The sequence below is a fragment of the Mucilaginibacter pallidiroseus genome (assembly GCF_007846085.1).
GTDB lineage: Bacteria > Bacteroidota > Bacteroidia > Sphingobacteriales > Sphingobacteriaceae > Mucilaginibacter > Mucilaginibacter pallidiroseus.
In genome coordinates this window covers 1-57,671 of sequence record NZ_VOEJ01000012.1, presented here as the reverse complement: position 1 = coordinate 57,671, position 57,671 = coordinate 1, and the positions used below count along the sequence as shown (strand labels likewise).

The following is a 57,671-nucleotide window of genomic DNA, read 5'->3' as shown; positions in this document are numbered from 1 at the left end:
CAAGGGCCGGTTTTACGTGCCTCCAGCATAACATCGAAAGATGAAATAGACGACTGGATAATAAAGGGCAGATGCAGGTTGGCATTGATAAAGTTTGCTACGTCAATACCTGTTTTCTCTCCTTTAAGCATGATGTCTAAAATAACAAGATCGGCATCTGCAGCAGGTAGTTGCTCAATGGCTTCATCATATGTTTGGGCATGGCCGCATACAGTATGGCCCAGTGAAGCAATTATATGAATTAATGAAGCAGCAATAAGCGCATCGTCTTCAACAAGGAAAATGCTAAGTTTAATCATTAGGTATAATTACGAGCTGTTAACTGCGTCGTAAAGTAAAAGGATGCTACAGTTAAAATTAAATACAACTGTAAATATCAGCCCCTATCAAAAAATTTTAAAAAAATAAGGGTGGACAAAATGTGGACAAAGCAGCCCAATGGTCTATCCAGGCGCTTTTAGCTCAAATAGCACCTACTATTTCATCAATATCGTCGTCAGCTAATAAATCGAGCTTTTTGCGGAGCCGTTGCTTGGCTTTCTTTACCCCATCTGTAGTAATGCCGAGCATACTGGCGGCTTCGCGGTTGTTGAGTTTTAGTTTGATGAGTGTAAGCAGGCGTATATCGCCGGTAGATAGCGTTCCAAATTTTTTGCGGGCAGCATAAATAAAATCCGGACATGCCTTATTAAACAGTTTTTTAAACTCTTCCCAATTATCATCCGTCATGATATGCAGGCGGGTCATTTCATCAAGCAGTACGGCAGTATCGGTATCATCAAATTTTAACTGCAGGCGTTTTATCTCTGAGCCAAACTGATCTATTAAAAGATTCTTTTGCTTAAGATTTTCTGTGTAGCCATTTAACTCAACCATTGCATTTCGCAACTGCTCATCAACAAGTAACTTTTCTGATGCCAGTATCTCCTTGTCTCTTTTATATTTTAATCCCCTTCTGTTGTATATGAGTACAACAATTGCAATCAATAACAGCAAAACTACTATTATGGTAATTTGCTCAAAGTTGCGCGCCCTGGCATCAGCTTCAATATGATCCAGTTCATCGTTGTTTTTTTGTATTTCCAATTTAAGTCGTACCCGCTCTACTGCCGCAAGGTTATCTCGTTTGTTTAGGCTATCTGTTAATATGCTGTATTGCAGGGTAAAATCGCTTGCCTGCTTGTATTCGCTGTTGCGCCGGGCAATATCAGCACTTAGCTTATAGTATTCGGCGCGTTGCGCCAAGGCTTTATCATTACACCGGTCAAGTAATTGTTTTGCCGTAACAAGTTGCTGCTGTGCTTTAGCCAACTCATTTTTATACAGGCTGATTTTAACAAGACGCAACAGGGCTATAGCTCCATTATAGATCTCATCATACTTTACCGATTGCTTGTAGTCGATTTCAATGTAAGGCTGTGCCTTGGTATAGTCTTTTTGCAAAAAATAAACAGAGCCAATGTTACCCAGTGTGATCGCTACCCAAGTGCTATCGCGTAAAGATTTGGCTGCAGCGAGTGTTTGGTTAAAATAGTAAAGTGCCGAATCATACTTGCCGGTATTACGGCATATAAGCCCAAGCGCGGTAACAGTACCCATGCTTCGGCGGGTTACCTTGTGCTGCTTGCTTTTGGCCAGTTGCAGGTAAATGCGGGCGTTGCCATAATCTTCAAGGCTATAATAAAAGTCGGCTACATCCAAAAAGTAATCGCTTATACCCGACAAATTATCAAAGCCAACCTTCTTGAATTTGTCTTGAGCGAGCAGGTAATAACGGCAGGCCAAAGCGTTTTTTTTGTAGATGTAATAATAAACAGCCTTACGATGCTGGTAAATTCCCGTTAGTAGGTCGTTATTATGATCTTGTGCAAAAGCAATAGCATCATCATGATATTTTGTGCTTTTGTTGTTGAAGCCTTCGTTTACCGAATAGTAATCGGCACGCATGTCATAAACAGCACAATAAAGGTCAATATCATGCAATGACCGTGCTATGCGTACCAGGTCGTCAAGGCTGCGCATGGCATCAGCCTCGTTCAATTGGCGGCAGGTAGTTTTGTATAGGCTGCGGGCAAATTCTGTACGGCCGTTTTCCGGCTTGCTTAGCACAATTGAAAAAAGCTGTGGATTATAGCCGACGGGTGCTGCAACGCATTTTAAAAAAATAAAAAATGAAAATGCGATGCATAACAATGTTACGCGGATTGCATTGCAGGGGTATCTGTAGGAGGTATTAGGCAACGGCTTGTAATTTATAGCAGTGCTATAATTTGCTGATAAATATAGGCAATTGATGCTACCTGCAAGTAGCTACCTGAACTTTTATTAGCGCAATTAGTTGTAAATTAATGTGCTGCTTTGGGCTCCTGAATGTCTTTCAGAGATAGCGGTAAAAGGCTTTTAGTTTTAAAGAATGTAAGGGTTACAATAAGCAGGGTCATGCAGCCGCCAAATAATACGGCGGGCACGGTTCCTATAAGCTTGGCCGCCATACCCGATTCAAAATCGCCAATCTCGTTCGAAGAACCAATGAACATGGAGTTTACCGCAGATACCCGCCCGCGCATGGTATCGGGCGTAAGCAGCTGCATCAATGTTCCCCTGATGATAACGCTTACGCTATCAAAAGCTCCCTGCATAAACAGGCACACGAGCGAGATATAAAACACGCGCGACAACCCAAAACCTATAATTGAAAGGCCGAACCCCGCGACAGCTATCAACAGGTTTCGCCAAGGTTTTGCCATTGGCGAAAAACGAACCATGATAATCATCGTCAGCGCAGCGCCCAATGACGATGCCATACGCATTATACCTAAGCCTTCCGATCCTACCTTTAATATATCCAGTGCAAATACCGGCAGCAGTGCCACTACGCCACCGAAGAAAACCGAGAACAAATCCAGGCTCATGGCATAAAACATGATCTTATTTTTAAATACAAAGTTTAAGCCCTCTTTTAAGCTTTTCCAAATATTTTCTTTCGGAATAAAAACCGGCGGATACTTACGCAGCAGGTAAACGAGTATTAATGACACAGCCATAAATATCACGATGATGCCAAAGGTGGCTGTAATACCAGTAAGGCCTGGTATAACGCGGCCTGCAAAAGCATAAACCAAACCACCTGTAAATGGCCCCAATATTGATGCTACCTGCCAGCTTGAGCTGCTCCATGTACTGCCGTTAGGGTAAAGCTCTTTAGGGATACTTTGCGCATAAACCGTAAAGGTAGCCGGCCCATAAAAGGCACGCGCTATGCCGTTACAAAATATCATGGCGTATAAAATAGGTATCACCCAATCTGCATGTACATAATTATGCATACCAGTAAGTGTTACGGTAAACATTACTAGTGATGACAAAAGCACCCCGGTAAAAATGATGAGCAGCATTTTGCGCTTTTCATATTTATCCGCCACATAGCCACCATACAACGCAATGCCTACCGCAGGAATAGCCTCGCTAAGGCCAATAAATGCAATAGCAACTTTGCTATGGGTAAGCTGGTATATGTAAAAACCCAATACAGTGGTTTGCATTTGGTAAGCAAACGTAAAAAAGAATCGCATGCCAATGTAAGAGCGAAAGTCTTTATACCTGAGCGCGGCAAATGAATCGGGTTTTTGTATGGTGTTATCTGGCGGGGGCACGTAGTAGTTTTAAATGTTAATACTGTTTAGTTGAAATAGTAACCTGTTCAAATTGCAGATTTTACTTTAAACAACAAGAGGCAGTTGCGCTGCCTCTTGTTTATAGTTGGTTAATTAAATCCATGCTGATCTATCAGGTAAACCAACGAAGCCATTGCCGCTGCACCTAATTCAAGCTCGCGTTTGTTTACATTTTCAAACACGTCATTAGGCGTGTGGTGAATATCAAAATAACGCTGAGAATCCGGCCTGAAGCCAATAAGTACTGCTGATTTAAATGCATCTTTCAAAGGTTCAATATCTGCACCGCTTCCACCGGCTGTAAGCCTGTCAACCTCGTATGGCTCCAAAAGTTTCTTCCAGTTCTTGTTAATGTCTTTTAACATTGATGCCGGTATACCATCAAAGCTAAAGCCACGTGGTGTAAACCCGCCCTCGTCGCTTTCAATAGCTGCAATATGCTCTTCCTTGTTTTTAACAGCCAGTTCGGCATATTTGTCTCCGCCGCGGCCACCGTTTTCTTCATTCATAAAAAATACAGCACGTACCGAATTTTTAGGGCGATAGCCTGTGGCTTTAAACACCCGCAGCACTTCTAAAGATTGCATTACACCGGTGCCATCATCATGTGCGCCTTCTGCAAGGTCCCACGAGTCGAGATGCCCGCCAACGGTAATAAATTTATTAGGCTTTTCGGTACCGGTAATTTCGCCAATTACATTGTATGATTTCGCATCAGGCAATTGACGGCAATTTTGCTTGAAGTAAAACTTTATAAGCGGAAGCTTGCGCAGCCTAAGCATCGAGCTCAATTTGTTAGCAGCTAGGGTTGATATGGCTGCTGCCGGTATTTTCTTTACACCGTCAACGTACACCGTGCCGCCAGTGTGCGGGTAGTTGTCTAAGGCAGGAGTTATCGATCTTACTATCGCGCCTACTGCCCCATATTTTGCAGCCTCTGCCGGGCCTGCAAAGCGCTGTACGCCTGCCGTGCCATAACCCTGGCCGGTTTCAATAAAGCGCTGATCCCACGGACCGTTAAAGAAAACTATTTTGCCCTTAATAACGCTTTCGCCAAGTGTGGCCAGCTCTTTTATACTTTTTACCTCAATAATGTTTGCTGTGAGGCCATCTTTAGGCGTGGCTACAGACATGCCCAACGCTGCAATTGGTACAGGTATGCGATTGGTGCCATCAATTATAAAGCCTTGCTCTTTTGCACCACGCTCCCAGTGCGGCACCATACACTCCTGTAAGTATACCTTGTCAAAGCCATAGCTATCCATCAGCTTTTTGCTCCATTCAACAGATTTTTGTGCGTTAGCCGACCCGCTTAAGCGCTGGCCAATATTTTTGCATAAGTAGCGCAGGTTTTCATAACACTGGCCATTAACAAGGGCCTCGTCAAATATCTTGCGAATCATTACAGAGTCTTGCGCTTGCAAACCTAATGTTGATAGGACGAGGGAAGATGCGAGTAAGATTTTTTTCATTGCAGCATAGTAGTTTTAACAAATGTAATGTTTGCTGCCGAAAAACCGCTATCAGGATATCTTATCCCAGCTTAAACCGGCATTTTTTGACTGGAAAGCCAGGTGAAGGATCTGATTTTCCGGCGCGGCCAGTTGCGGATCCTTCTCAAAAATTTCAATTACACAATTGCGCGCTTGCTGTAGTACTTCCTGGTCGGCAGCCAGGTCGGCTACTTTTAAGTCGAGCATGCCGCTTTGCGCAGTGCCTTCAATATTTCCCGGCCCGCGTAGTTGCATATCAATTTCGGCTATTTCGAAACCGTTATTGGTTTTCACCATAGTATTGAGGCGGATGCGGCCGTCATTACTTAGCTTATCCTTACTCATTAATATGCAAAATGATTGCTCGGCGCCGCGGCCAACCCTGCCGCGTAACTGGTGCAGTTGCGATAATCCAAAGCGTTCGGCATTTTCAATGATCATTACAGATGCATTTGGTACGTTAACGCCCACCTCAATAACCGTGGTAGCTACCATTATTTGAGTTTGCCCTTTGATAAAACGCTGCATTTCAAATTCCTTATCCGCAGCCTTCATTTTGCCATGTACTATGCTGATGCGGTAGTCGGGAAGCGGAAACTCGCGAGACATGACTTCGATACCTTCCTCCAGATTTTTTAGATCAAGTTTTTCGCTTTCCTGTATCAGCGGATAAACTACATAAATCTGGCGGCCTTTCGCAATCTCCTGCTTCATGGCGCCAAACATGCGCAGGCGCTGAGCTTCGTGAAAATGTAATGTTTGGATGGGTTTACGGCCGGCGGGCAGCTCATCAATAACTGATACATCTAAATCTCCGTAAAGCGTCATGGCCAGGGTGCGTGGTATAGGCGTAGCAGTCATAACAAGCACGTGCGGCGGAATAACATTTTTACGCCATAGCTTGGCACGCTGCTCAACACCAAAACGGTGCTGCTCATCAATTACTACCATGCCAAGGTTCTTGTATCGTACCTTATCTTCAATAAGGGCGTGGGTGCCAATCAGAATCTGTAGCGAACCATCTTCTAGCCCCTCATGTATTATCTTTCGGGCCTTGTTAGGTACCGAGCCGGTTAATAAAGCAACTTTCACAAAACCGTCGCCGACTAATTCTGATATGGTTTGGTAATGCTGATTAGCCAAAATCTCGGTGGGGGCCATGATGCATGCCTGGAACCCATTGTCGATCGCTATCAGCATACTCATCAACGCCACAACGGTTTTGCCGCTGCCTACATCACCCTGTAGCAACCGGTTCATCTGCACACCTCGTTGCGTATCGGTACGTATTTCTTTTAAAACCCTTTTTTGAGCATTTGTTAATGGGAAAGGAAGTTTTTGATGATAAAACTCATTGAAATAATTACCAACCGAGCCAAAAACGTTACCCTTAAATTTTTGCGTGTGTTGCTGTTTTCTGCGCAAAAGCTTGAGCTGCAGAAAAAACAGTTCCTCAAACTTAAGGCGATATTGCGCTTCCTTTAACTGATTGGCATCGTTAGGGAAATGTATATTACGGTACGCTTCGGCGCGGCCCACCAGCTTAAACCTGTTTAATAAATAGGCTGGCAGATTTTCATGAATGTCTCGCGCTGTTTGCTCCAGCAAAATTGCTATAAGCTTTTGCAGCCCTTTGCTATCGAGCGTAAATTGCTTTAATTTTTCCGTAGAGTTGTAAGCAGGTTGCAGGCTAAGGTTGCCTTTTTGCTTTATTGCAGCCGGGTTGTATAGCTCAAGTTCCGGATGCGACATTTGCAGTTTGCCGTTAAAAAAACCGGGCTTGCCAAATATCACATACACCTTACCAGGCACAAGCAATTTTTCGGCCCATTTTATGCCCTGGAACCAGGCCAGCTCAATAATGCCCGTATCATCTTTTGCCAGGGCAATAAGGCGCTTGGTGTGCTTCTCGCCCATTATTTCCTTTGATACAAGGCGGGCAAGCACTTGTACGTAGGGCATCTCCGGCTGTATATCTTTAACCTTATAAAACCGCGTACGGTCGATATACTTGAACGGGAAATGCCTTAATAAATCCTCAAAGGTGTAAATAGCCAGCTCCTTTTTCAGCACCTCGGCGCGGGCTACCCCAACACCTTTCAAATATTCAATGGGTGTTTGAAATGGCTGGTTATTCAACTCTTATCGATCAGGGTTTTATAGCAATTACAGATATCTCAACATTTACACCTTTTGGTAAAGCCGATACCTGTACAGTTTCGCGGGCAGGGAAATCACTTGTAAAGTATGAGCCATAAACCTCATTTACATCGGCAAAGGTGCCCATATCCGTTAAGAATATGGTTGACTTTACAATGCCGGCAAAGCTGCTGCCTGCTTCTTTTAAAATAGCATCAAGGTTTTCCATTACCTGTTTTGCTTCGGCTTTTATATCTGTTGAAATAATTTCGCCGGTAGCGGGGTTCATTGGTATCTGGCCCGAAACGTACAGCAGTCCATTTACGGCAACTGCCTGGCTGTATGGCCCGATAGGCGCAGGAGCATTGGTTGTGTTGATAATAGTTTTCATAGGGAAATATAGTTGCGCCGTGTGGCTACTTTTTAAGGATAAACCAATCGATAAGTTTATAGATGATGCCGAGTACAAACATGCTTATGGCAATGGCATTAATAATGTGCATTACCTTAAGGTTAAAGCTGGTTGGCCTGTTGGGATCTTTTTTCCTGAAAAAGTACATAATGCAAAATTAACAAAAAAAAGAAAGCCCCGGGTTATCCGGGGCTTTCGCTTAATATTATTTTAAGGTAATATTATTTTTGTTTGAAAGATACACGACGGTTAAGTACGCGACCTTCTTCAGTTGAGTTGTCAGCAATTGGGTTAGTTTCACCGTAACCTTTTACTTTCAATTTTGATGCAGCAACACCAGAGTTAACTAAGTAAGTTTTTACAGAGTTAGCACGGTCACGTGATAATGACATGTTGTGAGCAGCAGTACCTTCTGATGAAGCGTAACCAGCAACTTCTACAGTTTTACCAGTTGAACGTAAGTCAGCTGAAGTAGCATCTAATACTGGGTAAGAAGAAGTTCTTAATACTGAGCTATCAAATTCAAACTGGATGTTTGAGTAAGGAGCGCCAGTAGTTGCCATTGTATCTTTAGGGAATACGATAACGCAACCAGAACCGTCAACTACGCTACCAGCAGGAGTGTTAGGGCATTTGTCAAATTGATCAGATACACCATCACCGTCTGAATCTTTTTTCAAGTCAGTTACAGCGTTTTCTACGTTAGTAACACGGCCTTTCAAAGCTTCAACTTCCTGACGTAATGCAGCATCGTACAATTCGTCATACATCATAGCAACTGGGTTTGCCCACTCTAAGCTTGGTTTTGAGCTTGAACCTAAAGTGAATTCTAAACCACCGTAACCGTAAGAGTATTTGTCTTTAGTTGGGAATTTAGCTTTTAAACCATCAAAGTTATCGCCATCAACAAAAGTTTGAGTGTAACCGAAGTTCAAAGCAACTGCTTCGCTTAAACGGAATTTAACACCTACACCTACAGGGATGATCAACTCTTTAACATAGTGGTTAGTGCTGGTTGAACCGTCTTTAGGATCTGTGTAGTTAGCATAGTCAAATGCCTGGCCTTGTGGAGTGATACCACTAGGTTGGTATAAAGCCAAACCAGCACCGGCAGTGATGAAGAAGTTAACTGCGTTTTTGCGACGTAAGAAATCTACAGTAGCAACGTTTAAAACACCGCTTAAAGTAGCTGAGTAGAAATCTGTAGAGAATGACTCGCGGTTAGCAATTGGGTCACCGTTGATATCAACAGTTCTGCCTTTAACACGACCACCGTGTAAATCTAATTGTAAACCGAATGAGTGAGCCAGTTGATCACGGATAGATAAGCCGTAACCGTAAGAAAGTTGTTTGCCATTGTAGTCATTTGAACCACCTGTTGCAACTGTTGGTGAAGTAACACCACCGTTGATACCGATGCTCCAAGTTCTGTACTGTCCTCTACCGCCAAATACCTTAGCAGTAGTTGTAGCTGATGACATAGTTGTGTCTTTCATAGTTGTAGTTGCAGTAGCGGTCGAATCCTGAGCGCTTACCATACCAGCAACCAGCAAAGACGCAAAAGATAATGCAGCTGATTTCTTCAATGTAGAATAATTCATAGTTTTAAGATTAAACGATTTAATTGTGATTTTTTGTCAAAATTAGTAATTATGTTTGAAACGATTACCAAACACCGTTCCAATTTTGTATTATCTACTACAAATTCATAAATTAATTTGTTTTCAGTAATTCACTTTTTTTTTCATTATGAAGTATCTTCCCATTAACGAACAATTATTTATAAATAATAGAAAAAATTTCGTTTCGAAGCTAAAATCAAACTCAATTGCCATTTTTTACTCCAGCGACGAATATCCTCGCAGTGGCGATCAGTCATATCCATTTAAACAAAATCCTGACTTTTTTTACCTGTCAGGCATCGATCAGGAGCAAAGTATCCTGGTTTTGTATCCCGATTGTCCTAATCCGCTATACAAAGAAGTACTGTTTTTAAGACAAACTAACGAGCATATAGCCATTTGGGAGGGTCATAAGTACACTAAGCCGGAAGCATTGGCAGCATCGGGCATTGAAAGCATATTTTGGCTGACAGATTTTGACAGCATTTTGCATAGTATAATAAACTATGCAGATAATATATATATTAATACAAATGAAAACGATCGCTATGCCCACACAGTGCCTTATCGCGATTTGCGAATGCTGGAAGGCTTACGTGCAAAGTATCCATTACATAACTATGAACGCTCGGCACCTCTACTGCGCGATTTGCGGGTAATTAAATCTGACATTGAAATAGAACTGACCAAAAAAGCATGCGAAATTACCCGCGATGCCTTCGTTCGTGTACTAAAATTTACCAAACCAGGGGTTACTGAGTACGAGATAGAGGCAGAAATTATCCACGAATTTATACGTCAGCGTGCAACAGGCCATGGTTACAACCCCATTATAGCATCGGGTAATAACGCCAACGTATTACATTATATAGAGAATAACCAGGTTTGTAAAGATGGCGACGTGATACTGTTTGACTTTGGTGCCGAGTATGGAAACTACAATGCTGATATGAGCCGCTCAGTACCGGTTAACGGCCGGTTTACGCCACGCCAGCGCGATGTATACAATGCGGTATTGCGTGTTATGCGTGCGTCAACGGAAATGCTGGTTGAAGGCACTGTTTGGAACGAATATCACGAAGAAGTAGGCAAGATCATGACAAGCGAACTGATAGGCCTCGGTTTATTGGATAAACATGATGTGGCTAAGCAAGATCCAAAATCACCATTGTATAAACTATACTTTATGCATGGCACCTCGCACCATTTAGGGATAGATGTGCATGATTACGCCAGCCGCTACAAACCTTTTGAAGTTGGCAACATACTAACGTGCGAGCCCGGCATCTACATCCCGGCCGAAGGATTAGGCATTCGTATTGAAAACGACATACTTATAACCAAAAATGGCAATGTTGATTTAACGGCCGATATACCTGTAGAAGCAGATCACATCGAAGAGATAATGAATTCGTAAATAGTGAGTGGTTAAGTAGTGAGCAGTTAATAGTTCGCTAATTGATCGATATTAATATTAAATTTTGCCTCGGTATCAAATACCGGGGCTTTTTCGTTATAGGTTATCAGCGGCAGTTTATACCTTATATAAGTATATTTGCCGTTCTATAAATAATTAATGAAAGTTGCAGGGTTTACATTTATACGTAATGCGGTAAAAAACGATTACCCTATTGTTGAGGCCATAACATCAATTTTACCGCTTTGTGATGAGTTTGTGGTAGCCCTTGGCGATAGCGATGACGAAACCGAGGAGTTGATAAATGGCATTGCATCACCTAAAATAAAAATACTGCATACGGTTTGGGATACATCTGTTCGTGACGGGGGCAAAGTGTTTGCCAATGAAACCGATAAAGCATTTAATGCAATATCTGCAGATGCCGACTGGTGCTTTTATATACAGGGCGACGAGGTGGTGCATGAAAAATATCTTCCGCTTATAAAACAAGAGATGGAAGGTAACCTGGCTGATAGACGTGTAGAAGGATTATTATTTAAATACCTGCACTTTTATGGATCTTACGACTATTACGGGCACTCCCGCAGATGGTACCGCCATGAAATACGCATTTTGCGAAACAACAAAAATATTCATGCTTACCGGGATGCGCAGGGTTTTAGGTGGGGCGACAGAAAAATTAATGTTAAGCTGATGGACGCTTACATATATCATTATGGCTGGGTAAAGCCCCCGTCGGGATTAAAAAGCAAGGTGCGAAACTTCAACTTGTTTTACCACGACGATAATTGGATAGCCGAAAACCTGCCCGAAACCCACGAGTTTGATTACAAGAACGCCGACAGGCTCATACACTTTGATGGCGAGCATCCGCAGGTTATGAAAAAAAGGATTGCGGCTACCAACTGGAAAATTGAGTTTGATGCTGATGAACTTAGACGTAAAATGACCTTCAGGCGCAGGCTGCTGCAGAAAGTTGAAGATTTAACCGGTTGGCGCGTTAGCGAGTACCGTAATTATAAAATTATCAAGTAAGGCATTGCAGTCGGTTAAAAAAACAGTCTCGATAATTATACCCAACTACAACGGGCGGGCCCTGCTTGAAGCTTACCTACCGCATACCATCGCTGTGGCTGACGATGCAGATATAACCTATGAAATTATAATAGTTGATGATGCTTCCAAAGATGATTCGGTTTCTTTCATCGCTGAGAATTATCCGCAGGTAAAGCTATTAATAAACGAAACAAACCTGGGCTTTTCGGGCACGTGTAATCACGGCATTAATTCAGCGCAGCATGAACTGATACTTCTGCTAAACTCCGACGTTAAATTATTGCCGGGGTATTTCGACCAGCAGTTTAAATATTTTGACCGCGCTGATACATTTGGCGTAATGGGCCGTATTATAGATATGGACAGCGACCATATACAAGATGCAGCACGCATGCCCAAGTTAAATGGACTGAAGTTAAAAACAGATTATTTTTATTACCCCGAAAGCGCTAACGATGATGCTTACACGTATTATCTATCGGGCGCTAATGCGTTGGTCGACGCAAAAAAGCTGAAACAATTAGGAGGCTTTTATGAATTGTTTTCGCCATTTTATTGCGAGGATAATGAGTTAAGCCTGCGTGCATGGCGCATGGGGTACAAATGTTATTATGAACACGCAGCTGTTTGCAGGCACCAGGTGTCGGCAAGTACCAAAAATTACCAAACAGCCAAATGGGTAAAGGGAATTTATTTTCGCAACCGTTTTTACATGCATGCTTTGCACTATAAAGGTATGGCCTACTGGGCATGGCTAATGCAGATAAGCCTGATTGATTTGCTGCCTAAAATACTGATAGGCCAAACCTGGATATGGGGGAGTTATACGAGTTTATTTAAAAACAGGAAACAGATAGCCGGTTATAAAAAGCAGCTTGAAATACTGCTTGATGAACAGGGGCAATCGGTGTTTCAAATTATTAATACCATTAAAGCTTCAATAAAAGATAAAGCTATTACCCGTTTTAAACCATGATAGATAATCCGCTGGTATCAATTGCGCTGTGTACATATAATGGTGCACGTTTTTTACGGGAGCAACTCAACTCGATAGTAGCACAAAGCTATCCAAATGTCGAGGTAATAGTGGTTGATGACAGATCGACCGACGATACCATGTCTATTTTGGAGGAGTATGCCTCCAGGTATCCCATGTTTAAGCTTTATCGAAACGAGCAGAACCTGGGCTTTACAAAAAACTTTGAAAAAGCCATTGGTCTTTGCACCGGCGAATTGATTGCTCTTTGCGATCAGGACGATATTTGGCACCCTGACAAGATTAGCATGCAGGTTGCCGCGATGGGCGATAATTTACTGGTTTATCATGATTCGGAATTTGTACACCAGGATGGTTCGCCGATAGGGAAAAAAATGTCCGACTTATTAAACCTGTACAGTGGCAGTGAGCCGGAAGTTTTCCTGTTTTTTAACTGCGTATCCGGCCACGCTATATTAATGAAGCGCGCATTGGTGAGCGCCGCCCTGCCATTGCCAAAAGGGCATTTTCATGATTGGTGGCTGGCCTATGTGGCAACTAACCTTGGAAGCATATTGGCATTGCCCCAAAGCCTGGTTAAATACCGCCAGCATGACAAAAGCGACACTAATATATTAAAGCTTACGCGCGACAAGGATAATTACAGCTTTTCGTCTGTCGAAAAAATGCAGCGCGAATTAAACTGGTTGCTGCAATGCGCAAGCTTCCCACAAAACAGGCATCCAAAATTTATAAAAGCTTTTTACGATGCTTACAGCAAACGTATGGATAGCTACATGAATTTTAAGCTTACCATGTTGATGTACCAAAAAAGCAAAGCAATTTTTTACATGCGTAAAAAAAGCAGGCTAAGCAAGCTAAATTATATATATAAGCAAGTATGGGGCGCAAAAATAAAAGCGTTATTTGGTAATAAAGACAAAAGTCATGGATGATTTTAGATGCAGCACACCCTGCAATTATCTGTGGTTTGCTATGCTGTCATTGCTTATAATAAGAGGTTAGATAAAATTAAGTTAATTTTGCCCCATTAATGAAGACTTATTTCCGGTTACTTTCTTTTGCAAAACCAATTCAGAGGTTTGCCATACCGTATCTGTTTACCACCGTGTTTGCAGTTATATTTGGTACGCTTAACCTGGCGCTGCTTGCGCCCTTGCTGCAAACACTTTTTGCCGGTAAGCTGGAAGACGCCATAAAGCCGCTTGGTCCAAAACCCTCGCCGTTTGATATAATGGGAATGTTTGAATATTACGTTCAATATGCTATAAACAATTACGGCATTATGGGCACACTGCAGTTTGTATGTGCAGCTATCATCATATCCACTTTATTAGGCAATTTTTTTAAATACCTGTCGCAACGCACTATGGAAAACCTGCGTGTGCATACGTTACTTAATTTGCGTAAAACGGTTTTTGATAATGTAATGAACCTGCACCTTGGCTATTTCAGCAATGAGCGCAAAGGCGACATACTTTCTAAAATAGCATCGGATGTGCAGGTAGTACAATTTTCTGTAACCGGTACTCTGCAGGTTATATTTAAAGAGCCCTTGACACTAATTGCTTATGTAGTTTGGCTATTTTTGATATCACCCAAGCTAACGTTGGTTTCGTTACTGGTTATACCTATATCGGCATTTGTAATATCACGTATAGTGAAGCAACTAAAGCAGCAAGCCGTATTATCACACCAAACGTATAGTAACATGATCAGCTATCTTGATGAGGCGTTGTCAGGCATCAAGATCATCAAGGCCTTCAATGCAACCGAATTTATAAAAGATCGCTTCCATAAAGAAAACGTTAAGTATTCGGACATTACCAAGTCAATGGCACGCAGGCAGCAACTGGCGTCACCAACGTCAGAATTTTTTGGCGTTGCCATGGTTGCCGCTATTGTGCTATACGGCGGATCATTGGTGGTAAATAGAAGTTCATCATTGAGCCCGGCCGATTTCCTTACGTTCATTGCTATGTTTTCGCAGGTTATGCGGCCTGCAAAAGCCATATCAGATTCGTTCAGTAATATTCACTCGGGTATAGCAGCCGGGGAGCGGGTTTTGGAATTGATAGATCAGAAACCGATGGTTACCGATGCACCAAACGCGTTATCTGCAAACGGATTTTATGATAGCCTTGATCTTAACAACGTGCATTTTAAATACAACGAAAAGGCCGTGTTGCAGGGCATTGACCTTACTATTAAAAAAGGATCGACGGTAGCGCTTGTAGGGCCGTCTGGCGGTGGTAAATCAACTTTGATGGATTTGTTGCCACGATTTATGGACCCCCAGGATGGGAACATAATGCTCGACGGTAAAGATATAAAGGAACTTACTGCACAATCATTACGTAGCCTTATGGGCGTAGTAAATCAGGAGTCGATATTATTTAATGATACCATATTTAACAACATTGCTTTTGGCAAGCAGGATGTAACGCTTGAGCAGGTTGAAGCGGCCGCACGTATAGCCAATGCTCATAATTTTATTATGGAGACCGAAAACGGTTACCAAACCAACGTTGGCGACAGGGGTACCAAGCTATCAGGCGGGCAGCGCCAAAGGTTATGTATAGCCCGCGCTGTACTTAATAACCCGCCCATAATGCTGCTTGACGAAGCCACATCAGCTTTAGACACCGAATCGGAAAAACTGGTGCAGGATGCATTGAATAAGCTTATGCAAAACCGCACTTCGTTGGTTATTGCTCATAGGCTAAGCACCATACAAAATGCTGATGTTATTGTTGTGCTGGAAGATGGCCGCATTGTTGAACAGGGCACGCACCTGCAACTGATGGATAAGAACGGCCTATACCGGAGGTTGATAGATATGCAAACCTTTAACGACTAAAAAGTTAGTCCTTTTGTGCTGCTATACGGCGTATTTTGCCGGCATTTAAATATTTAACAATGGTGTGATAGCACAGCTTTTTATAAAGCCTGTTGTTAAATGTTGAAATCCTTTTATTGGCGTTAAGTAATTTAAAAACTGCGCTTATTGGATATTTGAGCGCAATCATGTCATTGATAAGATATTTAAAAATCACCTTTTCGCCATGCATCAATTCTTGCTCGCTTAATCCTGCAAGGTTAACGGGGAGGTGCTTATTCCACTTGTGATAATATTTAATGGTATAGTCCAGCCAGTTTTTATCATAACTGCCTTCAGAGAAGTGTTTAATTAAAACCTCGAATGTTACCGCCACTTTGTATTTCTGCAATACACTCATTGAAAAATCAAGATCGTACAGATGGAAGCCATCAAAAGTTTCCTCATCAAACTTAAACCTCTCAAACACCTTTTTGGTGGTTGCCAGCCAAACCCCGTCAACGCAGGTAACGGATGAAATGCGCTCATTATTTGGGTTGTCATAAGTGTGCACGCATGGCTTGCTTTTATCTTTAAAGCATTGATATATGTTGCTAAAAGCCGTGTTACTACCAAGCCCGCCCCATTTTGAAGGAGTTAACGGCCGGTAGCTGCTGCCAGCAACACCAATAAGGCCAAGCTGTGGGTCGTCTTGAAAGTGAGCAAGTATTTTGCTGCCCCAATTTGGCGTTTCTATCTCAATATCTTCATGTACAAAGCACAGCACATCAAACTTTGCTGTCTTAGCAGCCTCATTATAAACCTGGCATATTCCTTTACCGGTGGCCCTGTTATCTGTGGCAATCAGTTCGTAAGGTACTCCTATTGTATCTTTGATATTTTCACTGACTTGGGCTAAAAACGAAGGGTTAACGGAGCAAATAATAACAGAAACCATGAACTAACAGTAAAGATAGATTACTTTAAACGCAAAAATTGCTTATAAATTCTGTTAACAATACGAAAGGGCTGCAGCGAACGCTACAGCCCTTTCGTATTATTTGTTATTAATGTCGGTTTTTTCAAACCTTAGATCGCCTAAATTACTGGAACTTAAACCCTAAGCCGATCTGGAAAACCTGGTTACGAAAATCCGGCAGGCTCGAATTAAAGTCGCCATGATTTTGTTGTAAGTCGATAGCGTAACGGGCGCGCAGCTCAACATTGCGGTTAATGTCGAAGCCAACTCCCAACACGCCGGCTATATAGCTTTTTTCATAAACGTTGTCATAATTGTCGCGGTAAACGGTGCTAAAACCATCATCAAAAGTTTGGCGTGCCGATGTCTGGAAAGTTAACTGCGGGCCCACTACGATGTTAAAGCCACGAACCACCCTGAATTTGGCAAGCAAAGGAATGTCGATATGATTGGTGCGGTTGCGGAACGTGCCATATGGCGTTTCGGCCCTGTATCCTTTTTGCGAGAACAAAACTTCCGGGGCAAATGATAATGGATAAGCTAACGGAATTTCGAACGTTAAACCAACGTTTGCACCTGCAACGCTGCTGGTACTAAAATCTGCATTGTAGGCGTCAACCGTGTTTGAAATATTCAAGCCACCGGCTATACCGACCTTGGGCCGGTAAAAATCATCAACGGGCCTGCGCACACGCTCATACACAACCGGGCCGCGTCTAACTACGCGCCTTGGCCGCCTTGGGCCATAACCTTGTGCACTTACCGATGCCGCAAAGGCAAGCAGCGCTACTGATAAAAAGAGAAGTTTTTTCATGTCGTTTTATTTTGTTTAATTATTAAAGCCGGGCATGGCAGCATTATTGAACATTCCCTGGCATTGTACTTTTAAACCTATAGAGCGAAATACGGCGGCAGGGTTTATTGGTATATTTTATAAAAAGCTTTATCGCTGGTAAAACAATTATTACAAAAGCAGATTTAAGCTACATTTGAAACTGTTATGCAATTAATAAAAAACGTTTTTTGTACTGTAATATCCACCATTTGCCTGGCAACTTTAACTGCCAGCGCACAACGGCCCAATATCATCACCACACTTACCGAGCAAAACCGCTGGGTAGATTCTGTTTATAATAAGTTAAGCAAGAAGGAGCGTATAGGGCAGCTGTTTTATGTACGGGCGCATACCAATAAGGGCCGGGCATATGAGGATTCGGTAGGGCGTGTAATTGCCGAAGAACATGTTGGCGGGTTGGTGTTTTTTCAGGGCGGCCCGGTTAGGCATGCCAATCTTATAAACAATTATCAAAAGTTGTCACGTGTACCCTTGCTTATAGCCATGGACGGCGAATGGGGCTTGGGCATGCGCCTGGATTCATCCTTTTCGTTCCCATACCAAATGACACTTGGTGCCATACAGGATAATAACCTGATTTACAAAATGGGCCAGATGGTTGCATATGATTTTAGGCGACTAGGCATGCATATCAATTTTGCGCCGGATATGGATGTAAATAACAATCCTAATAACCCTGTTATCAACTACCGCTCGTTTGGTGACAATAAATACAATGTTGCCCAAAAAGGGATAGCCTACTTTAAAGGCATGCAGGATGGCGGCGTTATCACTTTCGCAAAGCACTTCCCGGGCCATGGCGACACCAATGTAGATTCGCATTTCGACTTGCCGCAGTTACCGTTTAGCCGCGAACGTTTAGACTCTTTAGAGATGTATCCCTTTAGACAGGCAATAAACGCTGGGATAGGGGGAGTGATGATTGCGCACTTAAACATCCCGTCTTTAGATACCACTAAAAAGTTGCCGTCGACACTTTCGCGCGAAATAGTAACCAATATCCTGAAAGACTCGCTTGGTTTTAAAGGTATTGTAGCCTCTGATGCGATGGAAATGAAAGGCGTTACCAAGAACTTTCCTAATGGCGATGCAGATGTCCGCGCGTTTATAGCCGGGAACGATTTGCTGGAATTATCGGAAAATTCGGTGGTAGCCGCCAGGCTGATCAAAAAAGCCATCCGCCAGAAAAAGATCAGTAAGGAAGAGTTTGAAGCCAAGATCAAAAAATTACTTGCTGCCAAATACTGGGCCGGGCTTAATAATTACAAACCGGTAAACCCGGCCGGGCTTATTGCTGATATCAACCGCCCCGCATCGGCCGAATTGATGCAACAGCTAAGCGATGCCGCTATAACCTTGTTAAAGGGCGATAGCCGTACGCTAAGGCATAACCCGCTCATGAAAACTGCAATTGTAAGTATCGGGGTAAATCAACCTACCACTTTTCAAAAGGAGCTTTCAAAATGGTATCCTAACGGGATGATATTTATGGTAGATAAAAACGCAAGCGTGCCAACGTTAAACCGGATGCTATCTACCTTAAAAGGGTTCGATCAGGTTTACGTTGCTATACATGATACCCGTACCCGCCCGCAAAGCAAACTTGATTATAGCGTAGATGTAAAGCTGTTAGTGGCCGAACTTGCAGCCAAGCCTAACTCGGTAGTGAGTGTGTTTGCAAACCCGTATGCTATTGCAGGCCTGCCTGGCATAGAAAAAAGCGGTGCTTTACTGGAGTGCTACCAAAAGGATGATGCCCTGCAACGCGCAGCCGTAAAAGTAATAACCGGCCAGCAAAAACCAATTGGCAAGCTGCCTGTAAGTGTAAACGTTTTCTTCACTACAGGGCAAAGCGTAACCAGCTTATAATTATTGCTTAAGCGCTACTTTAACGGTATTGTCGGTATGGTTAAGCACCTGGTAGTAGGCATTGCTGCCCCATTTAAAGCGGGCGGCATTGGCTTTTATAAGCGACTTGATGATGTTGCCCGATACAAGCAACTCGTGCGAATCCATAAACTTTAAGGTTTGGGCAGCATACATCACAAAATGATGTAGCTCGTTTTCGGTTACCTGGTAATTACTGATAAAGGCATCAGCAGTAGGGTAGTTTTTAAGCTCGGGCTGCAACTTGTCAATAACATAGGCTGTAAAGAGTTGGTTGCTGTTTAGCTCATAAACCAATTGCGTGTTTTGGCTGGTATCTGCCGGTACAAAAACATCGGGCATAATACCGCCACGGCTAAAAACCTTCCGGCCTTTTTGGGTATGGAAAGCCGTGCCATTTAAAAATGCACTGTCGCTTAGGTTGCTACCCGCGCTAAGCAATTCGCCTTTGCGTACCCGTTCGGCCAGTTCATTGCGGTAGCTCGCTATCCCCTTGCTATATGATTTTTGGATTGACCTGCCCGAAGGGGTATAGTAACGTGCTACCGTGAGGTTAACCGCTGTGCCATCGCCAAACGGAAACTGCTGTTGTACCAGCCCTTTCCCAAATGAGCGGCGGCCCACAATGGTTGCCCTGTCCAGATCCTGCATGGCACCTGCCAATATCTCACTTGCCGATGCCGAATACTCATCTATCAAAACAGTAAGCGGCCCGTTCTCATAACTGCCTGAGTCGGTTGCAAAATAATCCGTGCGCGGTTCATGTACACCAAGAGTATAAACTATCAGCTTGTCTTTTGGTAAAAACTCATCGGCCAAGGCGGTTGCCGTGTTCAGGTAGCCGCCACCGTTACCCCGTAGGTCGAGTATCAGTTTTTCCATACCATCAACCCGAAGATTTACAAGAGCTGCTCTGAAATCACTATCGGTAGTTGATGCAAATTTGCTTATTTTGATGTAGCCCGTTTTAGCATCGGCCATGTAGGCGGCATCAAGGCTGCTTAATGCAACGCGGCCACGGGTAATAGTATAAGCCTTAACAGGTCCTTTTGCATATTTGGCTATGCCTAAAACTACGCGCGTATCCTTTTCACCGCGGAAAGCTTTGCTAATGCGTGCAACGGTTAATTTGGTGCCCGAAAAGGCTGCACTATCAACCGTAATAACACGGTCGCCGGTTGATATCCCGGCCTTTGCGGCAGGGCCGCCCGGGTAAACTTGGGTAATTACAACAGTATCGCGCAGTAGCTGGTACTCCAGGCCAATACCTGTAAAGCCACCTTCCAAACGTTCGTTAATATTTTGTGCCTGTTGGGCCGGTAAGTAAACGGAATGGGGGTCCAGGCTCTGCAGCATATCGTTTACGGTAACACCCTCAATACTATCGGTGTTTACCGAGTCGACGTATTTGTTGTTTACCAGGTTAAGCACCTTAGAGATCTTGTCGCTGCCACCTGCAAAATTAAAACGGAGGGGATGGCTCGGGAAATTTTCGTTGCCAACAAAAAGCCCAATGGCAATTCCTATCAATATAAGTACAACTGTCCTTAAAATTACTCCCGCGGTATGTTTCATCTATATATGCAGCACAAATTTAATCATTAGCAATCGTCGGCTATAATTTATATCATCTTCTTTCATTTCGATCTTTTTTGCCCAACTTTGCTCAAAATACCTGCTGCTATGGAAAGGACTACCGAGAAAGATTCAAATTACACGGGTCTCGATAAAATGAGCCTGCACGAGTTGCTATTGAATATCAGTAACGAAGATAAAACCGTGCCAAATGCTGTTGAAAAGGCTCTGCCACAGATTGAAGCGCTTGCCGCCCTTGTTACCGACAAGATGCGTAACGGCGGCCGTTTATTTTATATTGGCGCAGGTACCAGCGGCAGGTTAGGAGTTGTTGACGCATCGGAGTGCCCGCCAACGTTTGGCGTTCCTTTCGATTGGGTTGTTGGCATTATTGCCGGTGGTGATACCGCCATACGCAAGGCTGTTGAATTTGCCGAAGATGATACAGAGCAGGCCTGGAAAGATTTGAAAGCATTTGACATAAACAGCAATGATGTTGTGGTGGGCATAGCAGCATCGGGCACTACGCCATATGTAATTGGTGGTTTAAAAGCTGCTAACCAGCAGGGCATTGCTACGGGCTGTATAGTTTGTAATAGCGGTAGCCCGGTTGCAGCCGAGGCACACTATCCGGTTGAGGTAGTTACAGGGCCCGAGTTTATTACCGGCAGTACCCGCATGAAAGCAGGTACAGCACAAAAGCTGGTGCTGAATATGCTAAGCACCAGTGTTATGATACAGCTTGGCCGGGTTAAGGGTAATAAAATGGTTGATATGCAGTTAAGCAATAATAAGCTGGTTGACCGCGGCACGCATATGGTAATGGCCGAAACCGGCCTTGACAAAGCTACCGCTGCAAAGTTGTTGAAAGAGCATGGCAGCGTTCGCGCCGCCGTTAACGAGTATTTGTTGCAGCAAGGCGACAGGTTATAAAACTAATATAAAAAGCAGCCAAAGGTGGGCTGTAAAACAATACAATGCACGAGATAGAACCTTTTTACAGGTGGAGAGATGATTATATTGCGGCAGAAGACGAGCACTCGCCTTTTTACGCTACGCAATATAATGAGTTTGAGTTTGATAAGCAGGTTTACAATTACCTGCTGCATCCTCAGTGGGATTCATTTGGCTCCAACACGCTGTATCTGAAAATACTTTTTGTTGATTACGACAGGGGGTATTGCATCATAGAATTTATAGGTGAGTGGAACGATGCCATTAACAACGACATTATGCTGATGAAGCGTGAACTGTTTGATGTAATGGTTGACCAGGGCGTGAACAAATTTGTGCTGATTGGTGAAAACGTGCTTAACTTTCACTACTCTGACGATAGCTATTACGAAGAATGGTTTCAGGAGGTGGAAGATGGCTGGCTGGCTGGTGTAAACTTCAGGGAACACGTTATACAGGAGTTTAAAAGCAGCAATATCGACTACTATATTAATTTTGGCGGCGAACTGGACGATTTTAATTGGCGCTCATTAAAACCATTGCAGGTATTTAAAAAAGTAGAAGAGCAATTAACCAAGCGCTTAAACTGACGCAAGGCTGATTAAGACAATTAAACTGTTCTGCGTTATAACAATCAAATAAATAATATAAATTCGAACCAAATAATAACATAAATAAATGGAAACTAAGACAACTGATTATACTTACGATAACGTTATACAGGTTGAAGACTCGGCCGCATCACGTAAATTCATAGCTAATGTATTTTTGTGGATGTTTGTCGCTTTGGGTATTTCAGCTATACTTTCTTACGTATTTGCTTTTAACCCGGAACTTTCGTCATTACTACGCGACAATGAAACCGGCAGCGATAATATTATGGGTACAGTGGTAATGTTTGCACCGCTGATATTGGTATTTGTTATCGGTGCGCGTTTTCAAAAGGCGAGTTTTGGCGGGCTGCTGTTGTTGTTTATTGCATTTTCTGCAATAATGGGAATTAGCCTGAGCTACATTTTTTTCCGTTATTCATTAGGTACGATATCAACAACTTTTATTACGGCCGCAATTGTATTTGGCTCAATGGCAGTAGGTGGTTATATAACGCACCAGGATCTGACCAAATTTGGGTCTATCATGATTATGCTGCTTTGGGGCATCATTATAGCTACGGTTATTAATATTCTTATCTTACATAGTAGTTCACTAGATTTGATTATCAGTTACGTAGGTGTTGCTGTGTTTGTAGGCTTAACTGCTTATGATGTGCAAAAACTTAAGCAATTGGGTGCTACTGTAGATGCCAATGATAGAGAAGGACGCAAACTTTCAATAATGGGTGCACTAACCTTATATCTCGACTTTGTAAACCTTTTCCTATTCTTACTACGCATATTTGGTGGCGGTAACAGGAGATAATCAATCCAATGGAAATTTAGAAGCCGCCCCAAAAGAGCGGCTTTTTTGTTTTCACCCGTCTCTTGAAAGGGACGTAATGAATTTAACACAGTGTCAATTAAATTCGATGCCCTTCGCTTCAGGCAACGCATTGCGAACCACGCAATTTGCACTTTACAAACTTATTATCCATCTTTGTGACGCTTATGGAGAAAGGCGGAGGGATTAGACCCTGCGATGTCTTAGCAACCTGTGCTTACAAGGTGCTACATTCTACTTGCCCGGCCACAAAAATCGGACAGGACAGATAAGCGAAAGTCAACATTACAGCCTGACTTTTCGAAATAAGTTTTTAGTATCAGGTAATTAGTATCAAGTAGCAAGGTTGTTTCTTGTGACGGGATATTATACTCATGTATCGATTTTAGGTACTTGATACTTGATACTCGCTACTTGATACCGAACAATGAATATTAAAGAAGAACTACAGAAACGCATCCTGATTATAGACGGGGCAATGGGTACCATGATACAGCGGTACGAGCTTACGGAAGAAGATTTCAGAGGGGAACGTTTTAAAGATCATCCATCGGACCTTAAAGGAAACAACGATTTGTTGAACCTTACCCGCCCGGATGTAATCAAAGCTATACATGCCGAGTACCTTGATGCTGGTGCCGATATCATTGAGACAAATACATTCAGCACCCAGCGTATTTCCCTGGCCGACTACCACATGGAGGAACTGGCCTACGAGCTAAGTTTTGAAGGTGCCCGTTTGGCCAAAGAAGTTGCTGCCGAATACACAGCAAAAAATCCGGATAAGCCCCGTTTTGTGGCCGGTGCCGTTGGTCCAACCAATCGTACCGCATCTCTATCGCCTGATGTCAACGACCCGGGCTATCGCGCCGTTACATTTGATGACCTGGCCGAAGCATACTATGAGCAGGTTCGGGGGCTGGTTGACGGTGGATCTGATGTTTTACTTGTCGAAACCATATTTGACACCCTGAATGCCAAGGCAGCATTGTTCGCTATTGATAAGTACGCTAATGAATCGGGCAAACATTTGCCTATCATGATCTCGGGCACAATTACAGATGCTTCGGGCCGTACGCTTTCGGGGCAAACGGTTGAGGCTTTTTGGAACTCTGTAAGCCATGCAAACCTGTTATCTGTAGGCTTAAATTGCGCCTTAGGTGCAAAGGAAATGCGCCCGCACCTGGAAGAATTATCTGAAAAAGCCAACGTGTTTATTTCGGCCTATCCAAATGCCGGCCTGCCCAATGAATTTGGCGCGTATGATGAAACCCCGCACGAAACTGCCCACCAGGTAGATGATTTTATAAAGGCCGGGCTGGTAAATATAGTTGGCGGTTGCTGCGGCACTACGCCCGACCACATACAGTGTATTGCCGAAAAGGCGGCCAGGCACACACCGCGCCGCCTGCCCGAGATTGCACCGTACCTGCGCCTGAGCGGTTTGGAAGCCGTGAGCCTTACACCCGAAACAAATTTTGTAAACATAGGCGAGCGTACCAACATTACAGGTTCGCCAAAGTTCTCGAAGCTTATCCTTGCCGAAGATTACGAAGCCGCCCTCTCTGTTGCATTGCAGCAGGTGGAAGGCGGTGCACAGGTAATCGACATTAACATGGATGAGGGGATGATCGACTCGGAAGCCGTGATGGTGAAATTCCTGAATCTGGTTGCCAGCGAGCCTGACATTGCCAAGCTGCCCATAATGGTCGATTCCAGTAAATGGTCTGTCCTTGAAGCCGGTTTAAAGTGCCTGCAGGGAAAGGGGATTGTAAACTCTATCTCCCTAAAGGAGGGCGAAGAAAAGTTTAAGGAATACGCCCGTAAAATAATGAGCTACGGCGCAGCTGCCGTAGTAATGGCTTTTGATGAAACCGGGCAGGCCGATTCATTGGAGCGCCGTAAAGAGATTTGCAGCCGCAGTTATCGCATACTGGTTGACGAGGTAGGCTTTCCGCCGCAGGATATCATATTTGATCCAAACATCCTTACCGTTGCCACAGGTTTGGAAGAACATAACAACTATGCGGTCGACTTTATTGAGGCCACCCGCTGGATAAAACAGAACCTGCCGCTTGCCAAAGTTAGCGGTGGTGTAAGTAATATTTCTTTCTCGTTTCGCGGTAACAACGTGGTGCGCGAAGCCATGCACTCGGCATTTCTATACCATGCCATAAAGGCCGGGTTAGATATGGGTATTGTGAACGCCGGTATGCTGGAAGTGTATGAAGAAATACCCAAAGATTTACTTGAGCTTGTAGAAGATGTATTGCTGAACCGCCGCGAGGATGCCACCGAGCGCCTGGTGGAATTTGCCGATACCATAAAAAGTAAGGGCAAAGAAATTGTGCGCGATGAGGAGTGGCGAAAAGGTACAGTTGAGGAACGGCTGTCGCACGCATTGGTAAAAGGTATTATTGAATACCTCGACGACGATGTGGAAGAGGCCCGTCAAAAATTTGCCAAGCCATTAGAGGTTATTGAAGGCCCGCTGATGGACGGCATGAACGTGGTGGGCGACCTGTTCGGCTCGGGTAAGATGTTTTTACCGCAGGTGGTAAAGTCGGCCCGTGTAATGAAAAAGGCAGTAGCTTACTTGCTGCCATTTATTGAGCAGGAAAAGCAGCGCCTTATTGATGCCGGGGAGGGTGCCGGCCAACGCGCCAATGCCGGTAAGATACTAATGGCCACCGTAAAGGGCGACGTGCATGATATCGGCAAAAATATTGTTGGTGTGGTATTGGCCTGTAACAACTTCGAGGTTATTGATCTTGGAGTAATGATGCCTGCACAACGCATAATTGAGGAAGCTAAAAAGCACGATGTAGATATTATTGGCCTTAGCGGTCTAATAACACCTTCATTAGATGAAATGGTGCATTTTGCCAAAGAGATGGAGCGCCAAGAGTTTACTATCCCGCTGATATTAGGCGGAGCAACCACTTCGCGTATCCATGCAGCAGTAAAAGTGGCGCCCAACTATTCGGGTCCAACGGTGCATGTTTTAGATGCATCGCGTAGTGTTACCGTTTGCAGCAATTTGCTAAATAAGGATAACCGCGATGCTTATATACAGGGCATAAAAGATGAGTACGCTAAGGCCCGCGAGGCGCATTTAAATAAGCGGAGCGATAAGCGCTTTGTAACCATAGAGGAAGCACGCGCACAAAAAGCGCAGATAAGGCTTGATAGCGGCTTGGTGGCACCTAAGCCAACCTTTTTAGGTACTAAAGTTTTTGAAGCATACCCGCTTGAGGAACTGGTGCCGTATATCGACTGGACACCATTCTTTCATACATGGGAATTGCGCGGCAGCTATCCAAAAATATTTGATGATAAATTTGTGGGTGATGAAGCTAAAAAGCTTTATGATGATGCACAGGCATTGTTGAAAAGAATAGTAGACAATAAATTGCTGCGAGCCAATGGCGTTATAGGCTTTTGGCCGGCAAACAGTGTTGGCGATGATATTGAATTGTATACTGATGATACCCGCCAGCATTTACTTACGCGCATACATACCCTTAGGCAGCAGGCTGAAAAGGTGAAAGGCGAGCCATATTATGCACTGTCGGACTTCATTGCACCTAAAGAAAGCGGTGTAGCCGACTATTGGGGCGGTTTTGCTGTTACCACCGGTATTGGTTGTGATGAACTAGTAGCCGAATTTGAGGCCGACCATGACGACTATAACAGTATTATGGCCAAAGCCATTGCCGACCGCTTTGCAGAAGCCTTCGCCGAGCGCATGCACGAATTGGTGCGTAAAGATTACTGGGGTTATTCAAAAGATGAGCACCTGAGCAACGAGGAATTAATTAAAGAAGGCTACCAGGGTATCCGCCCGGCACCGGGTTATCCCGCCTGCCCGGATCATACTGAGAAAACAACACTGTTTGAAATATTAAAGGCAGAGGATAATGCCCACATGCATTTAACGGAAAGCCTGGCCATGATGCCGGCTGCATCCGTAAGTGGCTTTTACTTTGCCCACCCGGATGCGCGCTATTTCGGGCTCAATAAAATAAGTAAAGATCAGGTTGAAGATTACGCCAAACGCAAAAACATGTCAATAGACACCGTTGAGCGCTGGCTGGGGCCAAATTTGAATTATTAAAGGAGTATCAAGTAGTTAGTATCAAGTATCAAGACTAAAAGATGCACAATTTCAAAGAACTGAAAATTTGGAAAGCTGGGATTGAAGTAAGTAAGTTTACGTTTAACATTACCCGAAATTTTCCTCCTGATGAACGGTATGGCTTAATCTCTCAGATGACAAGAGCGGCTGTATCGATACCATCAAATATTGCTGAGGGCTGTGGGAGGAAATCTAACAAGGAGCTACATCAGTTTTTGAATATATCTTTAGGTTCGGCTTTCGAACTTGAAACTCACTTTATAATTGCAAACGAATTTGCTTACATCACGGAAAATCAACTGAAGGAAGCAACCCTAATGCTTGCTGAAATACAAAAAATGATATACGGACTGCAAAAAAGCTTAAATATATAGTCAAGTCTTAATACTTGATACTAACTACTTGATACTATACATGAAAATTACCGAACACATAGCAAACGCCAGCGGCAAAACCTTATTCTCGTTTGAGCTGATACCTCCATTGAAGGGGCATAGCATACAGGGCATTTATGATGCTATTGATCCCCTTATGGAATTTAAGCCGCCGTTTATTGATGTTACTTCACTGCGCGAAGATTATATCTACAAACAGCACGACTCGGGCCTGCTTGAAAAACTTGCTTACCGTAAACGCCCGGGCACTATAGCCATTTGCGCGGCTATTATGAACAAGTACAAGGTAGATACTGTTCCGCACCTGCTATGCGGCGGCTTTACTAAAGACGAAACAGAGAACGGGCTTATCGATCTGCAGTTCTTGGGTATCGAAAATGTTTTGGTTCTCCGGGGCGATGCGCTTAAGGGCGATTCATCATTTGTGCCTACACCAAACGGGCATTGCTATGCAACAGATCTGTTGCAGCAGGTGGTTAACATGAATAACGGCATCTATCTGCACGAGAATCATGAAGGTGTAATGAAAACAGACTTTTGCATTGGTGTTGCCGGATACCCCGAGAAACATTTCGAGGCGCCAAACCTAAAAACAGATTTTAAATACCTTAAACAGAAAATAGATATGGGTGCCAGGTTTATTGTTACCCAAATGTTTTTTGATAATAAAAAGTATATCGATTTCGTGAATAATTGCAGGGCTGTAGGCATAAACGTTCCTATCATTCCAGGGTTAAAACCTATTACCAATTCAAAGCAGTTGGTATCGTTATCAAAAACGTTTAGTATAGATATTCCTGAAGATTTAAGTGATGCTATACATGAAGCAAAGTCTGAAAAGGATGTTAAGGAAATAGGTATTGAGTGGATGATAAACCAGTGCAAGGAATTAGTTGAATTTGGTGCGCCGGTATTGCATTTTTATACCATGGGTAACCCCGGCCCTACAAAACGTATAGCCGAAGCTATATTTTAATAGCTTGCTACCATATGTGCCTTAAGCATTATTGGCCGATTTGAAGTTGAGCTAATAGATTCCATCGTTTACGACTAAGAAAAAAATAAAAACAACAAAGCCGGTTTAGCATGCTAAACCGGCTTTTATATATGCTAGAAAAAGCGCTTAAATTTTTCTTTCGCCTTTTAGTTTGCTTGCTGCAACCAAAGCTTTATAGGCATTTACCACACCGCCTGTTTTAGATAGGTTAGTGAAGTCAACCTTCTCGGTTTTGCTGCCTGGTTTTAAAACCATGGTACCGTTAAGTGGCGTAGCTGACGCCAGGATAACCTGTTTTAATTGTTTGGCACTTAGGTTTGGATAATACTCTAATACAAGTGCCGCAATGCCTGCGGTTATCGGCGATGCAAAACTGGTACCGTCGGCAGTATTGTATTCGGCGTCCATGTCAATTGACGTTACTTTTACGCCGGGTGCAAATACATCAACTGTACGTTTGCCATAGTTGCTAAAGCTGCCTGCAAGCTCTTCGTTTTGCTTGTTTGATGATGCGCCTACACTTATCACATTATCCAGGTCGGTAACAGAGCCATCCTCAAAAGTGTCATTAGGATATTGCGGTTTTACATCAACATCTTGGTTATCATTACCAGATGCCTGTACCAGCAATACATCTTTTGATGCGGCATATTTAAAAGCTTCATCAACCCAGGCTTTATGTGGCGACAATTTTTTACCAAAGCTCATGTTAACGATCTTGGCACCATTATCAACGGCATAACGGATGGCGTTTGCTATGTCTTTATCATATTCATCTCCGTTTGGCACGGCTTTAATACCCATCAAACGCACGTTGTCGGCAATGCCGTCTATGCCATACTTGTTACCTCGTACTGCACCAATCAGGCCGGCAACACCCGTACCGTGCGATGCATCGGCAAATTTTAGGATATTGTTACCATAAGGTTTGCCATCATTTACATTCGGGTCGTCGCCAACTATATTTTTACGTGCATCCAGGTCAGGGTTTACATCGTTGTTCAGTTTGGCGTAGTATTCGGTCAGGTCTTTTAATACCTTAGCATTGTCAGATCCTTCTTCCTGCTGAAATACCGATTCCCATACGTATTTGCTACGGTTTACCGTATCGTTGGTTGTCTTTATCTTAGCAAGGTCCGCCGCCACAAATGATTGATCTGCCTTCAGGTTTAAAGCACGCTTTAAATAACCGCTTGTAGCCATCAGGGTATTAACTACCGGCTCCAGCTGTGTAATTTCTTCTTTAGATTTGTTGTAGGTTTTCTCGTAAGTATCTTTAACCTTAAGCCAGTAGGCATACTCCTTTTCGCTGCCCGCAGGTGCCGCGGTAGCTGAAGCATACTTAGGTTTTAAACGGTTATACTCACGTACTTCTTCTGTGGTTTCGGTAAAATCGCATTTGCCGCCCGGGCCGCCCAAAAAGTCCCAGCCGTGTACATCATCAATATATCCGTTTTTATCGTCGTCAATACCATTACCCGGAATCTCCTTGGTGTTTACCCACAGAATTGATTTCAGGTCATTTTGCGCTGTATCAATACCGCTATCAATCGTAGCTACGACAACAGTTTTGCTTTTTTTACCTTTTACCAACTGGTAGGCCTGGTTTAGGCTTACACCAAATTGTCTATCGGTTTTAAGGTCCATTGTATGCCAATTTTTTGGCAGTTCCGCAGGTTTCGGTGTGGTTTGCGCGTTGGCGCTATAGTTCATGAGCACGGCACTTGTCAGTAATGCGCCGGTTAAGTAAGTGCGAAAATTATACATGTTTTATTATTAGGTGTTCGCTGTAAATGTATTTCAATGTTTGCTTATTTGTAAGCTAAATGCAAACGTTTTTCGGCGGGGCATATTATTAATTTCATAAATATATCAATAATAGTATAGCCGAGATACCAACCGCTCATTATAAAAAATGTTTCGGTTTGCGGCATGGTGGCCATTTGTACTAAAAGCAGTGGTAACGTCGTTTATCTGTAAATGCTTTAATTATAACTCGGCATTAAATAATAATGGTTATCTTTGTGATTGAGAAAAATCTTTGAGGCAAACAAACTACTTGCCGGCCGCCGTTAAAATGCTTTTCATTTATTATCAGGCACTTGTATTAACATCTGTTAATAATGTGTTCATGTTGAAAACTTAATTGCTTTGCCGCAGCTTATTATTGTAATTTGATCTTAGCAAGTCTTTAAAATGCGACCATTTTAAAGCAACAAAGTGTTCTCTTAAATAAACTTGAATGGAAGAAGAATTTGAATTTGGCTTTACCGAAGACCCAAAATTTTCGGTAGAACGGTACGAAGAGATGATTCGAAATCATGATCAGTACTTTTTTGACGCACAGGCGTTTGAGAACATTATAGACTACTACATCGAAAAGAATGATCCTGCCAAAGCCCTGCAGGTATCAGAGTATGCCCGTAATCAACACCCTTTTGCTGCCGTTTTTTTAATAAAGCAGGCGCAGTTACTGGTAGTGAGCAATCGCACTTCAGAGGCATTTGCTGCGCTCGATAAGGCCGCAATGCTTGAGGCGAGTGATGCCGATATATACATCATTCGCGGTAATTTGTACGAGAGTATGGAACGCAATACCGAGGCACTGGAAAATTACGAGAAGGCGCTTGACCTTGCCGAGGAAACCGACGAGATATTGCTGCATATTGCCTACGTATACCAAAACATGGGCGATTACGAAACGGCCATTACGTACCTTAAGCTATGCCTTAAACAAAACATGGAAAACCAGGATGCCCTTTATGAGTTGGCGTTTTGTTATGATGTTTTGGATAACCAGCAGGAGAGTGTACAATTTTATCAGGCTTATATCGATAACGAGCCTTATAGTTATGCGGCCTGGTATAACCTGGGTAACGCCTATACAAAGCTCAGCTTGTTTGAGAAAGCTATTGACGCTTACGACTATGCCATCCTGATTAAAGACAGCTTTGCATCTGCTTATTTTAATAAGGGTAATGCATTGGTTAACCTTGAAAAATATGCCGAGGCCATTGAGGTTTATCGCCAAACGTTTGAGTACGAGCAACCGAATGCAGATACTTATTGTGCAATAGGTGAGTGTTACGAGAAGCTGGAGCAGATGGATGAAGCCCGCTCGTTCTACAAAAAATCGGTTAAGATGGATCCGAAACTGGCAGATGCCTGGTTTGGTATTGGTGTTACGCTCGATTTTGAGGAACGTTATTTTGAGGCCCTGCATTTTTATAAAAAGGCTTTGGATCTTGATATTGCCAATGCAGATTATTGGTTTGCCATTGCCGATGCCGAGTACAAGCTTGGCCACCTGGAAGACGCCGAGCGTGCTTATGAGAAAGTAGTTGAACTAAATCCGCTTGATGTTGATGCATGGCTGGACTACTCATCAATATTGTATGAGCAGCAACGTTTGACGGATAGTATAGAAGTAATTGCGCAGGCCATTAAAAACAACCCGGAAGCTGCCGAGCTATATTACCGCATGGTAGCCTACCTGTTTGCTAAAGGGGAATTTAACGAGGCGCTTAATTACCTGGAGACTGCCTTAGCGGCCGACCCCGAGAAGCATTATATTTTGTTTGATTACCTGCCGCAGCTGCAAAAAAATAAAGTAATTATTGACATCATTAACCGCTACACCAAATAAAGTAGCTTTTTGATAACACAGCATAAACTTTAAAAGCCGGATAGTAATTTCCGGCTTTTTACGTTAAATTAGCTTTGATCTGGTTAAGTAAGCCTGATAACGCCCACTATTGCGTGCTTATTTTAACGATATGATGATCTAAATTTCATCCATGCATCCGCATATTTGCAGATTAAAGCTCTTTATTCAATTCTACCATTTTACTGAACATGAACTACCATATCAATGATCTTCCCGAACGTGTTTTTAAACCCCGTAACAGTGGCATCACAATGGTTATGGACAAAGGGCTTAGCGTGAGGCAGGCTCAAGATTTGGTTGAAGTTGGCCACCCTTATATTGATATGATTAAGTTAGGGTGGGCAACATCGGCAGTCACACCCACACTTACCGAGAAGCTTAAGGTTTATAAAGATGGCGGTATAAAGGTTTATTTTGGCGGCACGCTGTTCGAAGCCATGATAGTGCGTAACCAGTTTGATGATTATTGCCGCATACTGGATCAATACCAGTTAGACTATGCCGAAGTATCCGACGGTTCAATAACTATTGAGCACGATGTAAAATGCGACTATATCAGCAGGCTGAGTAAACAAATCACTGTAATATCTGAAGTAGGGTCAAAGGATGTTCAAAAAGTATTTGCGCCCTATAAATGGATAAACCTGATGCAGGCCGAGCTTGATGCCGGCGCCTGGAAGGTTATTGCCGAAGCACGCGAAAGTGGCAACGTAGGTATTTATCGCGACTCGGGTGAAGTGCGCCAGGGTTTGGTTGATGAGATATTAACGCGCATACCCGAAGAAAAAATTATTTGGGAAGCTCCCCAAAAAACGCAGCAGGTTTGGTTTATAAAACTTATAGGCGCCAACGTAAGCTTAGGAAACATTGCCCCGGCAGATATAATTCCGCTGGAAACATTGAGGCTCGGTTTGAGGAGCGATACCTTCGAGCACTTTTTAAAGCAGGATCAAAGTATCTGAAGTGCGTTTTCATTTGGTACCAGTTTCCATTAAAACATCGCTTAAGCTACCTTGTTCATATGTAAACGATGGAAGCCATGAATACACCAAATAGCAAAACACCGGGTCAGCAGCCAACCGGCGACCCTAAAGTAGATGCCGCTGAACAGGAAGTGATAACCAACAGCGAGGAAAGCGACAAAATTGTGAATGAAGGTGGTGCCGTTGCCGATACCGAAGGCATTAACGAAACCCTGAGTGAGGACCAGCCATCTACCGAACTAAGTGCTGATAGCCAAATCACAAATGACGAAAGCGATGTGATAACCAACAGCGACGCATCAAACGATATTACGCCTGAAGTATAATCTACATAAACAATAAAAAATGCCCGCTAATTAAGCGGGCATTTTTATTGTTACTTACTATGCGAAAAAAGCCAGGGCAGTAAGCCGGGTTCGGCAAAGGCATTAACCCAACTATTATGATCTACATTTGGGTAGATCGTGAGTTTTGGGTTGGCACCAGCGGCTTTTAAAGCTTCGGCCATTACAATAGAGTGGTCTACAGGCACAACGCGGTCAACTTGCCCGTGGAATATCCATAGGGGCACTTTGTCGGCATATTTTTTTGCGTTATTGGTGTTATCGCCGCCGCAAATGGTAAAGGCCGCCGCAAATAGCTTGGGCTTGCGGCGCAACATCTCAAACGTGCCCATACCACCCATAGATAAGCCACCTATGTAAACCTGCTTTTTGTTTACAAAGGGTTTCTGCAAAACATTGTCGACAAGTCCAAGCAACGCAGCCATCGCCGGGGTAGGGTCGCCTTTCTCCTGGAACATAAATACACGTTTGCCCATAGCATTGGTGTCAATTTTTACATTGCTCCAGTAACTGTTCTTAGGGCACTGGGGAAATATCACTATCGCCGGGAATTTGGTGCGAACAGTATCATTCAAGAAAAGTTCGGGCCCATAGGCCAGCTGTGCATTATTATCGTTACCACGTTCGCCTGCGCCATGCAGCACAAATATTACCGGGTACTGCTTAGATGTTTGAAAGTTTTTTGGAAACAGAATGCGGTAGGGCAGTGTGTCTTTTTTATTAATGAAATTGCCTCTGTCAAAGGCTGCATTTTTTTGCTGGTCCTGAGCCAAAACATTTGCAGGACTTGCAAAATAAAGTATACCGAGCATAGCAAGGGTAAAGAGGCGTTGTAGTTTAGTCATAAGTGTAGGTAAATAGTAGATTATTTAATTGATGTAGTATCTGTAACGCAAAAAGTAGTGTTTTAGCTTAAAAGCTTTAAAGTTGTGTAGCTGCGTTATCAAAAGCTAATATATAAAATTGTAAAAACGCAACAAAGGTAGCCCTGTGGTTGAGCTACCTTTGAGAAATATTGTTTACCTTTTAAATTATTCTGTTACTGGTTGCAGGCCTGCTTTCTTGGCCGTGTTAACTGGTTGAGGAACCTTTACATAATAACCCGTGCCGTCGTAAACACGTTTGCGCGGATGCTCTTTACAAGCATCGCTGCAACAGCCATCCATGGCCTCGCCACACTCGTTGCACTGGGTAAAGTGCTCATTGCATTCGGGGTTGGCGCAGTTTATCATTTTTGGCGTGGTTTTACCACAGTTACGGCAGGTAGATATCACCACCGGGTTTACACTGTTTACCTCAACAGACAAGCGGTTGTCAAACACGTAGCATTTTCCTTCAAAATCTTCGCCGCCGGCTTCCTTACCATATTTGATAATGCCACCGTGTAGCTGGTATACATCGCTAAAGCCTTCGTGCAGTAACAGGGCCGATGCCTTCTCGCATTTTATACCGCCGGTGCAGTAGGTAAGTATTTTCTTGTCCTTGTATTTAGCCAGCTCATTGATCATGGCCGGGAAATCGCGGAAGTTTTCAATATCGAGCGTTACGGCATTTTTAAATTTGCCTAACGAGTGCTCGTAATTCGAGCGTACATCTAAAACTACCACATCATCGCGGTCTTTCATGGCCAAAAACTCCTGCGGTTCCAGGTGCTTGCCGGTTTTTTGTTGCGGGTTAATGATGTTTGGATTGCGTAAGCCCGAGTGCACAATTTCCGATTTATAGCGCACATGCATTTTTACAAATGATGGCTCATCAACCTCGTCAATTTTAAACTCAAGGGTAGCAAAACGCTCATCGGCCTTAATGGCATTCATATAAGCCTGGCATGACTCCGGCGATCCGGACACGGTGCCGTTTAAACCTTCATCAGCCACAATGATGCGACCGGTAAGGTTAAGGCTTTTGCAAAATTTTAAATGATCGGCCGCAAATTGCTCGCCATCAGCTATAGTTGTATAGCAATAGTAAAGGAGTGTATTATACTTTGTCATAACGTCATTGATACTGCTGCAAACAGTGTTAAATGCGGTGGCAAAGATAAGCTTTTGAGCTAAAAGGTAAAAAACTAAAGCGTAAAGGCGATGAGAGCGTAGCCATAATACAATTAATGGCTATGCAATTGCATGTTAATGCTTAATTTTACAAGCTTAAAATCTATTTATATGTATAACACATTGCAGCCGGTTTTACAACAGGAACTTACCGAAATTGAAAACGCCGGCCTATATAAAAGAGAACGTATCATTACATCGCCACAAGGTGCTGATATTACCGTACAAGGTGGCAAAGAAGTAATAAACTTTTGCGCTAATAATTACCTTGGTCTATCGGGCAACCAAAAGGTTATCGATGCAGCAAAAGCTGCAATGGATACGCATGGTTATGGCTTGTCGTCGGTACGTTTTATCTGCGGCACGCAGGATATACATAAAGAACTTGAGCAAAAGATCGCTGAGTTTTTAGGCACCGAAGACACTATACTTTACGCCGCTGCTTTCGATGCAAACGGTGGTGTGTTTGAGCCCTTATTTAACGATCAGGATGCGATAATATCGGATGAACTGAATCATGCCTCGATAATTGATGGTGTACGCCTTTGCAAGGCACAGCGCCACCGTTATAAGCATGATGATATGGCCGACCTGGAAGAAAAGCTGAAAGCAACACAGGAGCTTCGCCACCGTATTATTGTTACTGATGGTGCATTCTCTATGGACGGCACCATTGCACAACTTGATAAGATATGCGCCCTGGCCGAGCAATACAATGCGTTGGTTATGATAGATGAAAGCCATTGCAGCGGTTTTATGGGTAAAACGGGTCGCGGCACGCATGAGCACCACAATGTAATGGGTAAAATAGATATTATCACCGGTACATTGGGTAAAGCTTTAGGTGGTGCATCAGGCGGTTTTACATCGGGCCGTAAAGAGATCATCGATATGTTACGCCAGCGCTCCAGGCCATACTTGTTTAGTAACACGCTTGCTCCTGCAATTACAGGTGCCTCTATAGCTGTACTGGATATGTTGAGTGAAACTACCGATCTTCGGGATAAACTGGAAAGCAATACCAAGTATTTCCGTGAGCATATGACGGCTGCCGGTTTTGACATAAAACCAGGAGTACACCCCATAGTGCCGGTTATGCTTTATGAAGCAAAACTTGCTCAGGAGTTTGCGGCCAAGATGCTTGACGAGGGTATTTACGTAATAGGCTTTTATTACCCGGTTGTGCCACAGGGCAAGGCCCGCATCCGTGTGCAAATTTCGGCCGCGCATGAGGTTGAGCACCTTGATAAGGCTATTGCTGCCTTTACCAAGGTAGGTAAGGAACTGGCTGTGATTAAATAATCGCGTATATTTGTAAATTAGTAATAAGGATAAGTTAAATAATGCAGGAGCAGATAGATAAATATACCAGCGAGATAAAAGCTTTTACTGCCGCGAAGGCTGATGAACTTGAAGCATTCCGTATCAAATTTTTGGGTACTAAGGGCATTATCAAAGACCTGTTTGAGCAGTTTAAAACCGTTGGTGCCGAAGAAAAACGCACCTTTGGAAAAGTATTAAACCAGTTTAAGCAACTGGCCGAAGAGCGGTACAACGATATTAAAGAAAGCCTTGGCGCCGGTACACAAGCTGCTAAGGCCGATACCGACCTCACTTTGCCTGGCGATGGCTTTGAAATAGGCTCGCGCCATCCGTTGTCATTGGTACGCAATGAGATCATTGACATATTTAAGCGCTTGGGCTTTGTGGTAGCAGAGGGCCCGGAGATTGAAGACGACTGGCACAACTTTTCAGCGCTAAACTTTCCTGAAGAACACCCGGCGCGCGATATGCAGGATACCTTCTTTATCCGCAAAGGTGATGGTAATGATGATATTGCACTGCGTACTCATACATCATCCGTACAGGTGCGCATGATGGAGAATGGCAAGCCGCCTTTCCGTGCTATTATGCCGGGTCGCGTTTACCGTAACGAAGCGATATCTGCACGCGCACATTGCTTTTTCCACCAGGTAGAAGGTTTGTATGTTGACGAGAACGTATCATTCTCGGATCTTAAACAAACGCTTTACCACTTTGTGAAGGAGCTTTACGGCGAAGATTTTAAAGTTCGTTTCCGCCCGTCATACTTCCCGTTTACTGAGCCATCGGCAGAGATGGATATATCATGTACTATTTGCAAAGGTGCCGGTTGTAATATGTGTAAATACACAGGTTGGGTAGAAATTTTGGGTTGCGGTATGGTTGATCCTAACGTGCTTGAAAATTGCGGCATCGACAGTAAAAAGTATACCGGCTTTGCTTTTGGTATGGGTATAGAACGTATTACCAACCTTAAATATGTTATTCGTGATCTGCGCTTGTTCTCAGAAAACGATGTACGCTTCCTTAAACAATTTCAAACCGACATTATATAATGGTAAAAAGATTACCGGTACTGGTTATAGCAATGTTCACGCTGCTCTCTTGCGGGAAGGTAACAGATGCTGTACCCAGTATCCCGGTAAATATTACTATAGCCAAAACTGACCCACGCATATTGGCACTTAACAGCCAGGGCGGCGCCGTATTTGTAAATGGCGGTGTTGCGGGCGTTATAATTTATAAACGGGCAGATGGCATTTACGTGGCTTACGACAGATGCAGCAGCTATATGCCCGAAAAGGTTTGTGCCGTAGTGCTTGATGATAACGCCTTCACGGTTACAGACCCTTGCAGCGGCTCTAAGTTTTCCCTTTCAGACGGTGGTCCTGTAAAAGCGCCCGCAACGCGTTCTTTACGCAGTTACGGAGTAAGTGAAACACAGTTTGAGATAAATGTGTATAATTGATTAATGGAGGCCGATAAAATAAGAGAAAGTATAAAGCTTGCTTCGCAGGAATTGTTCCGCAAGTTCGGTTACCATAAAACAAGTGTTAATGAAATTGCCAGGCGCGCCAAAATAGCAAAGGCAACCATATACAAGTACTTTGATAGTAAGGAAGCTATCCTGCACATCCTTTTGATGGAGTATATACAGGTAAGTGTAAACGAGCTGATAGCCAACCAGGCACCTGATACCGACGAGGAGACTTACCTGAGTAACCTGATCATGAAAACCTGCCGCCTGTCATACACCGTGTGCAACGAATTTATTGGTTGGGATTTTATCAGGGAAAGCACCAACTCGCAGGAGTTTTTAAAGAACCTCTCGAACGAGTTAGAAGAGTTATTGATGCAGGCTTTTACTCAAATTGGTGCAGCCCGTAAAACCGAGACCTATCACCAGCGCATGCGCTTCCTGATCAAGTGCAGCAAGAATATTGTTTTTAGCTTTGCATTTACATCGGTAAGTGACAGCGATGTACGTAAAAACTTTGTATCCTTCCAGAAAGAGATTCTGCCATACCTGGTAAAGGCGGCAATAACAATTTAAGCTAATCTTTTTGTGTCAATAGCTTTTACCCACTCTTTGCGTTCGCAGCGGGGGCATTGGTGTGTAGTTGCAGTTATATGTTGTATGCAGGCACAATAGGTACATGCATAATTACCTTCACCTTTTATTTCCTCTGATTTTTGATTATAAACTTTTGGCAGGGTAGGGAGGCCGGGCTTTGTATCCTCGTCCGAATAGTAAAATAAACTTACGTTGCCAGTAGTTTCTAATATAGCAACGCGCACCTGGCCTACGTGCTCAATGTTTTGCTGGCGTAGTTCGGCTAAAAACTCATCTTTGGCAAAGGTAAGGTCCGAGTCATTGGCCAACACAAAAACGCCATCTTCAATAATATACATGGGGTCGCCCTCCAGTATACTTTCAAACTTCTCATTCTTGGCTGCGAGCCAGGTAACCAGCCGGTAAAACAAAAGGATAGTCACCATTACTATTACTGATGGCACAATACCCAGTTCCCGTGTAAACATGGGGTCGCCCGCGGCCGATCCAAAGCCGATAATAATGGCTACTTCAAATATCGAAAGCTGCCGCACACCTTTTTTTCCGGTCATGCGCAGTATTATCAGTACAATAAGAAACATGATAAATGTACGCACCACTATTTCAATAGCAAAAGCCATCGTAAGGTCGCTCAGAAAAACGTCGTTCCAATCAAACTTCATGTTCCTATAATTAAAACGCAGTGTAAATGTTTGATTTTGTGCGCAGTTAAATAAAGACGAAAAATATTTGGAACTCGCGCAACTATTTGTTTACTTTGTTATTCAAAGTACTTTTATAATTATAAGATATTTTGACGAGCGGCAGGCATTGCCGTCTTTTTCTGGTTTTATACTCTGTAATTCAAAGTACTTTTAAATACATAAAAAATGATTGAACAAATGAACGACAACAATTGGTACCAAAAATCCATCCTGCTAAAGTTGGGTGTTATTACTTTGCTTATTCTGCTATTATTAATTCCGTCCTCATGGATACTCGATCTGATTGCCGAGCGGCAGGACTTTCAGGCGCAGAACATTAACAATGTTTCCAACAACTGGTCGGGCAGTCAGTCTATTCAGGGGCCGGTGTTGGTACTGCCCTACACGACAAATGCGGCGCCGCTTGTAGCCAACCAGCCTGCGCAGACAGGTTATGTGTATATATTGCCAGATGCCATTAGCATAAAGGCTGGTTTGGATACCGAGCTTTATAAAAAAGGATTGTATGATGTAACCGTTTATAATTCCAAGGTAGCATTACAGGGCACTTTTGGCCAACCTGATCTTAACAAATTGGGTATTACCGCCGCACAAGTGCAGTATGACAAGGCCAGGCTGATATTCGGCATATCCGATTTAAAGGGTCTTAAAAATAACCCATCGGTAGCTGTTGCCGGGCAAAGCCAGATAGCGGAGTTGCTAAGCGATGGCGACACTTTATTCAATAACGCGTTACAGGTAACATTTACTTTGCCGCAGGGCGGGCCGATTACCTTCAATTACAACCTCGACCTTAAAGGCTCTAACGATTTTAACTTCTTGCACACTGCAAAAACTACAGATGTTGAGATGAGTGGTAACTGGCCCAGCCCGGTATTTAACGGCCGCAACCTGCCCGATAGCCGGGAAGTTACAAAGCAGGGCTTTAAAGCCAAATGGCACCTGCTTAGTTATAACAGGCCGTTCCCGCAACAATGGGTAAATGATGTGTACAAGCTTAAAAATGCCAAAGCGGTTACCCAGGCCACATCGGGCGTTAAGCTACAGGTAGCGGTGGATGAGTATCACAAAATAACACGTACCACCAAGTATGCCACGCTGATTATCCTCCTCACATTTGTGTCGCTATTTTTAACGGAGCTTATTCGCAAGCAAAGCATTCACAACTTCAACTACATCCTTATCGGTGCAGCCATGATTGTGTATTACACGCTGCTGCTTTCATTTGCCGAAAAAATTGGTTTTGGTTTGGCTTACCTCATCGCTTCGGTAAGCACCATTGCCCTGATATCGGTTTTTACGGGTTCATTACTCGGCAGTGCGAAACCAGCAGCAATGTTCGCTGCTATACTTACCACTTTTTATGGCTTTATATACATTATGATACAACTGGAAGATTACGCACTGCTTGTGGGTAGCATAGCGCTGTTTGTAATAGTCGCCATTATCATGTATTTCTCCCGCAAAATTAACTGGGATACTCACCAATAAAGTCATATCGCAGGCAGTATTTAGCTGCCTGCATTACATCACCAAAAAAAATTAACCATGCACACAAGTAATTATTGGGTGGCGCATTTTAAAGAAAATGCCCGCCATAAACGCATCAACTGGAATTTAACCCCAACCATAACTGCCGATGAGGTGGATGTAATACTGCCATCGCTACAGGCCTGGCAATTGGGCGAAACATCCGAAGGGAGGCAATTAATAGCGGTATCAACCAAGTATGCCAACACCACAGGCGACCCGGAGTATTTGGAGGCTGTCAAGCTTTTTATAAAGGAAGAGCAAAAACATGGCAACAATCTGGGCCGGTATATCGACAAAATTGGCAAGCCACGCCTTAAGCGCAACTGGGGCGACAGCCTTTTTAGACACGTAAGGCACTTTAATGCCAGCATGGAGATGTGGACACTCACCGTGATAACTGTTGAAAGTGCTGCACAAATATTTTACCAATCGCTAAAAGATGCTACCGGCTGCCGGCTCCTGAAGCAGGTTTGTACCGATATTTTGATTGACGAAGCTTACCATATTACTTTCCAAACCGAGCGGCTGGCAACTATCTATAATAGTACCAATTCATTTGGTCGCGCTGCCCGGGCATTTGCTTACCGGTACTTTTTTTATGCTACAGCCTGCGTAGTCTGGTTTGCGCATAAAAACTTATTTAAGGCCGGCGGAAACACCTTTGAGAGCTATGTTAAAAAGATGAGGTATAGGCAGCACAAAACAATTGCGACCATCACAAACGCAGGGGTTAAGCAAGTAAAAGCAAACTATGCCAACTCTATATGAAAACCAACGCATTAACTTACAGCCTCAAAGTCTGGCTAACCAGCGTGGCTATTGCGCCAATAGCTTATTTAGTTGCTGAATTCGGTTTCAAGGAACATTTTTATTCCGGTGCTGCAGCGTGCTTAAACCAAATGTTATATACTTATCCAGTGCTAATTCTTGTAGGTGGTATATTTTCTTTGCTTACCTGGTTGCTGTTCTTCTTAACAGTTGCTGTTATACTTACGTTCTACCTGCCGGATAAACAAATAAAATATGTGATTGCAATATTTGGGGTAATTTTTACAGTAGCAACTTTTTGGTTATTATTTTCCGAAGGCTTACAACCTAATAGTGAATTTTTTCCCTATATGATAGCAAATTGCGTTTGCATTGCGGGCGGGGCGCTTTTCTACGATCTCAAAAAAGATGTTGTTCAAGATACAGGAAGATGACAATGTAATCAAAATACCGTTTTGGTTTTTGGTATAGATAATGCTATGTTTGCATAGTAATCTAATAAGGAGGATATTGTTATGAGCCGGGAACTGATTGATTTTTCGAACCAGATTGATGACAAGTATGAGCTGCCTGATTTTGATATCGAGGTGTTTTTTGCCGGCTTACTGAATTTTTTCTATTAATTATTAGCCTGTTTTAAACGTTTATTGTAATCGTTGGCTTTAGCCGATAGATGGAAAATGTTAGCTAAACTCATCATTCCGAAAATCCATAAATACCTTTAACTTTGCAGCCTCATGAGTAAATCTGCAAAAAAGCCAAAGTTCTTTGAGAACGTAGCGGTAATTGATATAGCCGAAGAAGGCAAAGGGGTTGGTAAGGCCGAAGATTTTGTATTGTTTATTGAAAAAGCCGTACCCGGCGATATTGCAGATGTTGAGGTTTACCGCAGCAAAAAAAGCTTTGGTGAAGCCAAGATAAGACGCCTTGTAAAACCATCAGAGCATCGTGTTGAAGCTTTTTGTGAGCACTTTGGCGTTTGCGGCGGCTGCAAGTGGCAGCACATGACTTATGATGCACAGTTACAGTTTAAGCAGAAGGCTGTTCGCGATGCATTTACCCGCATAGCCAAGCTTGATGTTGACCACATGGACACCATTGTACCATCACCGGCCGACAGGTATTACCGTAACAAACTTGAGTTTACCTTTTCGAACAAGCGCTGGTTATACGATGGCGAAAACCGTGAGGACGAAGCACTCGATATGGATGCCCTTGGTTTCCACATCCCCGGCAGGTTTGATAAGATCTTAAATATTAACCATTGCTATTTGCAAGCCGCGCCATCTAATGATCTGCGTAACAGCATTAATGCTTTTGCAAAGCAAAACGGTATAAGCTATTACGATGTAAGGCAGCACGAAGGCGCTTTGCGTAACCTCATTATCCGTACCTCATCAACCGGCGAGATTATGGTGATTGTGGTGTTTGCCTACGCTACAGAGGAGCAGGTAAGTAAGCTGATGACTTACGTTGATGCTACTTTCCCACAAGTAACATCATTACTATATATCTTAAATCAGAAGAAGAACGATACTATTTTTGACCAGGACGTACTGAGTTGGCGCGGCCCCTTATACATTCATGAAGAAATGCCCGGCGCTGCAGATGGTAGCGTAGTACGTTTTAGGGTAGGGCCAAAGTCGTTTTATCAAACAAACTCTATACAGGCTTTGCGCCTTTATGAAATAACGCGCGATTTTGCGGGTTTTACCGGTAACGAATTGGTATATGACCTTTATACAGGTGCAGGCACCATTGCTAATTTTATTGCAGGCCACGTTAAACAAGTGGTAGGAGTAGAGTACGTACCATCGGCTATTGAAGATGCCAAGATAAATTCGCAGATCAATAACATTACCAACACCAAGTTTTACGCAGGTGATATGAAAGATGTGCTTGTTGCCGATTTTGTAGCTGAGCATGGCAAGCCCGACGTTGTAATTACCGATCCGCCACGCGCCGGTATGCATGCCGATGTAGTTGCCCGCTTAATGGAAATGGAAGCACCAAAAATTGTGTATGTAAGCTGCAACGCAGCCACCCAGGCCCGTGACTTGCTCATCTTGAAGGAAAAATACGATGTGGTTAAAATCCAGCCGGTAGATATGTTTCCACATACACAGCATGTTGAGAATGTTGCCTTACTGACGTTGCGTTAATAGATACAAAAATTGTTACTTAAAACGCTGGCTAACCTCTTTTAACGTTTCGCTCAAAGGCTTAAACTCAAAGTTGATAGCTTTTTTAATGGCGCTGTTATCAAAATTACGGGTAACCGAACCTGCACGGGCACTTGTTTTGTCAACGGCGGGCGCCTTTCCTGTAACAGTACCCCAAAAAGAGGCAGCGCGCCATGCTATTTCAAGCATCCAGGGTTTGGCCAAATTGCTTGGAGGTGGCACGTTAAGGTAGCCAGCAATCTCTGGGAAAATCTGTTGATAAGCCCTGTTCTCTGCGCTCACAATAAAACGCTTATCACTTATGCCGCTTTCCATTAAAGCAATCATCACCTTGGCTACATCCTGTACATCAACAAAGCCAATAGTGCCAGAGGTATAAAATTTCAGTCCGTTTTTTATGGTCGCAAAAATCTGCCCGCTGCCTGCAGTACCCGCGCTGACACCAAGAATTATGCTTGGGTTAACAATAACGGCATCCATACCCTCTGCAATGCCGCGCCAAACTTCCATTTCGCTTTCCAGCTTTGATATAGCATAGCCATCATTCTCTGCTGAGGGGTCGAGGTGGTGCTTCTCGGTAATCATCTCGCCGGGCTTTGCTTCGCCAACTGCCGCAACAGAACTGGTATGCACCATGCGGATACCTTTTTCGGTGCAAAGATTTACCAGGTTGGCCGTGCCGGTAACATTGGTATGTATCATCACCTTTTTGTCAGCCGCTTTCAGGGATACAAATGCGGCGCAATTGTAAACCTGGGTAATGCCATCCAATGCGTCTTCTAACGCGGCGGCATCCATCAGGTCGGCGGTAACCCAGGTAATTTGGCCGGAGTATGGGTGCAGCAACTTGGGGATAACCGAGTTTGCCCTTTTGGTACAGCGTATTTTATTTCCGCGTAATACAAGCCCTTTTGCCAATTCGGCTCCTAAAAAGCCTGTTGCCCCGGTTACTAAGATCATGCCCCAAATATGCAGATTATTTTACACCTTAAGATGATTTGCTAAACCTGTCATCAGTCATTTAAAATAATCTGCATATTTGCACATCTGCTCAATTTAAAACATGTCATTAGCCGAATTTTTTTCTCCGATTGATTTTGCACGCATTGCCCCAAAAAACGGGTATTACACCAGCCAGCTCGGCGATAAAATTGTACATCACTCGGCCTCATTTCCAGACCTTGAACAGAAAGCGGATATTGCCATTATAGGCGTTCTTGACGACCGTAATGCGGTAAACAACCCTGGTTGCGCTTTGGGCCCCGATTATGTTCGGGAGAAACTATACATGCTTAATGAGGGTGCTTACGAAACTAAAATAGTTGACTTAGGCAATATCATACGCGGCGAAACGGTGGTTGATACTTATTACGCGCTTAAAACCGTGGTAACCGAGCTGATAAAAAAAGACATAGTACCACTTATAATTGGCGGCGGGCAGGACCTTACCTACGCGCAGTATATGGGTTACGAAAGCCTTGAGCAAAAGGTCGATCTTTTGGTTATAGATTCGCATTTCGATTTAGAAGATGATGGTTTTGCTGAAAGCCTGGAAACTACCTCAGCGGCTTATCTGAATAAGATACTTTTGCATGAGCCCAACTACCTGTTTAATTACAGCAATATGGGTTACCAAACTTATTTTGCCAGCCAGGATAGCCTTAGGGTAATGGAGAAGCTTTACTTTGATGTGCACCGCCTTGGCGAGATCACGTCGAACATGTCGGTGTCTGAGCCTATAATTCGCAATGCCAATATGCTGAGTTTTGATATGGGTGCCATCCGCTCATCAGACGCAGCCGGCAACGCCAACGCCAAGCCTAATGGCTTTTACGGCGAAGAAGCCTGCCAGATATGCCGTTACGCGGGTTTCAGCGATAAGCTTACCTCGATAGGCTTTTACGAATTTAACCCGGCTTATGATAGCAACGGTCAAACAGCCATGCTGCTATCCCAAATGATATGGTACTTTATAGACGGGTTTTACAACCGCAAGCGCGACTTTCCGCTCAACCCCAAATCACAATATCTTATTTATAAAACCAGCCTTCGGCATGACGACCACGAGCTGGTATTTGTGAAAAGTAAAAAAAGCGACCGCTGGTGGATGCAGGTGCCTTACCCGAGCGGTGGCTCAAAAAACGAGCGTTTTCACTTAGTGCCCTGCCGGTTGGAAGATTACCAAATGGCCGCATCCGGCGAATTGCCTGACCTTTGGTGGCGCACCTATCAAAAGTTGAACTAACCCGCAATGGATTAGCGTATTGTGCGTTATTTATTTCAATAATATAAATTTAATGAAGAAATTTTTGTTGAGCGCACTGGCGCTTTTACCTATAATGGCCTTCGGCCAGGCTACTAACAACTTTACGTTAAAAGGCAAAGTAGCCAACCTTAATGCGCCTGCCAAAGCCTATCTGGTTTACCGTTTGGGCGCAAACAGCATCACCGATTCTTCGGCTGTTACAAATGGTAACTTTGCTTTTGATGGTGTGGTGATGTTCCCGGTAAATGCCTCTTTGTTTATTGATTATAAAGGGATTGGGTTTGATAAATATATTGCCCAAAACTTTCCGGATGGCAGCCCGTCCAAAACAGCAGATATGCTGAACCTATACCTGGAGAAAGGCGACATCAACGTAACCTCTGCCGATTCTGTTGCAAAAGGTGTTGTAAGCGGGTCTCCTACCAATACTGATAACATCAAGTTAAAGGGACAGCTTAAAGGTGTTATTGAAAAAGCGCAAAAATTAGCTGCTGAAGCCAAGGCGGCAACACCGGCGCAACAAGGCTCGGCCGCTTTCCAAAACGCTATGCAGGCCAAGTATAAACAAATACAGGACGAGCAGCGCAACATCTTAAAAACATTTATTACCAATAACCCTAACAGTTATTTAAGCCTGCTTGCCCTGGCCAGTGTAGGCGGCCCGTCGCCGGATGTAGCCGAAGTTGAGCCTTTGTACAACGGCTTATCTGACGAGGTTAAAGCGACAGAACAGGCTAAGATTTTAAAAAATTCAATAGATAATTTAAAGATTACTGCTATAGGCGCACAGGCTCCCGATTTTATACAGAACGATGTAAACGGGGTACCGGTTAAATTGTCGTCATTCCGTGGTAAATATGTGCTGATTGATTTTTGGGCATCATGGTGTGGCCCATGCCGCCAGGAAAACCCGAATGTGGTGCGGAATTTTAACAAGTATAAAGGCAAAAACTTCACCATATTAGGCGTATCGCTTGATAAGGAAAGCGGCAAGGCTGCATGGCTTGCTGCCATAAAAAACGACGGCCTTACATGGACCCAGGTATCCGACCTTAAATACTGGAACAATATGGTGGCCGGCTTATACGGTGTGCAATCTATCCCGCAAAACTTTTTGATAGATCCGCAGGGAAAGATAGTTGCCAAAAACCTGCGCGGCGATGACCTTGACGCCAAGCTTGAGCAATTGTTGGGTAAAATTTAGATGCTGCTGTAGTATATTAATTTTAAATGCTTTAATTAGTAAATAACTAACATTACTGACAATGAAAAAACTACTATTGGGCGTTTTGGCACTTGCCCCGGCCTTAGCGTTTGCGCAAGATAGCACCTTTACTATCAAGGGCAAATTAGGCGAACTTAATGCACCTGCAAAAGTTTATTTGCAATACCGCAAAAGCGGCAAAACCATCATCGACTCGGCTACCCTTAAAAAAGGCGAATTTGCTTTTAAAGGCATTGCGCCTGCTTTACCAAGCCAGGGTTATTTGCTTGTTAATGCAAAAGGCACAGGCATGAACAAGTCTGAAGATTATAAATCCATTTATATGGAGCCTGGTGCAATTACGGTTAATGGCCCGGGTACTGTAGCCAAAGCAACCGCGACAGGTACGCCTTCAAACAAAGATAACGAAGAATATCGTGCAATGTTAAAGCCTGTAAGTGAGGCTTACACTGCAATGGAAGCGAAGGATAAAAAAGCCACCGAGGCAGAAAAAGCTACCGAGAAATATAAGAAAGACGAATACCTGGCCAACAAAGCTGTTGAAAAGCTGGAGAAGGAGTTAAATGCGAAATTTATAGCCTCGCACCCCGACTCGTACGTGAGCCTTAACATACTGCAATCATTTGCTTACAGTGCAGATTACCCGGAGATAGCGCCACTTTATAATGGCCTTTCTGCCCGTATTAAAGGCACAGATGGCGGCAAAGCCTTTGGCGAGATGCTGCCTAAATTACAGGCTGTGGCTTTAGGCGCTACCGCACCTGAGTTTGCCGAATTGGATACTGCAGGTAAGAGTGTAAGCTTATCTTCATTCCGTGGTAAATACGTGCTGATTGATTTTTGGGCATCATGGTGCGGCCCTTGTCGCCAGGAAAACCCTAACGTGGTAAAAGCTTATAATGCTTACAAAACAAAAAACTTTACCATTTTGGGTGTTTCGCTTGATAACGAGAAAGGCCGTGGTGCATGGCTTGCCGCAATTAAAAAAGATGGCCTTGCCTGGACCCAGGTATCCGACCTTAAGTACTGGAAAAGCCAGGCTGCGGGTTTGTACGGTGTACGTGCCATTCCGCAGAACTTTTTGATTGACCCTAACGGAAAAATCGTTGGAAAAAATTTAAGGGGAATTGAACTTGATAACAAGCTTGAAGAGTTATTAGGTAAGATTTAAATATCTCTACTGATAATTAAAAGGGCCGTGTTGCATATGCAGCACGGCCCTTTTTTGTTTACGGCTGATGGTTATTATATCAAGTCGAAACCAATATCTTTTCGGAAATAAACACCATCGTAGTAAATACGGCTGGCATCGGCTGTGGCGTGTTGTAATGCCTCAAACATATTGTTTTGTAAAGACGTAATGGCCAATACGCGGCCACCTGTAGTGATCACATCTTCGCCATCAAGCGATGTCCCCGCGTGGAAAACATGTGAGTCGCGCACATTTTCTATTCCGCTTATTACTTTATTTTTTAAATACTCACCAGGATAACCGCCTGCTACGCATACTACGGTTGCGGCTGTGAGGTTTGATATTTCTAATTGTTTCTCTATCAGGTTGCCTTCGGCCACGCCTAATAACAGGTCTACAAAATCCGACTCTATCCTTGACATTACGCTTTCGGTTTCAGGGTCGCCCATGCGGCAGTTGTACTCAATAGTGTAAGGGTCGCCGTCGCAATTCATCAGGCCGATAAAAATAAAACCTTTGTATGGAATGCCTTCCTGCTTTAACCCCTCAACGGTTGGGATAATAATGCGCTCTTCAACCTTTTGCATAAAGTCGCCCTCGGCAAATGGAACGGGAGATACCGAACCCATGCCACCTGTATTAAGGCCGGTATCGCCTTCGCCAATGCGTTTGTAATCTTTTGCTTCCGGTAAAATTTTATAGCTGTTACCGTCGGTCATTACAAAAACCGACAGTTCGATACCCTGTAAAAACTGCTCGATAACCACTTTTGAGCTTGCATCGCCAAACTTTGCCTGGGTAAGCATTTCGGTAAGCTCCTGCTGTGCTTCTTCAAGCGTGGTGCAAATTAACACCCCTTTACCTGCCGCAAGACCGTCAGCTTTTAAAACAACAGGCAGGCCGGCAGTTGCAAGGTAGGTAAACCCATCCTGCAGCGTGTCACGCGTAAAAGTTTGTGATGCCGCGGTAGGTATGTTATGGCGCTCCATAAACCGCTTGCTGAAATCCTTGCTACCCTCAAGTTGGGCCGCCTCCTGCTGAGGGCCAATTACCGGGATGTTTTTTAGCTGCTCATCAGCCAAAAAGAAATCGTGTATGCCTTTTACCAGGGGCTCTTCGGGGCCAACAAGCACCATTTTAATATCATTAGCCAGGGCAAATGCTTTAATGCCTTCAAAGTCGGTAACCTTTAGGTTTACATTGGTGCCGTAACGGCCGGTGCCGGCATTGCCGGGCGCAATAAAAAGCTGGCCGCATTTGGTGCTTTGCGAAATTTTCCAGGCGAAGGCGCTCTCCCTTCCGCCCGAACCAAGGAGCAGGATATTCATATGCGGGCAAATATAGTTAATATGAATTGATGTAATTGTGCAGATGCACAAACCCTGTAAGATGCATTACCCGGCTTTATTATAGCGCAGAGCAGTTATACCGCAATCAAAGCTTTGTACACTTACAAGGTTTAGGCTCAATTTGTTGGTAATTTTCTGGTAAATGGGCAAACCGCTACCCAAAATTATTGGGTTAACAAACAGATTATATTCGTCTATCAGGTTATTTTTTATCAGTGCAGATGCAAGGCCTGCGCCGCCGTAAGCCATAATATCACCACCGTCCTGATTTTTTAGTGCATTAATCTCCTCTACAAGTTCGCCGGTTGCAAGGCTTGTGTTTTCCCAAGGGTTTTCGGTAAGTGTTTTTGTGAAGACAACTTTAGGCGTGTTAACCATTTTTTCGGCACCCCCGCCCGGTCCGTCTTTGAGGCGCTCTTTCCAAACAGGTATAAAGCCTTCGGCCAGCTTGCGGCCAAGTACAATTGTGCCAATGGGTTCGGTTAGTTCGCCAACGTAATCCATAAGTTTCTGGTCCCAGTTGATGGTCATCCAGTCCATTTCGCCGTTTGGCCCTGCTACAAACCCATCAAGCGATACCTGCATTTGAAATTTAAGCTTCCTCATGTAATTTGCGATAAGTTTTATATAAATAATGATAGGTCTTTCAAATATTTATTATGTGTGAGATGCTGAAATACATTTAGCATGACCTATTGAATGCTATTTCTTTGCAAACTTTACCTGGAACAACTTATCCCATTTTTTGCCGGTTACAAAAATGCGCTTGGTAGCTTTGTCATAGGCTATGCCATTAAAAAAATCGGCATACATGGGGCGTGTATTTTGCGGGTAAAGGCTGGTCATGTCGGCACGCTTTACTACCGCACCTGTTTTTGGGTCGATAACAACAATGTCGTTGGTTTCATAAACATTGGCATAAACAAGGCCGTCGATATATTCCAGTTCATTGATCTGGTTAACAGGCCCTTTGTCATCATAAACATCAACATAACCTATCGAGCGATAATTGTTCTTGTCTAAAAACCACAGGCGGTTTGTTTTGTCATCCATGTAAAGTTTTTTGCCGTCATAAGTCATTCCCCAGCCCTCTACTCCCACATTGTTGTTAAAGGTATTCAGGAGTTTAAGGGAGTTTTTGTCCCATACGTAACCTATTTTCTCAGTGTAAGTAAGCTGTACAATTTTGTTGTCTACAATGGCAATACCTTCGGCAAATATTTTAGGGTCGATATCCGTTTTTTGCAATACCCTGCCGGTTGCAAGGTCAACCTTACGAATGCTCGACTGACCGGAACCTTCGGCGGTGCGGCCGCCATCGCTTTCGTATAATATACCATCCTGGTATATCAAGCCTTCAGTATATGAAGATGTATCATGCGGAAAGACTTTTTCAACTTTAAATGTAAGTTCTTCAGGAGCCTTTGTTGCAAGCAATACTACGTTAGTTACAAAGTCCTGGCTTTTACCGCCATTGTAAACCTTGGCAGTTATAATTTTAACGCCCATGGTAAGGCTGTCTGTTTTTATGGTAACAGCGGCCGAGTCTTTTGTGGATGCTATACGCATGGTATCAAGCAAATAAACAACCGAATCGGGCTTAACATCTGCTGGATAAGTTACCTTGGCGTTGATAGGCTGCCCAACTTTATACATGGTGCCTGCATCGGGGCTTACAGAAAAATCGCCCTCTTGTGTATTTTTTTTATTGTCGCATCCATAAGCAAATAGTATGGCTGCAAATGCAAAATAAAGTAATCTCTTGTTCATGGTTATATGCCGGATGGCCAAAAGGCATCCTCAATATGATTTAGTTTGTAGTTACTATTACGGTCGAAAAGTACGGATATTATGTCAAAGCGCACATCGCCCTGGTGGTTCATCAAATAAATATATTCATCGGCAGCCTGCACCAATAGTTTTTGTTTGCGCGCGTCTACAAAGTCTTCGGGCTGGCCAAAGCCGGTACCCGTTCGTGCTTTCACTTCAATAAATATGATCACGCGGTCTTTATAAGCAATAAGATCAACCTCGGCTTTGCCAAATACCCAGTTCTCATCAATTACTTCGTAACCCTGGGCTTCCAGGTGTGCCTTTGCCAAAGCTTCGCCTTTGCGACCAAGATCATTATGAACTGCCATTATTTTAAGATAACCGAGCCGAGGTAGTCTGATATGGTTTTCTCAACCTTTTTCATGTGGATATATTGTGTAAGCAAGATATCCTGATCGGCTTCGCTAACGGTGTTTTGCAATTCCTGTCGCAGGTTTTCCAAGATCTTGCCTACCATGTGTTTTTTAAGGTGGAATATGGCCCCTAGTATGGTGGCCTTCATATTGGCCTGTTCATCAGTAATCAGGATTTTATGCATCTCGTACCAATTATCACTTAGTGTATACTTGGTGGCAATAAGGGTTACCACCAAATCGACAATGGCCTTATCCTCGTGGTGTATAAAATGGTGGTCTTCGGGCAATACACCATTTTCAACTTCCTGCCTGTACAATTCCATGAATTTTTTACAAACAGGGTCTTCAAACTCTACATCACTTAGTTCGGCAACCATAAACGGGCCTATGTAGGTGTTGGCAATGCCGTCCCAATCAATCATTTTATTGCCGTACAACAACAACAGGCGCACAATTTCCTTCTCCTGCGGCGAGTCGAGCTTTTTCTCGGGTTGTCCCTGCGTATCCGGGATGTCAAAAAAGTGAGGCTCGTCGAGCAATTCGCTTGGTGGCGGCGTTTTATACTTTTCGCTTTCTTTACGTGCCTTTGCCTGCCTCATTTTATTGAGCTCGGTCATGAGAGCACGCTCATCTATCTGCAAAATATTGCTGCATTCGCGGATAAATACCGATGCTTTGATAGAATCAGGTATTTTGGCAATACTCTCCACCACATCACGAATGATCTCCGCGCGGCGAATAGGGTCGTTACCGGCATCCTTTAAAAGGATGCTGGTTTTAAAAAGAATAAAATCCTTTTTATTATCGTCTACATGCTTTTTGAAAGCGTTGGTTCCAAACTTTTGTACGTACGAGTCGGGGTCGTGCCCATCCGGGAACAACACTACCTTAACGTTAAGGCCCTCCTCCAAGATGATATCCAACCCGCGCAACGATGCCTTGATGCCTGCAGGGTCGCCATCGTAAAGTATGGTGATGTTTTTTGTAAGGCGCCCTATCAATCTTACCTGCTCAACCGTAAGTGCCGTGCCAGATGATGCTACCACGTTCTCTATCCCTGCCTGGTGTACCGAAAGTACATCCGCATAACCTTCCACCAAATAGCAGTTGTCCTCGTCGCGGATGGCTTTTTTGGCAAAGTATAAGCCGTATAGTACGTTGGATTTATGATAGATTTCCGACTCGGGCGAGTTAACGTATTTAGGTACGTTTTTATCTGTTTTGAGCGTACGGCCGCCAAAAGCAATTACCCTGCCCGTAAAGTTATGGATAGGGAACATTACGCGGCCGCGATATCTGTCGTACAGGTTGCCGTTATCGCGCTTGACAGAAAGGCCGCTGTCAACCAAAAACTCTTCCTGGTAACCTTGTTTTAAAGCCGACCCAGTAAAAGCTTCCCATTGATCGGGCGAATAGCCGAGCTCGAATTTCTTGATGGTCTCGTTATTGAAACCACGTTCCTTAAAATAACTTAGGCCGATGCTTTTTCCTTCGTCGGTATCAAGCAGGCTTTCATGAAAAAACTTCGCTGCATAGCCCGACACAATCATCAAACTCTCGCGGCGATTTTGTTCGGCCAGGTTTTCGGTAGGGTCTACCGTTTCTTCAACCTCAATGCCATACTTTTTGGCCAGCCATTTCAAAGCTTCCGGATAGGAAAACTTTTCAAGCTCCATTAAAAAAGTAACGGCGCTGCCACCCTTGCCCGACGAAAAGTCTTTAAAAATGCCCTTAGCTGGTGATACCGTAAACGACGGTGTTTTTTCGTTTACGAACGGCGATAGGCCCACGTAATTGGCACCACGTTTTTTCAACTGCACAAACTCGCCCACAACCTCAACTATGTCGGTTGCCTCCATAATTTTATCTACGGTGGGCTTTGTTATCATGGGTATGTGTTACAAAAATAAGCGGGCTGCAAAAATACAGCTTTTATGGCTTTGGGCTATTCTTAATAAAGATATTAATTTGAATTTACATGTAGCAGTTTACTTTGGCATTGCGTAATGGCTTTATAATCAATTAACAAAATCTATGAAGAACTTATTACGCATGTTTGTTGCTTTAATAGTGTTGTTTGCCGTTGCCTGTAAAAAAGATAACGCAGAAAAGCCCGTGTGTTGTGTAATTCCCGATTTGGCTTACATAAAGGCCCAAAAAAGTGGTGTTGCGTGGCAGGCAAGGCCCGAATATTTTAAAACGCAAACCGACTCGGTAACAATTATTGGCAGGCAGGAAAATGAACTTGTTTTAATACGCATCAAGTTTACCGGCAAAGGCAGCTATGCCATAACTCCGGCCCAGGCAAGCTTAACTTACCTTATAGGCGGTGACGGTATAGTAGCCGAATACTATGCCGACGATGCAGCCACCAATACGCTTGAGGTAACAGATTACAATGCCGAAAAGAACAATATTAAAGGGAATTTTAATGTTACCTTTAAAAAAAGTGCACGTTATACCGATGCCACCTTCGCCCAAACTGTCAAGTTTAGCCAGGGCAGTTTTTCCGTTTTTATTCCATGATTAATTAGGCTACACGCAATGTATGATAAGCCGTTACAGGTTTAGCAAATAATTGTATTTTTGCCGCTCAATATTATTTTTATGAGCCAGCGTATCAAGATCAAAGCTTTATTAGAAAGCGGCAAAACAGACATTGACGTAACCGTTAAAGGGTGGGTGCGTGCATTCCGCCAAAACCGTTTTATTGCTTTAAATGATGGCTCAACTAATAGTAACCTGCAAATTGTTGTCGATTTCGAAAATACCGATGCAGTATTGCTTAAACGCATCACGGTAGGTGCGGCAATCAGCGTAAACGGTAAAATGGCTGCATCATTGGGTCAGGGGCAAAGCGTTGAGGTTATTGCTACTGATATTGAAGTATTGGGTGATAGCGACCCGGAGAAATACCCGTTGCAGCCTAAAAAGCACAGCTTAGAGTTTTTACGCGAAATAGCACACCTTCGTTTCCGCACCAGTACTTTTGGTGCTATTTTCAGGGTGCGTAATACACTGTCGTTCGCGGTGCACCAGTTTTTCCAGGAGCGTGGCTTTGTTTACCTGCACACCCCTGTGATTACGCAAAGTGATGCAGAAGGCGCGGGCGAGGCGTTCCACGTAACCAACTTTGATTTGGATAACGTACCGCGTACCGATACCGGCGAGGTAGATTACAAGCAGGACTTTTTTGGTACGGCTACTAACCTTACCGTGTCCGGCCAGTTGGAAGGCGAGCTTGGTGCTATGGCATTGAGCGATATTTATACGTTTGGCCCAACTTTTCGTGCCGAAAATTCGAACACCACGCGCCACCTTGCGGAGTTCTGGATGATTGAGCCTGAAATGGCGTTTTATGACCTTAACGATAACATGGACCTTGCAGAGGCCCTGTTAAAGTACGTGATCAAATACGCGCTGGAAAAGAACAGGGAAGACCTGGAGTTTTTAAACCAGCGTTTGCTTGACGAGGAGAAGACAAAACCACAGGCCGAACGCTCGGAACTTTCTTTATTGGATAAGCTGCAGTTTTGCCTTGATAACAATTTCGAGCGCCTTACCTATACCGAGGCTATCGACATATTAAAAGATTCGACGCCGAACAAGAAAAAGAAATTCCAATATCTTGTTGAAGGCTGGGGTACCGATCTGCAATCTGAGCATGAGCGTTACCTGGTAGAGAAGCACTTTAAAAAACCGGTTATCCTGACCGATTACCCTAAAGACATCAAAGCCTTTTACATGCGCCAGAATGAGCCGGATGCGCAAGGCCGCCAAACGGTACGTGCGATGGATATACTCTTTCCGGGCATTGGCGAAATTGTTGGTGGCTCGCAGCGTGAAGAGCGTTTGGAGCGCCTTGAGCAGCGCATGGATGAGATGGGCATTCCTAAGGAAGAGCTTTGGTGGTATCTTGATACCCGTCGTTTCGGTAGCGCACCACACGCCGGCTTTGGCTTGGGCTTTGAGCGTTTGGTATTATTTGTTACCGGTATGGGCAACATCCGCGACGTAATACCTTTCCCAAGGTTCCCTAAAAATGCTGAGTTTTAAACCGGGATTAAGGGATTTGAGGATTTGCTTGGTTTTACGTGATGAAGTCATACGGAATTTATTTCAGCATCTTATCCGCTATGCGGAATGACAGGTGTTTATAGAATCTAATCGCAAACATTCAGGTCGTTCAATAGATATTCCACTACGTTCAGCACGAGATAATTAGCTGTTTTAAGAGTTTGTCATTCTGAGCGAAAGCGAAGAATCTGATCGCAAACGTATAAGTAGTTTAGTAGATACTTCAATACGTTCAGCATGACATAATTAGCAAGTCAACATTTATATGCCGGTAATTGAGCTATCCACTTTAATAGATGCTCCTGTTGAGCGATGTTTTGACGTAGCCCGGGATATTGACGTGCATGTTGCATCCACTGCGCATACAGGCGAGCGTGCAATAGCGGGGCGCACTACCGGGTTAATTGAGCTTGGCGAAACCGTTACCTGGCGGGCAAGGCACTTTGGCATCTGGCAAAATCTCACTTCCAAAATCACGCAATTTGAATACCCCAATTATTTCGCGGATGAAATGGTTAACGGTGCCTTCAAAAGCTTCATACACGAACATCACTTCATTGGGCTAAACGGCCAAACGGTAATGAAAGACCGGTTTGAATACGAGTCGCTCTATGGATTGCTTGGCAGATTTGCCGACTGGCTATTTTTACGAACCTATATGGCCCGGCTGCTCGAAAAGAGAAATGAAGTTATTAGAGAGGTAGCAGAATGTAAATAGGCCACCTTTACGGTCCTGCCGAACTTGTTTCACTGTTGTCCGGTAAAGATCGAAGTTAGTTTAAAAAGCCGTGATTGCATGCGATCAAAGCATGTTATGTCTTAAAATCAATATCCAAGCCCCCCAATTCAAGTTGGAGGGCTTTACCGCTTACCGCGGACAGCCTTTCCGGG

50 protein-coding genes and 1 riboswitch (1 of these 51 running past the window's edge) are annotated in these 57,671 nt (G+C 43.6%); of the genes, 29 read left to right on the top strand and 21 right to left on the bottom strand.

The features are described from left to right. The 8 genes from FPZ43_RS18845 to FPZ43_RS18815 all read right to left on the bottom strand — a co-directional run. On the bottom strand, positions 1–299 hold the 5' portion of the coding sequence (locus tag FPZ43_RS18845; RefSeq protein ID WP_146383486.1) for a response regulator. 67 nt of this gene lie to the left of the window's left edge; 299 of the gene's 366 nt are visible here — the first part of the coding sequence; it begins with the start codon at positions 297–299; its stop codon lies beyond the left edge, outside the window. A 163-nt stretch (positions 300–462) separates the two neighbouring features. Further along, complete coding sequence (locus tag FPZ43_RS18840) at positions 463–2,109, bottom strand: tetratricopeptide repeat protein (RefSeq protein WP_146383485.1); 1,647 nt, start codon at positions 2,107–2,109, stop codon at positions 463–465. 236 nt (positions 2,110–2,345) lie between these two features. After that, a complete protein-coding gene (locus FPZ43_RS18835) occupies positions 2,346–3,653 on the bottom strand; it encodes an MFS transporter (protein ID WP_261381150.1) in 1,308 nt (435 codons plus the stop codon). 110 nt (positions 3,654–3,763) lie between these two features. Continuing rightward, positions 3,764–5,146 (bottom strand): M20/M25/M40 family metallo-hydrolase, encoded by a 1,383-nt coding sequence (locus FPZ43_RS18830; RefSeq protein ID WP_146383484.1) that lies wholly within the window; start codon positions 5,144–5,146, stop codon positions 3,764–3,766. Positions 5,147–5,197: 51 nt separating this feature from the next. Beyond that, positions 5,198–7,306: an ATP-dependent DNA helicase RecG gene (gene recG, locus FPZ43_RS18825; RefSeq protein WP_146383483.1), complete on the bottom strand. Its 2,109-nt coding sequence runs from the start codon at positions 7,304–7,306 to the stop codon at positions 5,198–5,200. 10 nt (positions 7,307–7,316) lie between these two features. Beyond that, positions 7,317–7,697 carry a RidA family protein gene (locus FPZ43_RS18820; protein ID WP_146383482.1) on the bottom strand — a complete coding sequence of 127 codons (381 nt, stop codon included), beginning with the start codon at positions 7,695–7,697 and terminating at the stop codon, positions 7,317–7,319. 25 nt (positions 7,698–7,722) lie between these two features. Beyond that, on the bottom strand, positions 7,723–7,866 hold the full coding sequence (locus FPZ43_RS19380; protein WP_186461903.1) for a DUF6728 family protein: 144 nt from the start codon (positions 7,864–7,866) through the stop codon (positions 7,723–7,725). Positions 7,867–7,939: 73 nt separating this feature from the next. Next, on the bottom strand, positions 7,940–9,319 hold the full coding sequence (locus FPZ43_RS18815; RefSeq protein ID WP_146383481.1) for an OmpA family protein: 1,380 nt from the start codon (positions 9,317–9,319) through the stop codon (positions 7,940–7,942). A gap of 148 nt (positions 9,320–9,467) precedes the next feature. Between FPZ43_RS18815 and FPZ43_RS18810 the strand changes: the two genes are divergently transcribed. The 5 genes from FPZ43_RS18810 (at position 9,468) to FPZ43_RS18790 (ending at position 15,673) form a co-directional block, all read left to right on the top strand. After that, on the top strand, positions 9,468–10,757 hold the full coding sequence (locus FPZ43_RS18810; protein ID WP_146383480.1) for an aminopeptidase P N-terminal domain-containing protein: 1,290 nt from the start codon (positions 9,468–9,470) through the stop codon (positions 10,755–10,757). 159 nt (positions 10,758–10,916) lie between these two features. After that, positions 10,917–11,795: a glycosyltransferase family protein gene (locus tag FPZ43_RS18805; RefSeq protein WP_146383479.1), complete on the top strand. Its 879-nt coding sequence runs from the start codon at positions 10,917–10,919 to the stop codon at positions 11,793–11,795. 4 nt (positions 11,796–11,799) lie between these two features. Beyond that, positions 11,800–12,792, top strand: coding sequence for a glycosyltransferase family 2 protein (locus FPZ43_RS18800; RefSeq protein ID WP_146383478.1), 993 nt, complete (start codon positions 11,800–11,802; stop codon positions 12,790–12,792). After that, a complete protein-coding gene (locus tag FPZ43_RS18795) occupies positions 12,789–13,748 on the top strand; it encodes a glycosyltransferase family 2 protein (RefSeq protein ID WP_146383477.1) in 960 nt (319 codons plus the stop codon). The genes FPZ43_RS18800 and FPZ43_RS18795 overlap by 4 nt, the downstream gene beginning before the upstream one ends. A gap of 98 nt (positions 13,749–13,846) precedes the next feature. After that, complete coding sequence (locus FPZ43_RS18790; protein ID WP_146383476.1) at positions 13,847–15,673, top strand: ABC transporter ATP-binding protein; 1,827 nt, start codon at positions 13,847–13,849, stop codon at positions 15,671–15,673. Between the two features lie 4 nt (positions 15,674–15,677). Here the strand turns inward: FPZ43_RS18790 and FPZ43_RS18785 are convergent, their stop codons facing one another. Both FPZ43_RS18785 and FPZ43_RS18780 read right to left on the bottom strand, forming a co-directional pair. Next, positions 15,678–16,589: a glycosyltransferase gene (locus FPZ43_RS18785; protein WP_146383475.1), complete on the bottom strand. Its 912-nt coding sequence runs from the start codon at positions 16,587–16,589 to the stop codon at positions 15,678–15,680. A gap of 145 nt (positions 16,590–16,734) precedes the next feature. Continuing rightward, positions 16,735–17,424, bottom strand: a complete 690-nt coding sequence (locus FPZ43_RS18780) for a porin family protein (protein WP_146383474.1) — start codon at positions 17,422–17,424, stop codon at positions 16,735–16,737. Positions 17,425–17,610: 186 nt separating this feature from the next. On the opposite strand from FPZ43_RS18780, the gene FPZ43_RS18775 reads away from it, so the two are divergent. After that, a complete protein-coding gene (locus tag FPZ43_RS18775) occupies positions 17,611–19,335 on the top strand; it encodes a glycoside hydrolase family 3 protein (RefSeq protein ID WP_146383473.1) in 1,725 nt (574 codons plus the stop codon). Here FPZ43_RS18775 and FPZ43_RS18770 read toward each other — a convergent pair whose 3' ends face one another. Further along, complete coding sequence (locus FPZ43_RS18770) at positions 19,336–20,928, bottom strand: S41 family peptidase (protein ID WP_146383472.1); 1,593 nt, start codon at positions 20,926–20,928, stop codon at positions 19,336–19,338. 108 nt (positions 20,929–21,036) lie between these two features. Here FPZ43_RS18770 and murQ point away from each other — a divergent pair, with 108 nt between their 5' ends. From murQ to metF, 6 genes are all read left to right on the top strand, one after another. Beyond that, positions 21,037–21,861, top strand: a complete 825-nt coding sequence (murQ, locus tag FPZ43_RS18765) for an N-acetylmuramic acid 6-phosphate etherase (protein WP_146383471.1) — start codon at positions 21,037–21,039, stop codon at positions 21,859–21,861. Between the two features lie 44 nt (positions 21,862–21,905). After that, positions 21,906–22,472 (top strand): hypothetical protein, encoded by a 567-nt coding sequence (locus tag FPZ43_RS18760; RefSeq protein ID WP_146383470.1) that lies wholly within the window; start codon positions 21,906–21,908, stop codon positions 22,470–22,472. 88 nt (positions 22,473–22,560) lie between these two features. Next, positions 22,561–23,301, top strand: coding sequence for a Bax inhibitor-1/YccA family protein (locus FPZ43_RS18755; protein ID WP_146383469.1), 741 nt, complete (start codon positions 22,561–22,563; stop codon positions 23,299–23,301). Positions 23,302–23,481: 180 nt separating this feature from the next. After that, positions 23,482–23,594: riboswitch (SAM riboswitch) on the top strand. A gap of 152 nt (positions 23,595–23,746) precedes the next feature. Then, on the top strand, positions 23,747–27,436 hold the full coding sequence (gene metH / locus FPZ43_RS18750) for a methionine synthase (RefSeq protein WP_146383468.1): 3,690 nt from the start codon (positions 23,747–23,749) through the stop codon (positions 27,434–27,436). A 41-nt stretch (positions 27,437–27,477) separates the two neighbouring features. Further along, entirely contained in the window at positions 27,478–27,831 is a 354-nt protein-coding gene (locus FPZ43_RS18745) for a four helix bundle protein (protein WP_146383467.1), read from the top strand. A 40-nt stretch (positions 27,832–27,871) separates the two neighbouring features. After that, positions 27,872–28,828, top strand: coding sequence for a methylenetetrahydrofolate reductase [NAD(P)H] (metF, locus tag FPZ43_RS18740; protein WP_146383466.1), 957 nt, complete (start codon positions 27,872–27,874; stop codon positions 28,826–28,828). Positions 28,829–28,975: 147 nt separating this feature from the next. Here the strand turns inward: metF and FPZ43_RS18735 are convergent, their stop codons facing one another. Beyond that, entirely contained in the window at positions 28,976–30,616 is a 1,641-nt protein-coding gene (locus tag FPZ43_RS18735; RefSeq protein WP_146383465.1) for a S8 family serine peptidase, read from the bottom strand. Between the two features lie 475 nt (positions 30,617–31,091). On the opposite strand from FPZ43_RS18735, the gene FPZ43_RS18730 reads away from it, so the two are divergent. The 3 genes from FPZ43_RS18730 to FPZ43_RS18720 all read left to right on the top strand — a co-directional run bounded on the left by FPZ43_RS18730 (position 31,092) and on the right by FPZ43_RS18720 (position 33,825). Then, the gene (locus FPZ43_RS18730; protein ID WP_146383464.1) at positions 31,092–32,495 is read left to right on the top strand and encodes a tetratricopeptide repeat protein; all 1,404 of its coding nucleotides are present in this window, start codon (positions 31,092–31,094) and stop codon (positions 32,493–32,495) included. A gap of 209 nt (positions 32,496–32,704) precedes the next feature. Continuing rightward, on the top strand, positions 32,705–33,478 hold the full coding sequence (locus tag FPZ43_RS18725; protein WP_146383463.1) for a phosphosulfolactate synthase: 774 nt from the start codon (positions 32,705–32,707) through the stop codon (positions 33,476–33,478). Between the two features lie 77 nt (positions 33,479–33,555). Continuing rightward, positions 33,556–33,825 carry a hypothetical protein gene (locus FPZ43_RS18720; protein WP_146383462.1) on the top strand — a complete coding sequence of 90 codons (270 nt, stop codon included), beginning with the start codon at positions 33,556–33,558 and terminating at the stop codon, positions 33,823–33,825. Positions 33,826–33,875: 50 nt separating this feature from the next. On the opposite strand, the gene FPZ43_RS18715 is transcribed toward FPZ43_RS18720, so the two are convergent. After that, on the bottom strand, positions 33,876–34,688 hold the full coding sequence (locus FPZ43_RS18715; protein WP_261381149.1) for a carboxylesterase family protein: 813 nt from the start codon (positions 34,686–34,688) through the stop codon (positions 33,876–33,878). 186 nt (positions 34,689–34,874) lie between these two features. Then, positions 34,875–35,837 (bottom strand): oxygen-dependent tRNA uridine(34) hydroxylase TrhO, encoded by a 963-nt coding sequence (gene trhO / locus FPZ43_RS18710; protein WP_146383461.1) that lies wholly within the window; start codon positions 35,835–35,837, stop codon positions 34,875–34,877. Between the two features lie 171 nt (positions 35,838–36,008). Between trhO and kbl the strand changes: the two genes are divergently transcribed. The 4 genes from kbl to FPZ43_RS18690 are packed head-to-tail and all read left to right on the top strand — an operon-like array spanning position 36,009 to position 39,273. Then, positions 36,009–37,199: a glycine C-acetyltransferase gene (kbl, locus tag FPZ43_RS18705; RefSeq protein WP_146383460.1), complete on the top strand. Its 1,191-nt coding sequence runs from the start codon at positions 36,009–36,011 to the stop codon at positions 37,197–37,199. A gap of 41 nt (positions 37,200–37,240) precedes the next feature. Further along, on the top strand, positions 37,241–38,275 hold the full coding sequence (pheS, locus tag FPZ43_RS18700) for a phenylalanine--tRNA ligase subunit alpha (protein WP_186461902.1): 1,035 nt from the start codon (positions 37,241–37,243) through the stop codon (positions 38,273–38,275). Then, entirely contained in the window at positions 38,275–38,688 is a 414-nt protein-coding gene (locus FPZ43_RS18695; RefSeq protein WP_146383458.1) for a Rieske (2Fe-2S) protein, read from the top strand. The genes pheS and FPZ43_RS18695 overlap by 1 nt, the downstream gene beginning before the upstream one ends. Before the next feature lie 3 nt (positions 38,689–38,691). Next, a complete protein-coding gene (locus FPZ43_RS18690) occupies positions 38,692–39,273 on the top strand; it encodes a TetR/AcrR family transcriptional regulator (RefSeq protein WP_146383457.1) in 582 nt (193 codons plus the stop codon). Here the strand turns inward: FPZ43_RS18690 and FPZ43_RS18685 are convergent. After that, the gene (locus FPZ43_RS18685) at positions 39,270–39,956 is read right to left on the bottom strand and encodes a DUF421 domain-containing protein (protein ID WP_146383456.1); all 687 of its coding nucleotides are present in this window, start codon (positions 39,954–39,956) and stop codon (positions 39,270–39,272) included. The two genes, FPZ43_RS18690 and FPZ43_RS18685, sit on opposite strands and share 4 nt — an antisense overlap. Positions 39,957–40,163: 207 nt before the next feature. Here FPZ43_RS18685 and creD point away from each other — a divergent pair, with 207 nt between their 5' ends. From creD to rlmD, 4 genes are all read left to right on the top strand, one after another. Continuing rightward, positions 40,164–41,489 (top strand): cell envelope integrity protein CreD, encoded by a 1,326-nt coding sequence (gene creD / locus FPZ43_RS18680; protein ID WP_146383455.1) that lies wholly within the window; start codon positions 40,164–40,166, stop codon positions 41,487–41,489. A 57-nt stretch (positions 41,490–41,546) separates the two neighbouring features. Next, positions 41,547–42,299, top strand: a complete 753-nt coding sequence (locus FPZ43_RS18675; RefSeq protein ID WP_146383454.1) for a ferritin-like domain-containing protein — start codon at positions 41,547–41,549, stop codon at positions 42,297–42,299. After that, the gene (locus FPZ43_RS18670; RefSeq protein ID WP_146383453.1) at positions 42,296–42,733 is read left to right on the top strand and encodes a hypothetical protein; all 438 of its coding nucleotides are present in this window, start codon (positions 42,296–42,298) and stop codon (positions 42,731–42,733) included. Before FPZ43_RS18675 ends, FPZ43_RS18670 begins: the two co-directional genes overlap by 4 nt. Positions 42,734–43,036: 303 nt before the next feature. Next, entirely contained in the window at positions 43,037–44,461 is a 1,425-nt protein-coding gene (gene rlmD / locus FPZ43_RS18665) for a 23S rRNA (uracil(1939)-C(5))-methyltransferase RlmD (RefSeq protein WP_146383452.1), read from the top strand. Between the two features lie 15 nt (positions 44,462–44,476). Here rlmD and FPZ43_RS18660 read toward each other — a convergent pair whose 3' ends face one another. Then, on the bottom strand, positions 44,477–45,442 hold the full coding sequence (locus FPZ43_RS18660) for an SDR family NAD(P)-dependent oxidoreductase (RefSeq protein ID WP_146383451.1): 966 nt from the start codon (positions 45,440–45,442) through the stop codon (positions 44,477–44,479). A gap of 103 nt (positions 45,443–45,545) precedes the next feature. Between FPZ43_RS18660 and FPZ43_RS18655 the strand changes: the two genes are divergently transcribed. The 3 genes from FPZ43_RS18655 (at position 45,546) to FPZ43_RS18645 (ending at position 49,144) form a co-directional block, all read left to right on the top strand. Further along, positions 45,546–46,727, top strand: coding sequence for a formimidoylglutamase (locus FPZ43_RS18655; RefSeq protein WP_146383450.1), 1,182 nt, complete (start codon positions 45,546–45,548; stop codon positions 46,725–46,727). 52 nt (positions 46,728–46,779) lie between these two features. After that, positions 46,780–47,952 (top strand): TlpA disulfide reductase family protein, encoded by a 1,173-nt coding sequence (locus tag FPZ43_RS18650; RefSeq protein WP_146383449.1) that lies wholly within the window; start codon positions 46,780–46,782, stop codon positions 47,950–47,952. A 61-nt stretch (positions 47,953–48,013) separates the two neighbouring features. Beyond that, positions 48,014–49,144, top strand: a complete 1,131-nt coding sequence (locus FPZ43_RS18645) for a TlpA disulfide reductase family protein (RefSeq protein ID WP_146383448.1) — start codon at positions 48,014–48,016, stop codon at positions 49,142–49,144. Between the two features lie 74 nt (positions 49,145–49,218). On the opposite strand, the gene purD is transcribed toward FPZ43_RS18645, so the two are convergent. The 5 genes from purD to dnaG all read right to left on the bottom strand — a co-directional run bounded on the left by purD (position 49,219) and on the right by dnaG (position 54,592). Beyond that, complete coding sequence (gene purD, locus FPZ43_RS18640; RefSeq protein ID WP_146383447.1) at positions 49,219–50,493, bottom strand: phosphoribosylamine--glycine ligase; 1,275 nt, start codon at positions 50,491–50,493, stop codon at positions 49,219–49,221. A 66-nt stretch (positions 50,494–50,559) separates the two neighbouring features. Further along, a complete protein-coding gene (locus FPZ43_RS18635; RefSeq protein WP_146383446.1) occupies positions 50,560–51,120 on the bottom strand; it encodes a dihydrofolate reductase family protein in 561 nt (186 codons plus the stop codon). 96 nt (positions 51,121–51,216) lie between these two features. Beyond that, positions 51,217–52,284: a glutaminyl-peptide cyclotransferase gene (locus FPZ43_RS18630; RefSeq protein ID WP_146383445.1), complete on the bottom strand. Its 1,068-nt coding sequence runs from the start codon at positions 52,282–52,284 to the stop codon at positions 51,217–51,219. Between the two features lie 2 nt (positions 52,285–52,286). Next, positions 52,287–52,655, bottom strand: coding sequence for a YraN family protein (locus tag FPZ43_RS18625; protein WP_146383444.1), 369 nt, complete (start codon positions 52,653–52,655; stop codon positions 52,287–52,289). Then, positions 52,655–54,592, bottom strand: coding sequence for a DNA primase (gene dnaG / locus FPZ43_RS18620; protein WP_146383443.1), 1,938 nt, complete (start codon positions 54,590–54,592; stop codon positions 52,655–52,657). The genes FPZ43_RS18625 and dnaG overlap by 1 nt, the downstream gene beginning before the upstream one ends. A gap of 145 nt (positions 54,593–54,737) precedes the next feature. Between dnaG and FPZ43_RS18615 the strand changes: the two genes are divergently transcribed. From FPZ43_RS18615 to FPZ43_RS18605, 3 genes are all read left to right on the top strand, one after another. Continuing rightward, entirely contained in the window at positions 54,738–55,229 is a 492-nt protein-coding gene (locus FPZ43_RS18615; protein WP_146383442.1) for a DUF6252 family protein, read from the top strand. Between the two features lie 81 nt (positions 55,230–55,310). Next, positions 55,311–56,759 carry an asparagine--tRNA ligase gene (asnS, locus tag FPZ43_RS18610; protein ID WP_146383441.1) on the top strand — a complete coding sequence of 483 codons (1,449 nt, stop codon included), beginning with the start codon at positions 55,311–55,313 and terminating at the stop codon, positions 56,757–56,759. Positions 56,760–57,045: 286 nt separating this feature from the next. After that, positions 57,046–57,498: an SRPBCC family protein gene (locus FPZ43_RS18605; protein ID WP_146383440.1), complete on the top strand. Its 453-nt coding sequence runs from the start codon at positions 57,046–57,048 to the stop codon at positions 57,496–57,498. Positions 57,499–57,671: the final 173 nt, after the last annotated feature.

Coding starts and splice junctions, on each gene's coding strand:
- metF (WP_146383466.1), top strand. CDS start 27,872: ATGAAAATTACCGAACACATAGCAAACGCCAGCGGCAAAACCTTATTC.
- trhO (WP_146383461.1), bottom strand. CDS start 35,837: ATGACAAAGTATAATACACTCCTTTACTATTGCTATACAACTATAGCT.
- FPZ43_RS18695 (WP_146383458.1), top strand. CDS start 38,275: ATGGTAAAAAGATTACCGGTACTGGTTATAGCAATGTTCACGCTGCTC.
- FPZ43_RS18810 (WP_146383480.1), top strand. CDS start 9,468: ATGAAGTATCTTCCCATTAACGAACAATTATTTATAAATAATAGAAAA.
- FPZ43_RS18780 (WP_146383474.1), bottom strand. CDS start 17,424: ATGAAAAAACTTCTCTTTTTATCAGTAGCGCTGCTTGCCTTTGCGGCA.
- FPZ43_RS18805 (WP_146383479.1), top strand. CDS start 10,917: ATGAAAGTTGCAGGGTTTACATTTATACGTAATGCGGTAAAAAACGAT.
- FPZ43_RS18735 (WP_146383465.1), bottom strand. CDS start 30,616: ATGTATAATTTTCGCACTTACTTAACCGGCGCATTACTGACAAGTGCC.
- rlmD (WP_146383452.1), top strand. CDS start 43,037: ATGAGTAAATCTGCAAAAAAGCCAAAGTTCTTTGAGAACGTAGCGGTA.
- FPZ43_RS18720 (WP_146383462.1), top strand. CDS start 33,556: ATGAATACACCAAATAGCAAAACACCGGGTCAGCAGCCAACCGGCGAC.
- FPZ43_RS18745 (WP_146383467.1), top strand. CDS start 27,478: ATGCACAATTTCAAAGAACTGAAAATTTGGAAAGCTGGGATTGAAGTA.
- FPZ43_RS18760 (WP_146383470.1), top strand. CDS start 21,906: ATGCACGAGATAGAACCTTTTTACAGGTGGAGAGATGATTATATTGCG.
- FPZ43_RS18690 (WP_146383457.1), top strand. CDS start 38,692: ATGGAGGCCGATAAAATAAGAGAAAGTATAAAGCTTGCTTCGCAGGAA.
- dnaG (WP_146383443.1), bottom strand. CDS start 54,592: ATGATAACAAAGCCCACCGTAGATAAAATTATGGAGGCAACCGACATA.
- FPZ43_RS18815 (WP_146383481.1), bottom strand. CDS start 9,319: ATGAATTATTCTACATTGAAGAAATCAGCTGCATTATCTTTTGCGTCT.
- FPZ43_RS18655 (WP_146383450.1), top strand. CDS start 45,546: ATGTCATTAGCCGAATTTTTTTCTCCGATTGATTTTGCACGCATTGCC.
- FPZ43_RS18605 (WP_146383440.1), top strand. CDS start 57,046: ATGCCGGTAATTGAGCTATCCACTTTAATAGATGCTCCTGTTGAGCGA.
- FPZ43_RS18715 (WP_261381149.1), bottom strand. CDS start 34,688: ATGACTAAACTACAACGCCTCTTTACCCTTGCTATGCTCGGTATACTT.
- FPZ43_RS18830 (WP_146383484.1), bottom strand. CDS start 5,146: ATGAAAAAAATCTTACTCGCATCTTCCCTCGTCCTATCAACATTAGGT.
- creD (WP_146383455.1), top strand. CDS start 40,164: ATGATTGAACAAATGAACGACAACAATTGGTACCAAAAATCCATCCTG.
- asnS (WP_146383441.1), top strand. CDS start 55,311: ATGAGCCAGCGTATCAAGATCAAAGCTTTATTAGAAAGCGGCAAAACA.
- FPZ43_RS18625 (WP_146383444.1), bottom strand. CDS start 52,655: ATGGCAGTTCATAATGATCTTGGTCGCAAAGGCGAAGCTTTGGCAAAG.
- FPZ43_RS18675 (WP_146383454.1), top strand. CDS start 41,547: ATGCACACAAGTAATTATTGGGTGGCGCATTTTAAAGAAAATGCCCGC.
- FPZ43_RS18795 (WP_146383477.1), top strand. CDS start 12,789: ATGATAGATAATCCGCTGGTATCAATTGCGCTGTGTACATATAATGGT.
- FPZ43_RS18730 (WP_146383464.1), top strand. CDS start 31,092: ATGGAAGAAGAATTTGAATTTGGCTTTACCGAAGACCCAAAATTTTCG.
- FPZ43_RS18650 (WP_146383449.1), top strand. CDS start 46,780: ATGAAGAAATTTTTGTTGAGCGCACTGGCGCTTTTACCTATAATGGCC.
- FPZ43_RS18755 (WP_146383469.1), top strand. CDS start 22,561: ATGGAAACTAAGACAACTGATTATACTTACGATAACGTTATACAGGTT.
- FPZ43_RS18775 (WP_146383473.1), top strand. CDS start 17,611: ATGCAATTAATAAAAAACGTTTTTTGTACTGTAATATCCACCATTTGC.
- FPZ43_RS18790 (WP_146383476.1), top strand. CDS start 13,847: ATGAAGACTTATTTCCGGTTACTTTCTTTTGCAAAACCAATTCAGAGG.
- FPZ43_RS19380 (WP_186461903.1), bottom strand. CDS start 7,866: ATGTACTTTTTCAGGAAAAAAGATCCCAACAGGCCAACCAGCTTTAAC.
- FPZ43_RS18635 (WP_146383446.1), bottom strand. CDS start 51,120: ATGAGGAAGCTTAAATTTCAAATGCAGGTATCGCTTGATGGGTTTGTA.
- FPZ43_RS18820 (WP_146383482.1), bottom strand. CDS start 7,697: ATGAAAACTATTATCAACACAACCAATGCTCCTGCGCCTATCGGGCCA.
- FPZ43_RS18630 (WP_146383445.1), bottom strand. CDS start 52,284: ATGAACAAGAGATTACTTTATTTTGCATTTGCAGCCATACTATTTGCT.
- murQ (WP_146383471.1), top strand. CDS start 21,037: ATGGAAAGGACTACCGAGAAAGATTCAAATTACACGGGTCTCGATAAA.
- FPZ43_RS18770 (WP_146383472.1), bottom strand. CDS start 20,928: ATGAAACATACCGCGGGAGTAATTTTAAGGACAGTTGTACTTATATTG.
- kbl (WP_146383460.1), top strand. CDS start 36,009: ATGTATAACACATTGCAGCCGGTTTTACAACAGGAACTTACCGAAATT.
- pheS (WP_186461902.1), top strand. CDS start 37,241: ATGCAGGAGCAGATAGATAAATATACCAGCGAGATAAAAGCTTTTACT.
- FPZ43_RS18685 (WP_146383456.1), bottom strand. CDS start 39,956: ATGAAGTTTGATTGGAACGACGTTTTTCTGAGCGACCTTACGATGGCT.
- metH (WP_146383468.1), top strand. CDS start 23,747: ATGAATATTAAAGAAGAACTACAGAAACGCATCCTGATTATAGACGGG.
- purD (WP_146383447.1), bottom strand. CDS start 50,493: ATGAATATCCTGCTCCTTGGTTCGGGCGGAAGGGAGAGCGCCTTCGCC.
- FPZ43_RS18615 (WP_146383442.1), top strand. CDS start 54,738: ATGAAGAACTTATTACGCATGTTTGTTGCTTTAATAGTGTTGTTTGCC.
- FPZ43_RS18670 (WP_146383453.1), top strand. CDS start 42,296: ATGAAAACCAACGCATTAACTTACAGCCTCAAAGTCTGGCTAACCAGC.
- FPZ43_RS18660 (WP_146383451.1), bottom strand. CDS start 45,442: ATGATCTTAGTAACCGGGGCAACAGGCTTTTTAGGAGCCGAATTGGCA.
- FPZ43_RS18785 (WP_146383475.1), bottom strand. CDS start 16,589: ATGGTTTCTGTTATTATTTGCTCCGTTAACCCTTCGTTTTTAGCCCAA.
- FPZ43_RS18645 (WP_146383448.1), top strand. CDS start 48,014: ATGAAAAAACTACTATTGGGCGTTTTGGCACTTGCCCCGGCCTTAGCG.
- FPZ43_RS18725 (WP_146383463.1), top strand. CDS start 32,705: ATGAACTACCATATCAATGATCTTCCCGAACGTGTTTTTAAACCCCGT.